Source organism: Corallococcus terminator, assembly GCF_003611635.1.
Lineage (GTDB): Bacteria > Myxococcota > Myxococcia > Myxococcales > Myxococcaceae > Corallococcus > Corallococcus terminator.
Map to the genome: position 1 here is coordinate 1 of NZ_RAVZ01000031.1, position 44408 is coordinate 44408.

Consider the following 44408-nt stretch of genomic DNA (forward strand, 5'->3'; position numbering starts at 1 on the left):
GCCGGATCCCGCCGCCATGGCCCGGGCGGTGCGCGACTTCCTCACCGCCGCAGGCCTCCCCCTCCAGGACGAAAACCTGGTGGACACCCCGACGCGCGTGGCCGACGTGTGGACGCACGGCTTCCTCGACGGCTACGCCCGCACGCCGGAGGAGGTGCTCGGAAAGACCTATCCCGCCCCCGCGAACTCGTCCGGGGAACTGGTCGTCGTCTCGGACCTGCACTTCCACTCCATGTGCCCGCACCACCTGTTGCCCTTCACCGGCCGCGCCCACGTGGCCTACGTGCCCGGTGCGCGCGTGGTGGGCTTCGGCCGGCTGGCGGCGCTGGTGGACTGCTTCGCGCACCGGCTCATCCTCCAGGAGGACCTGGCCCGGCAGGTGGCCCATGCCCTCGCCCGGGTGCTCGGCAGCCCCGCCACCGCCTGCATCCTGGAGGCGGAGCAGGCGTGTCTGCGGTTGAGGGCGGATCACCAGCGCGACGCCGTCACACACTCCGAAGCCTACGAGGGCCAACTGCGCCGCGACGGTCCCCTGCGCCGCGAACTGTGGGCCCGCCTGGGGGCCCGGCGATGAACCCGGCGGGCCAGACCTTCGAACGGGTGGCACCCGAGCGGGTGGCGAAGGTCCTGGAGGCCCTGTCGGACGTGCTGGCGCAAGGGCAGGTGCGGCGCGACGAGGCCTCGCTTGATGCCTACGCGCGCGACGAGTCCGACAGCGGCGTCTACCCGCCCGACGTCGTCCTCCTGCCGGAGAACACCGCCCAGGTGTCCGCCATCTTCAAGGCGTGTCAGGCCCACGGCGTGCCCTTCACCCCGTGCGGCGCGCGCAGCGGCAAAAGCGGTGGGTCGCTGCCCCTGCGAGGCGGCGTGGTGGTGAGCCTGGAGCGCATGAACCGCATCCGCTCCATCTCTTCAGAAGACCTCACCGCGGTGGTGGAGCCCGGCGTCATCACGGGCGACCTGATGAAGGCCGTGGAAGCGCAGGGGCTCTTCTATCCCCCCGACCCGAACTCCTGGGAGTTCTGCACCCTGGGCGGCACCGTGGCGGAGAACGCTGGTGGCCCCCGCGCCCTCAAGTACGGCGTCACGCGCGACTACGTCATCGGCCTGGAGTGGGTGATGCCGGACGGCGAGGTGCTGCGCGTGGGCCGGCGCACCATCAAGGGCGTGGCCGGCTATGACCTCGTGGGGCTCTTCGTGGGCTCCGAGGGCACGCTCGGCGTCGCCACCGAAATCACCGTGCAGCTCATCCCCCTGCCGCGCCAGGTGATGACCGCGCTGGTGGTGTTCCCCTCCGTGCTGCACGCGGCCCGGGGCGTCTCCGCCGTGCTCGCCGCCGGCATCCTGCCCCGGTGCCTGGAGCTCATCGACGAGGTCGCCGTCCAGGCCATCGTCCACCGGGGCAGCTTCCAGTTCCCCCCGGACGCGGGCGCCGCCCTCATCGCGGAGGTGGACGGCAATTCCTCCGAAGGGGTGTTCGCGGAGCTCACCCAGCTTGGGGGCATTTGTGAATCACACGGGGCCACCCAGACCCTGGTGGCCCAGGACGAAGCCCAGCGCGAGAAGCTGTGGGCCGCGCGGCGGGTGATTTCCCCCGCGTTGCGCGCGCTCAAGGCCGCGAAGATTTCGGAGGACATCGTGGTCCCCCGCTCGAAAATTCCCGAGATCATCGAGCGGCTCAAGAAGATGGGCGAGGAGCTGGGGCTCACCGTGGCCACGTATGGCCATGCGGGCGACGGCAACCTGCACGCCAACATCCTCTACGACGGCCCCGCCCAGCGCCCCCTCGTTGAAGAGGCCCTGCGGCGCATGCTGGAGCTCACTGTCGCACTCGGCGGCACCATCACCGGCGAGCACGGGGTGGGGCACGCCAAGCGGGAATACCTGGCCCTGGAGCAGGCCCCCGCGCTCCTGGACCTCCAGCGGCGCCTGAAGGCCTTTTTTGATCCATCAGGCCTGCTCAACCCGGAGAAAATGTTCCCCGTTCCCAAGCGTTGATGAATCCGTGGCCGGAAACGTAGGTGCTGCCCACCCGTCGGACTTCTCACCTTTCAAGGCATGAGAGGGCGCCCGTGTGACGGGCTTTTGACATGGGTAAGCGGGCGAAATGCCCTTCTCCATCGGAATGAGAAACCCTTTCCGACGTTGCGCGTCCTAGAGACAGATGGACGCGGTTCGTCGGGGGATTCATCGCGTCCGGCAGTAACGAAACGGAAGGACGGGAAATCATGGCCAACTCGACGAAGTTCGCAGCAGAGGGCCTCTCGCATTACCTGCGTCACCTGGGCGGGCACCACCAGTTGACGCGTGAGCAGGAGTACGAACTCGCGCGTCAGGCCCGCAAGGGAGATGAGAGCGCCCGGCAGACGCTCGCCAGCTCCAACCTCGCTTTCGTGGTCGCGGTCGCGAAGAAGTTCGCCAATCGCGGGGCCCGCCTGGATGACCTCATCCAGGAAGGCAACGTGGGCCTGATGAAGGCCATCGAGCACTTCGATCCGAAGAAGAACGTGCGCTTCGCCACCTATGCCGTGTGGTGGATCCGCGCCTACATCACCCGCTACCTCAAGGACAACCGCAGCCAGGTGCGCGGCGGCGAGGCGGAGCGGGGCAGCATGGTGGACTTCTCGCTGGACGCCACCATCGACGAGGAGGGCGAAACCACCTTCCTCGACCGGCTGGAGGACGGCGGGCCCTCGCCCCAGGAGTCGTTCCTGACGCGCGAGCAGGACTCCGAAGTGCAGGAGGCCCTGGCCAAGGTGCGCAAGCGCATTGGCGACCTGGGGTGGGACATCCTCCAGGAGCGGCTCACGCAGGACAAGCCGCTGACGCTGGAGGAACTGGGCCAGCGCTGGGGCGTGTCGCGCGAGCGCGTGCGCCAGGTGGAGCTGAAGACGAAGAACTTCCTGGAGCGCTACCTCCTCGCCTTCAACGAGAACGAGGAGCACACCGCCACGGCCGACGCGGCCTGAAGCGGTCCCAGAACCCCGCCGTCCCACCCGGGAGGGCAGGGGTTTTGTTCAGAAAAGACGGGGTCTGGCGGGTTGTTCAAACCTTGCCCGGCCCCGTCTTCTTTTTTGCCGCGTTGCGTCTGGCGCGTTCGGTTGCTGGTGGGCAAGCGTGCGTGTTAAGGCGTTAGGATGCGCTTGAAATTGCTAGCCCTTTGGGTCTTGGCGGCCCTTCCAGCCCAGGCGGCGGAACCCGCGCTGCTCACCCAACTCGACGCGTTGTTCGACAAACGCAACGACGCGGAATCGGTGAAGGCGCTGGAGACGGGGCTGAGGGATGCATTGAAGGCCGCGCCCGAGGATTTCGACCTCGTGTGGCGCAAGGCCCGCATCCTCCAATGGCAGGCGGACGGCGCCACCTCCGAAAAGCTCAAGAAGGTCCTGGGCAAGCAGACGTGGGAAGAGGGCGACAAGGCCGCGAAGCTCCAGCCGTCGCGCGTGGAGGGGCACTACTACGCCGCATGTGGCATCGGGTCCTACTCGCAGGCCGTGGGCATCATGAAGGCGCTGGGGGACGGGCTGGAGGGCAAGTTCAACGAGCGCCTGGACACCGCGCTGAAGCTGGACCCGGGGTACGACTTCGGGGGGCCCTGGCTGGTGAAGGGTCGCTACTTCTATGAATTGCCGTGGCCGAAGCGCGACCTGAAGAAGTCGGTGTCGTACTACGAGAAGGCCATCGCCAAGTATCCGCAGTCGCTGCGCGCCTACTACTACCTGGCCGAGACGTTGTTGAAGGACGGCAAGGCGAAGGAAGCAAGCGCGGCCATCGAGAAGGTCAAGCAGGGAAGCACCGCGTACAGCCTCGCCGAGGCGCAACGGGTGCAGCAGTGGGCCAAGAAGGTGGATGCAGACATCCAGGAGGAGCTCAAGTGAGGGCAGAGAGTCAGGTCACGACGGCTCCCGCAGCGGGTGGGACGCAGGAGCAGAACCTCGTCCAGTTGCTCGTTCAGCGGGCCCAGAACGCCTCCAAGGTGGGCGTTACGCACAAGAAGGACGGACGCTGGCAGGACGTCACGTTCGCCCAGGTGCTGGAAGACGTGAAGGGGCTGGCCTCCGGGCTCATCGCCCAGGGCATCCAGCCCGGAGACCGGGTGGCCATCTTCGCCAACACCAGTCTCCAGTGGATCGTCGCCGACCTGGCCATCAGCGCGGCCCAGGGCATCACGGTGCCCATCTACAACTCCAACACGCCGGATGAATGTCGCTACATCCTGAATCACTCGGAGACGAAGATGCTTCTCGTCGACTCCGACGAGAAGGATGCCAAGCAGGCGGGCCGCCTGTCGCGCGTGCGCTCCAAGCTGCATGAGATCCCCTCCCTCAAGAAGATCATCGTCTTCGAGGGTCCGGTCAGCGGCGACATGGAGGTTTCGCTCGCGGACGTGATGGCGTCCGGCAAGAGCGGCCCCCAGGCCACCGAGGAGTCCTTCGCGCAGCGCATCGCCGCGGTGAAGTCGGATGACACGAACCTGCTCATCTACACCTCCGGCACCACGGGCGACCCCAAGGGCGTCATCCTGACCCACGGCAACTGGGCCTATGAAGCGAAGGCCACCCAGGCCATGGGCATGATGAAGCCCGAGGACTCGGTGATGCTCTTCCTGCCCCTGGCGCACGTGTTCGCCCAGGTGGTGAAGGCCGCGTGGCTGTCCATGGGCTTCCGCCTCATCATCGCGGAGTCGGTGGACAAGCTCCTGGCGAACCTGGCGGAGACGCGCCCCACGGTGCTCCCGTCGGTGCCGCGCGTGTTCGAGAAGGTCTACAACAACGTCGTCGCCAACGGCTCCGCGGCGCCCGGCGTGAAGGGCAAGCTCTTCAACTGGGCCTTCGGCCTGTTCGACGAGTACGCCGAGGCCAAGGCGCAGGGCCGCGAATACAACACGCTGATGTTCGGCCTGGCGAAGAAGCTGGTCTTCTCCAAGGTGCGCAAGACGCTGGATGAGAAGCTGGGCGGCAACATGCGCATCTTCATCTCCGGCGGCGCGCCGCTGTCGCGGAAGATCGCCTACTTCTTCGACCTGCTCGAGCTCAAGGTGCTGGAGGGCTACGGCCTGACGGAGACGAGCGCCCCCTGCAACGCCAACCGCGTGGAGAAGATCAAGATCGGCACCGTGGGCCCGCCGGTGCCGGGCACGGAGATCAAGATCGCCGCGGACGGTGAGATTCTCGTGCGTGGCCCTTGCGTGATGAAGGGCTACTACAAGAACCCGGAGGCCACCGCGGAGGTGCTGGAGCCGGATGGCTGGTTCCACACCGGCGACATCGGCGAGGTGGACTCGGACAACTACCTGCGCATCACCGACCGCAAGAAGGACATCATCGTCACCGCGGGCGGCAAGAACGTGGCGCCCCAGAACATCGAGAACACGCTCAAGACGTTCCCGCTCATCAGCCAGGCCATGGTGTACGGCGACAAGCGTCCGTTCCTCGTCGCGCTCATCACCGTGTCGGAAGACCCGGCGCGCAAGCTCCTGGAGGACAAGGGCATCGCGGTGGGCAGCTACGCGCAGAACTCCCAGCGGCCGGAGATCAAGACGGCCGTCGAGGAGATCATCAAGAAGGTGAACGCGGAGATTCCGCCGTACTCCAGCATCAAGAAGATCGCGGTGATGGACGCGGACTTCACGCAGGAGTCCGGTGAGCTCACGCCCACCCTCAAGGTGAAGCGCAAGGTCGCCAGCCAGAAGTACAAGACGGCCATCGACGCCATGTACGACGGCGCGAAGGTGATGGACTGAAGTTCCCCGCCGGGGCTCCCTGGCGTCCCGTGAGGGGCGCGGGGGGCCTTCGCGGTGGGTAGGTGCGACACCGAAAGCCCGACGCCCGTCCGAAGCCGCTTCACGCGGTCCCCGGTACGGGCGTCAAGGGTGTGACGGCGCTGGAGGACGGACCCTCAGGGCCCGCCCGGACGGCTTCAGGCGTGGTGGCTGGGAGACTTGGCCGCCACGTCCTTGTCCACGCCAGAGGCGGCGGACAGGGTGCCCGGCGTCTTCTTCTCTTCGACGTCTTCCTTCTCGTCGGTGGAGAAGCCGCGCTTGAAGTTGCGGAGCGCACTGCCCAGGGACGAGCCGAGCTGCGGCAGCCGCGAGCCGCCGAACAGCAGCAGCAGCGCCGCGAAAATCAAAAGAATCTCAGGAAGCTTCAAACCCATGGCTTCGCTCCTCGCACCAATGCGCGCTGGAGCATAGCGGTGGGAGGTGGGTCGCGCTAGCAACTCCCACCCGGGCTGCTCACGCCTGCCAGCCCGCTGGATGCGCGAGTTCACGGACCAACGACACCGGCAGCGTGAGGAAGAGGGTGCTGCCGCCCGCGTCCGTCTGGGCACCGACCTGGCCGCCGTGCGCCTCCACCTCCTGCCGGGCCAGGAAGATGCGCAGCGGATCCTCCAGCTTGCGCTCGCGGAACGCGCGCTCCTCGCACTGGAAGACGGCGGCGATGTCCTCTTCCGGAACGGGCGCGCCATCGCGGCGCACCTCCACCCGCACCTGGGGTCCCAGGCTGACGGCCCGGACGTGAAGCTCCTCGCCGGGCTGCGCGCGCACCAGATGGTGGTGCACGAAGGCCTCCACCGCGTGCTGGATGCGGCCCGCGTCCACCTCCACGTCGGGCAGGTCCGGCAGCGGATCCATCACCAGCGCCACGCTGGCGGCGGAGGACGCGGCCCGCATGCGCTCCACCGCCGCGTCCAGGATGGGGAGCAGCGGCTGGCGCTCACGCTCACAGGCCAGCGCGCCCAGCTCCGCGCGGCTCGAATCGAAGAAGTCCTGGGCGAAGGACAGCGAGCGGTCCGCGTTGCGCAGGATGGTCTCCAGGCCACGCTGCGCCTTGGGCTCCAGCGGAACGCGCCCGTTGAGCAGCAGCGCCGCGTACGAGCGGATGTTGGCCAGGGACCCGCGCAGGTCGTGCGACGCGAGTGACAGGTAGCGCACGCGCTCCGCCACCCGCTCGGAGCTCCAGGGCACCGGCCGCGTCCACACCAGCCGACCGCCGTCCTCCAGCGCTTCCTCGCCCGCCAACAGCGCGCGGCCTTCACGCTCCCACACGCCCCGGACGCCTTCGCGCGGGTGGAAGCCCGCGGCCGTCAGCAGGCCGTCCAGGCCGTCCGCGGCCACGAGCGGCGGCAGCGCCTCCAGACCCAGGTGTTCAAGCAGCAGGGGGCCAAGCAGGCGCGGTGTCCCCTGACGCGACAGGAGCACGAGGCCGGGTGCTGGCTCGTGGCCTGCCTCTGTTTCCCCCATCCATGTCACGCGGACCTCCCCCTGCCCTTATTCGGGTCTCCGGAAGGGTGCGCAGTGACTGTCGGTTTTGCAACGGGCTCCCGCTACGAGAGGGGGCGCCTTAATTTCTTGCGCCAGACGGTCCTCGGATGGTGGAAGCTAGATTCCGGAAGCGGCATCGAGGAGACACCTCTGACCTCGCTCAACGCACAGCAGACTGGTTCGCCCGTGGTTCTCGTCGTGGATGATGATCCCGACATCCTGGAGGCCCTTTCGGAGATCCTCGAAGCCGAGGGCTTCGAAATCCGCCGCGCCCGAAACGGAAAGGAAGCCCTGGAGCGTCTGGAGCCGGACCCGCCGCAGCTCATCCTGTTGGACCTGATGATGCCGGTGATGGACGGGTGGGAGTTCGCCCAGCGCATGCGCCAGAAGCCGTCCGTCGCGTCGATTCCGCTCATCGTCCTGAGCGCGGATCGCAACGTCGGCAGCAAGGCCAAGGACATTGGCGCGGTGGGGCACCTGGCCAAGCCGTTTGAACTCAACGACCTGCTCGCCATGGTCCGCCACTCGCTCAACCCGGTGGTGGAAACGACGCAGGCCTGACACGGATGTCTCCCGTGCTTGACCCGACGGGGGAGCCGCCGTTACGGTCCGCGCGGTATTGATTCACCAATCAACGCTGAAAAAGGAGCGAGCCATGGCGACCGCGAAGGACATCATCGAGACCGACATTCCCGCCGTCCTGAAGGAGAAGCCGGAGCTGGCGAAGGACATCAACGCCGTGATCAACTTCGACATCGGAGGTGACGGCGGTGGCAAGTGGACGCTGGACGCCACCAAGTCCGAGGGCTGGGTGACCGAAGGTCTCCACGACGCGCCGAAGATGGTCGTCACCGTCAGCAACGACGACTTCGTGAAGATCCGCGAGAAGAAGCTGAACGCGCAGATGGCCGCGATGCAGGGCAAGCTCAAGTTCAAGCCGATGGACATGGGCCTCGCGATGAAGCTCGCGAAGCTGCTCGGCTGATCACGAAGCCGGCACGCTTTTCCCGTGTCGAGTCGGCGGCGCGTTTCCTTCCAGGGGAACGCGCCGTCTTCCGTTTCAACCTCCTCCTCCTGGAGTACCCCCCTCATGTCTCCGACGTCATCGCCCCTCGCGGGCCTGCGCGTGTTGGACTTGTCGCGCCTGCTGCCCGGCCCCTACGCGACGCTGGTGCTGGCGGACCTGGGGGCCACCGTCGACAAGGTGGAGGATCCGGACGTGGGGGATGCCACCCGCCACATGCCGCCCCACCGCGACGGCGAGGGCGCGCTCTTCTACGGGCTGCACCGCAACAAGCGTTCGCTGGCGCTCAACCTCAAGACGCCGGAGGGGCGGGACGCGCTCCTGCGCCTCGTGGCCCACTACGACGTGCTGGTGGAGAGCTTCCGGCCCGGCGTCATGGACAAGCTGGGCGTGGGCGAAGCGGTGCTGCGCGCGAAGAACCCGCGCCTCATCTACTGCGCCATCTCCGGCTACGGCCAGACGGGCCCGGACCGGCTCAAGGCGGGGCATGATCTCAACTACGCGGCCCGGGCGGGCCTGCTGGGGTACGGCGGCGAACCGGACGGCGCCCCCGCGTTCCCGGGCGTGCAGGTGGCGGACATTGGAGGCGGCAGCCTGTTCGCGCTGGTGGGCATCCTCGCCGCGCTGCACGAACGGGAGCGCACGGGCGTGGGCCGCTTCGTGGACGTGTCCATGACGGACGGCGCGCTGGCGTTCCTGCACCTGCACCTGGCCGCGCGCCTGTTCACCGGCGCGCAAGGAACGCCGCTCACGCGAGGCCGCGAGGCGCTCAACGGCGGCTACCCCAGCTATGGGCTGTATCGCACCGCGGACAACCGCTGGCTCGCGGTGGGCGCGCTGGAGCCCAAGTTCTTCGGCGCGCTCGCGGCGAAGCTGGGCCGTCCGGAGCTGCTGGACGATGCGTATGTGCCGGGCGAACCCGGTGAGCGCGTGAAGGCGGAGCTGAAGCGCATCTTCGAAAGCCAGCCCCTGGCCCACTGGCGCGAGCTGCTGGCCGGCGCGGACCTCTGCGTGGAGCCGGTGGCGGAGGGCGATGAGGTGCTGTCCGACGCCCAGTTGCGTGCCCGTGGCCTCTTCGTGGAGACGGAGGATGCGCAGCGAGGCATCCGGGTGACGCACCTGCTTACGCCGCTGCGCATGGGGGAAGTCCCGCTGCGTCCACCGCCCGCGCTGGGCCAGCACTCCCGCGCCATCCTCGAAGCGGCGGGCTTCACGGCCGAGGAGATCTCGCGTCTGGGGGTGTGAAGGGGTGCCGGCGGTGGCTTGCGAAGGATGCCACCTGCGAGGGAAGGGGCGGCATCCGGAGGGCGCCTTGACGGCCCCTGCTCACTTCGCGCCGGAGGGCGGCGACCACAGGTCCCAGCCGCGCGCCGCGTGACACGCGTCTCCCACCAGGTCGAGGGCGAGCTGGGGCTCCTTCAGGGCCAGCGTCGCGGTGTCGCGAAAGGCGCCCGTGGCCTCCAGCCGCAGGGTGGCGCTCTCCAGCGCGGCGCGGGCCTCCGCCACCGAGCGGGCCTGCGCGGGCGTGGGCTTCCAGCCCGTCTCGTTCCGGTAGCGCCCCAGCGCCTCCAGCCAGTGTCCGTAGAACTTCACCATCTGCACCAGCACCGGGATGCGGTACGCGGGCGCGGCGACGAGCGCGGCCTCGTACTGCCTGGCCTCGGAGCCGAGCCGGTACACGAGCACGTCCACCTGCGCGTCCAGCCGCGCGCCCCACGCCTTGCGCACCGAGGGGAAGCGGGCCCAGCCCATGACGGCCTGGAAGAAGTGGAGCCCGCCACACGGGTGCGCGTAGATGCCCTGCTTGTTCTTGGGCACCTCCGCGCGGCCGGCCTTCATTCCGTCCGCCAGCGCTGAGTGGGCGGACTCCAGCGTGCCCAGCGCGGCGTCCATCACCGCGTCGATGCGCATCGTCTCCCCCGCGTCGTTCTGGAACGAGCCTCCAGGCTTGAGCACGTGCGACAGCGCATCCAGCGCCCACGCTCCGTCAGGCGAGGTGGCGAGCGCGGGACGGAAGTCATGCTGGAGCGACGCCACCAGATCGCGCAGCGACACCGGTCCCCACGACGCGGGAAAGGTGTGTGACAGCGGGTAGCCGGAGAGCAGGAACGTCTTCACCTGGAGCGCCGGGTGCGGCTCCACGGGCGTGCCATCCGGAGCGAACGCGTCGAAGACGTAGCGCGCCGGAGCCCCCGCGTCGGTGGACTCGCGGCGCAGGAATCCCGCGACGATGGCGTCCGAGGCAGGCCGCCCGTCGCGGGCGCGGAAGGCCCTGCCGTCCAGGTCCATGCCGTGCGCCAGCGCCCAGGGGTTCTTCGGATCCGCGGCGTGCGTGCGGCACTGCGCGTGGAGCACCGAGGCCGCGGAGACGGGCGTCGAAACCGGGGAGGGCGGGGAAGCACTCAGGATGAACCCGAGCAGGGCCACGGAAGAGGGGGGCATGGACGCGGGCCAGTGTCGCAGCCCGCGCCCCTCCGCGCACCTTCCAGCCGTTTCAGCGCGCCGGGGAGGCGCTCTTCAGGCGTGCGAGCATCCGCTCGATGATGCCGAACAACGACTCCCGGTCCGCGGGCTCCAGCAGGCCCATCAGCCGACGCACTCCGGAGTCGGTCATCAGGTTGATGATCTTGTAGAGCTCACAGCCCTTGTCGGTGAGCTTCGCGGTGACGGCGCGGCGGTCTTCCGCGTCCCGTCCACGCTCCACCATCCCCATGTCCTCCAGCCGGTCCACCACCCCGGTGATGGTCTTCTTGGTGATGCCGATGCGCTGCGCGAGCACGCCCACCTGGGTGGGGCCGTCCATCCCCAACCAGCCCAGCGCGTGCACCTGGGTGGGGGTGAGCCGCATGTCGTCACAGAGGCTGGCCAGCGGATCCCTCAAGGAGCGGAAGTTGGCCAGTTCCTTGAGGAGTGCCATGAAGCGGCGGGAGTCCGGCGTGGACTGGTCGCCTTCCTGGATCAGACGGTCCGCCGGCGACAGCTCGTCGGCGGGCTCGTCCGCGGCCTCCTCCAGCCCCCCGGAGCGCGCGTCGGCGTCCGGGGGCGGGGTGATGGAGGTGGGGCGGCGCATCAGGCCGTCTCCACCCGAGCGGCCGCCGCGGCTGCCGCCTCCCGCTCGCGGTCCTGGTTGCCGGGAGCGCCGTGCGCCGGGCCCGCGCCACCCGCGAAGCCCGCGTCCTTGTCCTTCTTGCGGCTGAAGCGGGCGGAGAGCTGATCCATCAGCGAGTACACCACCGGCACCACGCCCAACGTCAGGAACGTGGAGGTGATGAGGCCGCCGATGATGGTGATGGCCATGGGCGCGCGCGTCTCCGCGCCGTCGCCCTTCGCGATCGCCACCGGAATCATGCCGGCGATCATCGCGATGGTCGTCATGAGGATGGGACGCAGACGGATGGGCGCGGCCTCCAGCAGGGCTTCGTGCGCCGTGCGGCCCTTCTCACGCACCTGGAGCGTGAAGTCGACCAGGAGGATGCCGTTCTTCACCACCAGACCCATGAGCATGATGACGCCGATGAGGGCGAACATGGACATGGACTGGCCGGTGATCAGCAGACCGCCAATCGCTCCGATGAAGGCGAAGGGCAGCGACAGCATGATGGTGAAGGGGTGGATGAGGCTTTCGAACTGCGCCGCGAGGATCATGTAGATGAGGATGATGCCCAAGAGCAGCGCGGTGCCGAAGGCGGCCACCGACTTGCCCAGCTCCTTCGCGTTGCCTTCCAGCTCGCCCCTGACGCTCTTGGGCAGCTCCTTGGTGGAGTAGGCCTGCAGGTAGGTGATGGCGTCGGAGAGCGCGTAGCCGGTCGCCAGGTTCGCCAGCATGGTGATCTGCCGCTGCTGGGCCTGCCGGTCGATCTGCACCGGGCCGTCCGCGGGGGTGATCTTCGCCACGTTGCGCAACTCCACCAACTGCCCCGTGGGCGAGCGCACGGCGAGTTGGCCGAGCGCGTCCGCGGACGCCAGCGTCTCCGGCGTGAGGCGCAGCTTCACCTCGTACGTCTCACCGCCCTCGCGGTAGTCCAGCACCTTGTCGCGGCCCAGGTAGGCGCGCAGCGTGGCGCCCAGGGACGCGGCCGGGATGCCCAGCGTGGCCGCGCGGTCGCGGTCCACCTGCACGTCGTACTGCGGCTTGCCGGAGCGGTACGTCATGTCCACGTCGGTGAGGCCCGGGTTCTTCAGCATCTCCTGGCGCATCTTCTCCGCGGACTCCGTCAGCTCCTTCCAGTTGTCGCCGCGCAGGTTGTACTGCACCGCCTGCGAACGGGCGCCGCCGCCGGCCACGCCGGAGATGTCCTGCACGGACAGGATGACGCCCTTGGGCGCGTGCATGTTCTGGCGCAGGTACGTCTTCAGGTCGCTCTGCTTGAAGCTGCGGTCCTTCACGGCCGACAGGTTGATGAGCACCTCGCCCTTGTGGACCTCTTCCTGCACGCCGCCGCCCGCGGTGGTGAACGTGGAGGTGACGCCGGGGATGGCGCGCACCTGCGCCTCCAGCGTGTCCAACTGGGCCTGGGTCTCCTGGATGGTGGACCCGATGGGCAGCTCCACCGTGAGCTTGATGTTGCCGTTGTCCTGCTCCGGGATGAACGTGAACTTGAGGAACCGCATCATTCCGAAGGTGGCGAAGAGCACCAGCACGGCGGCGATCATCGTCAGCGCGCGGTGCTTGAGGATGGCGCCCAGGATGCGGCGGTAGCCGTTCTCCATGCCCACGAGCACCTTCTCCACCGCCGCGGAGACGCCCGTCGGGTGGCCGTGCTCGCGCAGCAGCTTGGAGGACAGCATGGGCGTGAGCGTCATCGACACCACGTAGGAGATGAGCGTCGCCACCGCCACCGTGACACCGAACTGGTAGAAGAACTTGCCGATCATGCCGTCCATGAAGGCCACCGGGATGAACACCGCCACGATGGCCAGCGTCACCGCGAGCACCGCGAGGGCAATCTGTCCGGCGCCCTCCAGCGCGGCCTGCATGGGCGAGGCGCCCTCTTCCATGTGACGCACGATGTTCTCGATGACCACGATGGCGTCGTCGATGAGCAGACCGATGGACAGGGTCAGCGCCAGCATCGTGATCATGTTGAAGGTGAAGCCCAGCGCCGCCATCACCGCGAACGTACCGATGACGGACACCGGCAGCGCGACGGCCGCCACGATGGTGGAGCGCAGGTTGCGCAGGAACACGAGCACGATGAGCACGGCCAGCACGCCGCCCAGGATGAGGTCCTCCTGCACCGCGTGGATGGATGAACGGATGAACCGCGCGTTGTCCGTCACGGTCTCCACCTGCACGCCCGCGGGCAGCAGCTTGTTCATGTCGTCCAGCGACTCCTTCACCAGGTCCGCCACCTGCACGGTGTTGGAGCCGGACTGCTTGCGCACCACGAGCGCCACGGCGTTGCGATCCCCGCTCTTGGCGCTGGAGCGCTGCTCCGCGGGGCCGTCCACCACCTCCGCAATGTCGCGCACGCGCACGGGCGAGCCGCCCATGCTGGAGATGACGATCTCCCGGATGTCGTCCACGCTCTTGGCTTCGGAGGTCAGGCGCACGATGCGCTCGCGGCCGCTGTCCGTGCTGCGGCCACCCGGGACGTCCAGGCTCTGCGCCTTGAGCGCCTGGCTGACGTCGCTGATGGCCAGGCCGAAGCCGCGCAGCCGCTGCGGGTCCACCACCAACTGGATCTCCCGCTCACGGCCACCGACGATGTCGATGCTGCCCACGCCCGGCTGACGCTGCAGGGCGGGCTTCACGATGTCGTCCGCGACGCGCGTCAGCTCGTCCACGGGAAGGGGACCCGCCAGCGCGAGGGTGATGATGGGGGCCGCGCCGATGTCGAACTTCTCGACGACCGGCGTCTCCACCTCGTCCGGCAGCTTGCTGAGCGTCGCCTGCACGCGGTCGCGCACGTCCTGGGCGGCGACCTCCACCTTGGTGGACAGCTTGAACTGCACGACGATCTGCGAAACGCTCTCCAGGTTGACGGAGCGCAGCGTGTCCACGCCGTTGAGCGTGTTGAGCGCCTCCTCCAGCGGGTCGGAGACGTTCTTCTCCATGGACTCCGGGTCGGCGCCCGGGAGGATCGTCGTCACCGTGACGACGGGGAAGTCCACGTCAGGGAACTGGTCCACGCCGATGCGCGGATAGGCGAACAAGCCGAACACCACCACCGCCAGCATCAGCATGGCGGTGAAGATGGGCCGTGTAATGAAGGTCTTGAGCATTCTTCAGGTACCCGAAGGAAAGGGGAGGGAAGGAAGGGACCGGCGTTCGCGCTACTGCGCGACGCGCACCGCGGTCCCCTCCTTGACGTCCAGCGAGGCGTCGGCGAGCACGCGCTCCTCCGCCGTGAGGCCCTGCAACACCTTCACGTAGCCCGGCAGCACGCGCTGCACGCGCACGTCGCGCTTGCGCACGGTGCCGTCCTGCACCACCCACACGAAGCCGTCCTGGCCCTTGGCGCTGACCGCCTGCGAGGGCAGGAACAGGCCGTTGCCGGAGTCACCCGCGGCCTTGGAGAAGTCCATCTCCACGAGCGCGCCCGGGCGCAGCGGGCGCTCCGTCTTGCCCGTCACGTCCGCCAGCACCTCCACGGTGCGGCTCTGCGCGTCGATGACGGCGCCCACGTTGGCGACCTTCGCCTCGAAGCGCATGCCGCTGGGGTTCACGACGCCCGGCGTCACGGTGCCCGGCATCACGTTGTCGATGACCGACTCCGGCACGAGCATCCGGATCTCCAGCCCGTCGGCGTCCACGATGGAGAACACCGGGGTGGAGGGCGTCATCGCCACGGAGTCGCCCACGTTCTTCGTGCGCGAGGTGATGATGCCGTCAAACGGCGCGGTGATGTTGTGGTCGCGCAGGTTCTCCTCCGCCAGCCGCAGCGCCGCGCCCGCCTGGGCCGCCTGGGCCGCCGCCTGCTTCTGGCCGATCTCCGCCTGCTCCAGCGCGTTGGCCGCGACGCCGCCGGACTCGGCGACCTTGCGCGTGCGCTCCAGCGTGCTGGTGGCAAGCTGCAGCGACGCGTCCGCCATGTCCTTGGCCGCGCGCGTCTGGTCCACCGCGATGCGCACGTTGGACGTGTCCAGCACCGCCAGCACGTCGCCCTTCTTCACCTTGTCGCCCACCCGCACGTTCACCTTCATGAGCGTGCCGGTGGCGGACGGACCCAGCGTCGCCTCCTGCTTGGAGCGCACCTGGCCGGTGACGCGCGTCACGTTCGCCGCCAGCTCCGTGGCCGGAGTAATCGCCTTGACGCCCAACGCGTTCGCGCCTTCCTGCGGCGTCGGAAGCTGCGCCTTCTCCGCCCCCGCCTTCGAGCACCCTGCCGTCGACACCGCAACGGCCACCACGGCGGCCAAGATTCGCTGATTCACGCGTCCGAACTCCTGCCGGTTGTCCGGCGGATCACCCGCCCGGATACCTGCTCCGGCTGATATTCTTTGGGGGCTAGAAATTACCGATGCTCGATTATCTGTCAAGAGGATACTCCGTAATGCGGACTATCCACCCTCAAGGGGACCCTGGGGGCCGCCTGCCTGCCCGGAGGCTTGCGCTCCGGGGGCGTCGCATCGCGTCAGCATGATTTGACGCGATGCAGGAGGGAAGGGACGGCGTGCGTTGCTTGTGGCTGACACGCGGCGCCTGTTATTGACTCGCGAGTCAATCCACGCCGGAAACACCCCCCCCGAGTCACTTTCCGAGGACCAGCGATGCTCAATCCGTTCACCGAGGATCACGAGGCGTTTCGCAAGACGGTGCGCGCCTTCGTGGAGAAGGAGATGGCGCCGTACGGACTGGAGTGGGATCGCGCGGGAATCTTCCCCCGCGAGCTCTTCAAGAAGTGCGGCGACCTGGGCTTCCTGGGCATCAACCACGACCCCAAGTTCGGCGGCAGCGGCCTGGACTACTGGTACGTGACGGCGTTCGCGGAGGAGCTGAGCCGCAGCCGCAACGCGGGCGTGAACATGGCGCTCCTGGTGCAGAGCCAGATGGCCACGCCCATCATCAACGAGATTGGAACCGACGAGCAGAAGCGCGAGTTCCTGGAGCCCGCGCTCAAGGGCGAGCGCATCGCCGCGCTGGGCGTGAGCGAGCCGGGCTGCGGCTCGGACGTGGCGAGCATCAAGACGACGGCCCGGCGCGACGGTGACGACTACGTCATCAACGGCTCCAAGATGTGGATCACCAACGGCACGCGCGCGGACTTCATCACGCTGGCGGTGCGCACGGGTGAGCAGGGCTACGGCGGCATCTCGCTGGTGACGTTCCCCACGGATGTGAAGGGGTTCAGCGTCTCCAAGAAGCTGGACAAGATTGGCAACCTGTCCTCGGACACGGCCATCCTCTACTTCGAGGACTGCCGCATCCCGGCCCGCTACGTGCTGGGCGAGGAGAACCAGGGCTTCTACCACGTGATGACGAACTTCCAGGGCGAGCGCCTGGTGGGGGCCATCACCACGGTGGGCGGCATGGACCGGATGCTGGAGGACGCCATCCAGTACGGCGGCGAGCGCGAGGCGTTCGGCCGGCCGCTGATCAAATTCCAGGTGTGGCGCCACAAGTTCGTGGAGCACCTGGCGGCGGTGGAGGCGGCGCGGCGGCTCACCTACCACGCGGTGGACCTCTTCGACCGGGGGGAGAACCCGGTGAAGGAAGTCTCCATGGCGAAGCTGTTCGCGGGCGACCTCGCGCAGCGCGTGGCCTACGACTGCCAGCAGTTCTTCGGCGGCATGGGCTACATTGAGGAGACGCCCATCGCGCGGATGTGGCGGGACGTGCGGCTCATCACCATCGGCGGTGGCACCTCCGAGGTGATGAAGGAGATCATCTCCAAGCTGTACGGCTTCTAGCCGCTACTTCTTGCGGAAGAGGGACTCCGCGGCGCTGAGCAGCGCGTCGCGTGAGTCCTTTTGGTGCAGGCCGCCTTCGCCCAACTGGAACAGTTCGCAGAAGTTGGCCCCGTCCTTGTCGCGGGGCACCTCCGCGAAGGGCTCCTTGCAGGCCTTGGCCACGGACAGGTCGAAGTGCCGGCAGTTGCGGCACGAGCGCAGGTCCTCGTCACAGCCCGGGCAGGTGTCGTTGCGGCCCACCTGATTGGCGATGATGTCGAGCGAGCGTCCGCAGTGCGCGCAACCGGGCATGGCAAGGTCCTCCCCGTGAATGGCCGGGGCGGCATCCTGCCAGAATCCGGGAACCCGGGGCCTTCAGCGCTGGACGCTGGGCGTGAACGCCGGGGTGGGGTGCGAGGAGGCTTCCTGGGGCCGGCGCAGCTCACCGGTGGCGTCCAGGAGCTGGTCGTCCAGCCGCTTGAGCAGGAAGAGCACGTAGGCGGACAGGGCGGACAGGACAGCGGCCATGATGCCCAGCAGCATGCCCCGCTGCCAGCGGTGGGCCTTCTCCATCACGCCCCGGCGCTCCTTGAACGTCTTGAGCTGGGCGTCCACGGACGTCCCGTCCAGCTTCTGGGCGAAGTCGGTGGCCTGGGCGTTGCTCCGGGCCATCAGCCACCGTCCTTCCGCCTGGAGGGTTTCGGCGCGCGTGTAGCAGAACGCCGCTCCGCCCGCGAAGAGCAGGGAGATGGTCAAGGCCGCTGTCACGCTCCGGGTGCCCATGCCCTCAACCCTCCGGAAAAACCGTTGGCGCGGACGATGAACAGGCCGCGACTGCTCCGGCTTTCCGAAGACAGTAGCGGATGCTAGGGACGGGGTCCGACATGGGCAAGTCCTACCGTCCTAAAGACCACTATTTCCAGAAAGCCAAGCAAGAGGGCCTGCGCGCGCGGTCGGCCTTCAAGGTCGACGAAATCCTCAAGCGCTTTCCCACCTCCGTGAAGAAGGGCGCGGCGGTGCTGGACCTGGGGGCGGCGCCGGGCGGCTTCCTCCAGATTCTCGTGGACGCCGTGGGCGTCTCCGGGCGCGTCATTGGCGTGGACATCGTCGCCATCCGGCCGTTCTCCCAGAAGCAGGTGACGACGGCGGTGCTGGACGTGCTGGCGGATGACTTCGACGCGAAGCTGGCCGCGCTGTACGACGGGCCGTACGACGCGGTGATCTCCGACATGGCGCCCAAGACGTCCGGCATCAAGGGCACGGACGAGGCGCGCAGCCTCCGGCTCGCGGGCAAGGCGCTGGAGGTGGCGGCGGCGCGCGGCCGGGCCGGGGGTACGTTCGTGGCCAAGGTCTTCATGGGCGGCGACTTCGAGGACTTCCGCGACGAGGTGCGTCGTCTGTACGAAGAGGTGAAGGTGGTGCGGCCGGAGGCCACGCGCGGCGCCAGCATGGAGGTCTACGTGGTGGGGCTGCGGCGCCGGGCTCCGGCGACCCCCGCGGCCCCCGTCGCTTCCTGACGCGAAGAGGGAACGCCTGCGGGGTGGGCGGCGTCTAGAGTGCCGCCCATGTTTGAACCATCGCGCCCGCGTGCGCTCGCCGTCGTGCTGTGCCTGCTGTCGTTCGCGCTCCTGCACCCCTCGTCCGCGCAGGCCCAGGCGAAGGCGCCCCCGACGTGGAAGGCCATCGACAAGCTCGTCGAGGACGACAAGGTGGAGTCCGCGGCGCAGGGGGCCGAAGCCCGGCTCGTCGCCGCGAAGGCGAAGAAGGACGCGGACGAGTGGACGCGCGCGCTCGTGCGCACCGTGCAGCTCCGCACGCGGCTGCACGGCTACGAGACGACGGTGCGCTTCCTGCGCGAGCAGCCCTGGCCGGACGACGCGCGGTCGCGGGCCACGCTGAACCTCTTCTACTCGGCGGTGCTCACGCACTACCTGGACGCGTACGGCTACGAAATCGGCCAGCGCGAACAGGTGGCGTCCACGGGCCCGGTGGACCTGAAGGCGTGGACGAAGGACCAGTTGGTGACGGAGGCGCAGCGCGCGCAGGCCGCCGTCTGGGCGCTGCGTCAGGACCTGGGCACCGAGCCGGTGAAGGCGCTGTCGGAGTACATCGAGCCCAACTCGTACCCGGACGGCATCCGCTCCACGCTGCGCGACGCGGTGACGTACCTGTGGGTGGAGCTGCTGGAGCGCACGGACCTGTGGCGCCCGGAGCAGGAGCAGCAGGTGTACCGGTTGGACCTGGGCGCGCTCCTGGCGGGCACGCCGAAGGTGGACCTGGTGGATCCGGCGGTGCATCCGCTGATGAAGGTGGCGGCGCTCCTGGGGGACCTGGAGGCGTGGCACCTGGCAGCGGGCCGGCGAGAGGCGGCGCTGGAGGCGCGGCTGCGGCGCTATGACGTCCTGTCCACGTCCTTCAACGACGCCGCGGACCGACTGCGCGTGCAGGAACACCTGAGCGCGCACCTGAAGGAATTCCGGGACGTGCCGTGGTGGTCGGTGGGGCAGCTCCAGCTCGCGGAGCTGGAGGATCAGGCGGGACGAAAGGTGTCGGCGCACGCCGCGGCGAAGGCCGGGGCGGAGGCGTGGCCGAAGTCGTTCGGGGGGCTTCGCTGTGGGGTGAAGGTGAAGTCCCTGGAGGCTCCGGACCTGTCCGCCTCCGTGATGCAGGTGGATGGCGCGGGCAAGCGCTCCATCGAGGTGCGCCACCGCAACGTGGCCGCAGTGTACTTCCGGGCGTTCGCGCTGGATGTGGAAGCGAAGATCGTGAAGCCCGGGCAGGACCTGTCGCTCATCGCGTCGGGCGAAGAGGTGCGCAAGATGATCCACACGCGCAAGCCCGAGGCGGTGTGGAACACGGTGCTGCCGAAGACGCCGGACTTCCAGACGCACCGGACGTTCGTGACGCCGCCGCCGCTCAAGCCCGGCGTGTACGCGCTGGTCATGTCCGTGCGCGAGGACTTCCGGGAGAAGGACAACCAGCTCATCTCGCTGCCAATGAACGTGTCGCCGTGGGCCGTGGTGGTCCGCCGCGTCGGTTCGGGACGAGCGGAGGTGCGCGTGGTGGACGGCGCGACGGGGGCGGGTGCTCCGAACGTGGAGGTGCGGATCGTCACGCCGGACTACCAGAAGCAGCGCTTTGGCGTCGTCAGCCGCCGCACGGATGAGCGCGGGGACCTCGTCATCGAAGCGACGGCCCGGGACGAGAACACGGACGGGATGCTGGTGCTGGGGCGCGGCAAGGGCGTGATGGTGTATCCGGGCGCGGTGTTCGTGTACGCGGAGCGGCCTCCGTACACGGCGCCGCAGACGCTGATCTACACCGACCGCGCCGTGTACCGGCCGCAGCAGAAGTTGCTGTGGAAGGTGGTGACCTATCTGGCGAACGAGGGAACGAAGCGCCATCAGGTGATGCCCGACGCGCCGGTGACGGTGTCGCTCTCCGACCCCAACGGGCAGGTGGTGGAGACCCGCGAGGTGCGCACCAACACGTTCGGTTCGGTGGCGGGGGAGTTCACGGTGCCCATGGGCAGGCCGCTGGGGCGGTGGCTCGTGCGGACGAGTCCCACGGGCTACGCCGCCGTGCGCGTGGAGGAGTACAAGCGGCCCACCTTCGAGGTGACGCTGAAGGACGCACCGGATTCGCTCCGCCTCAACCGGCCCGCCACGTTCAAGGGCGAGGCGCGCTACTTCTTCGGCCTGCCGGTGACGAGCGGCGCGGTGAAGTGGCGCGTGTCGCGGGAGCCCGTGCTGCCGCCCTGGTGGTTCTGGGAGCGCATCCCCACGACGCCGCAACTGGTGGCGTCCGGCTCCGCGTCGGTGGGGGAGGACGGTGGTTTCTCCGTGGCCTTCACCCCGGAGGCGGATGAGCGGCTGGCGAAGACGCCGGGCGTGTCATGGCGCTACCGCGTGGAGGCGGACCTGACGGACGAGGGCGGCGAGACGCGCTCCGCGAGCCGGGCCTTCCGGCTGGGCTTCGTGTCGGTGGAGGGCCGCGTGGAGTCCGACCAGGGCTTCGTCCGGGAAGACCTTCCGTCGGCCGTGCGCCTCGTGCGCTCGAACCTGGATGGGGCTCCGCAGGCCGGCGCGGGTCGCTGGCGGCTGGTGGCCCTGAAGCATCCCGCCAGCCCACTGATGCCTTCGGAGGAGCCGGTCGTCGCGCCGCGTCCGCTGGAGGCCTCCGCGCAGGAACGTCGCGAGTCGACGCCCACGCCCGGGGATGCCCTCAATCCGCGCTGGGAGCAGCGGTTCGACCTGGCGTCGACGCTGCGTCACTGGGAGGACGGCGCGGAGGTGGCCCAGGCCGCGGTGACGCACGGCGCGGATGGTGTGGCGGCCGTGAAGCTGCCGGCGCTGCGCGCGGGCGCGTATCGCCTTCGTTACGAGACGACGGACGCCTTTGGCCAGAAGGCCCTCGCGCAGCACGACTTCGTGGTCGCTGGCGCGCGGGCACCCAAGGGGCTGCCGGCCGTGCTGATGGCGGAGCAGTCGTCGGTGCGGGTGGGCGACGTGGCGCGGCTGGTGGTGGCCTCCGGGTACGAGGGCCAGCCCCTGTCGATGGACGTGTACCAGGGCTCCCGGCGCATCGAGCACCGCCTGCTGACCGCGGGGCAGGGCCGCGCGGTGGTGGAGATTCCGGTGACGGAGGCCCTGCGCGGGGGCTTCACGGTGACGCTGTCGCTGGTGCGCGACTGGCAGCACCTGGGCTTCCAGCAGACGGTGGCCGTCCCCTTCGACGACAAGGAGCTGAGCGTGGAGTTCGCCACGTTCCGCGACACGCTGCGACCCGGTGCGAAGGAGACCTTCCGTGTGACGGTGAAGGGGCCCAAGGGCGCGAAGCTGGAGGCGGGGGCGGCGGAGGTGCTCGCGTACATGTACGATCAGTCGTTGGATCTCTTCGGACCGCATACGCCGCCCCAGGTGGCGCAGCTCTATCCGCAGAAGTCGACGTCGGTCGACACCCGCTCGTCCGTGGACAGCAACGCAGGGGACTGGCTCTTCGGCGATCTCGATCAGAGCCGAACCCTGAGCGATCCATCGGCGGACCGGTTGAAGTTCGACAGCGGCTACGGACTGGGCGGTCCGGGCTACGGGCGGCGCTATCGGGGCTCGCTGCCCATGGCCGTGTCACCCAGGGAGGCGGACATGTCCGAAGAGGAGCGGTCTTCTCCTGGTGCGCCTCCTCCTCCGCCCCCTCCGGCCCCGTCCATGGCGCCGAAGCCGGAGGCGAAGCTCCAGATGAAGCGGTACTCCGTCATCGAGATCAACAACGCGCCGGAAGCGCCGCCGCCGCCGCTGCGCTCGAACTTCGCGGAGACGGCGTTCTGGATTCCGCAGCTCCTCACCGGACCGGACGGCGCGGCGGTGCTGGAGTTCTCCGTGCCGGATTCCGTGACGGCGTGGAGCGTCTGGGTGCACGCGCTCACCCGCGACCTGAAGGGCGGCTCGGCGCAGCGCACCACCCGCAGCGTGAAGGAGCTGATGGTGCGTCCCTACCTGCCGCGCTTCCTGCGCGAGGGGGACCGCGCGGAGCTGGAGGTCGTGGTGAACAACGCGGGGGCCAACACGCAGCAGGGCCAGCTCACGTTCGACATCGTGGATCCGGACACGCAGAAGAGCCTGCTCGCGGACTTCGGTCTGAAGACGTCCACGCAGTCCTTCACGGTGGCGGCGGGGAAGGGGACGCACCTGCGCTTCCCCATCACCACGCCCGCGCGCGTGGGCCCGGTGGCCTTCCGTGTCGTCGCGAAGTCGGGCGCCTTCAGCGACGGCGAGCTGCGTCCGCTGCCGGTGCTGCCGGGGCGCATGCACCTGGCCCAGTCGCGCTTCGTGACGTTGCGCAACCAGGACCGCAAGACGCTGACGTTCGACGACCTGAAGCGCTCGGATGACCCCACGCGGGTGAACGAGCAACTGGTCGTCACGGTGGACGCGCAGCTCTTCTACTCGGTGCTCCAGGCGCTGCCGTACCTGGTGGACTACCCCTACGAGTGTACGGAGCAGACGCTCAACCGCTTCGTGTCCTCCGGCATCGTCTCCAGCCTCTACGCGAAGCATCCGGCGGTGGCGAAGATTGCGAAGGAGATGAGCCAGCGGTCCACGCGCTTCGAGACCTGGGACTCGGTGGATCCGAACCGGAAGATGACGCTGGAGGAGTCGCCCTGGCTCGCGGAGGCGAAGGGCGGAAGCGAGTCCGAGGACAAGCTGCTGCGGGTGCTGGATCCGAAGGTGGCGCAGGCGGAGCGCCAGTCGGCGATGGAGAAGCTGCGCAAGGCGCAGACGGCGTCCGGTGGCTTCCCGTGGTGGCCGGGCGGCCCGCCGTCGCCGTACATGACGGTCTACATCCTCCACGGCCTGTCGCGCGCGATGGAGCACGGGGTGGAAGTGCCCCCGCAGATGACCTCGCGGGCCTGGGCGTATCTGGCCACGCAGTTCCGCGAGGACTACGCGAACAAGCTGATGAAGAAGGACACAGGTTGGGAGTTCCTCACGTTCCTCAACTTCGTGGCGTCCTCGTATCCCGACGCGCGCTACACGGGCGAGGCGCTCACGCCCGCCGAGCGGCAGCGCATGCTCGACTTCTCCTTCAAGCACTGGAAGCAGCACGCGCCGTTCCTCAAGGGCTACCTGGCGCTCACGCTGCACCGTGCGAAGCGGACGCCGGATGCGCTGAAGGTCTGGGACAGCGTGATGGATTCGGCGAAGACGACGGAGGAGCTGGGGACGTACTGGGCGCCCGAGGACCGCAGTTGGCTCTGGTACAACGACACCACGGAGACGCACGCGTTCGCGCTGCGCACGCTGTCGGAGTTGCGCCCCAAGGACTCGCGCCGCGAGGGCCTGGTGCAGTGGCTGCTCCTGGACAAGAAGCTGGGCCACTGGAAGTCCACGCGCGCCACGGCGGAGGCGCTCTACGCGCTGGTGAACTACCTGGAGGCGGAAGGGGCGCTGGGCATCCGCGAGGAGCTGAAGGTGACGGTGGGGCCCAAGGTCGTGCCCATGGTCTTCTCGCCGGACGTGTACACGGGGAAGAAGAACCAGGTGGTGCTCACCGGGCCGGAGGTGAAGGCCGACACGGCGACCACGGTGGTGGAGAAGACGACGCCGGGCTTCGCCTTCGCCTCCGCGACGTGGCACTTCTCCACGGAAGAGTTGCCGAAGGAGGAGCGCGGGGACTTCTTCCACGTGTCGCGCCACTACTTCGTGCGCGTGCGCGAAGGCAACCAGACGCTGCTGCGTCCGCTGGCGGAGGGCGCGAAGCTCCAGCCCGGTGACGAGGTGGAGGTGCAACTGTCGCTGCGCACGAAGCACGCGGCCGAGTACGTGCACCTGCGAGACCCACGCGCCGCGGGCCTGGAGCCGGAGAATGCCGTCTCCCGTCATAAGTGGGACCTGGGCATCGTCTGGTACGAGGAGGTGCGCGACTCGGGGACGAACTTCTTCTTCGAAGCGCTGCCGGTGGGCGAGTACACGTTCAAGTACCGGCTGCGCGCCAACCTCGCGGGCACCTTCCGCGTGGGGCCGGCGACGGTGCAGTCCATGTACGCGCCGGAGTTCACCGCGTACTCCACGGGCGCGGTGCTCACCGTGGGCAAGGCCCCGTAGTCCGCGAGTGGGGCAGGGGCCGGCGTTCCTTCGGGGACGTCGGCCCTGCTACTCCGCGCAGGTGGCCGCGTCGTCCGTCGGGTGCAGCGTGGCGATGCCGTAGGTGCCGTTGCGCGTGCCGCACCAGATGCGCCAGTTGCCGCCACCGATGTCCGGCGCCGAGTACACGCCGCCCTCCTTCTTCGCCCCACCGCGTGCGCAGCAGTGGGCGAAGGCGCGCGTCCCGATGGCGGCGATGGAGACCGCGTCCTGCGTCGTGGAGAAGCCTCCCAGCCGCTTCACCCCACAGGACCACGGCGCGTTGCCCCGGAAGCGGATCAGGTACTGCTCTCCGCGCACCGCTTCCTCACCCTTGCCAGGGCCCTGGTAGCAGAGCTTCCCCTCTGACTCGAGCTGCGCGTAGCGCGGCAGGAAGTGGAGCCCGCCAATGGGGCCGCGCTCCCAGTCGTCTCCGCAGAAGACGTGGGTGAACGCATTGCGCGGGCCGGTGCTCACCCACAGGCTCGTGAGCCATTCGAGGTTCGCCTGCCGCGAGCCCGTCCCCGGGCGACCCGCCGCGGAGAGCGCTCGCTGCACGCGGGCGTCGTCGTAGTGCTTCGCGAAGAAGCGCTGCACGTCTCCCACGCTCACGCTCGCGTCGGGGCGCGCGGGGCACAGGTCCAGCACCTCGCGGTCCAGCGCGGACAGCGCGGGCGCCTTGGCGAAGAGGGGCGCATTCTCGCAGGTGGTTTCACACGCCGGTGCCGCGCCCTTCGCGGCGGGCGGGGGCGGCGCCAACGCACGTCCCGCGGGCGCTCGGACGGTGACTTCGCCCTCGTCGGCGAAGGCGTCCGAAGCGGAACCTCCGCCCGCCGCCTCCTTCGCCGGTGAGCCCTTGCCAGCTCCCGAGCCGGAGGTCCCCACGTCGGACAGCGATGCGGGGGAGCCACCGCCCCGGGCCGCCAGTCGCTGCCGCGTGAGCGCGTGGTCCGCCTTCACGAGGGCTTCCGTGTCGGGAGCCTTCTGGATGGCCTCCGTGGGGGTGCCATCGCACAGCACCCAGCCTTCGGACCTGGGGCCCTGCAACTTGCACCACGCGCGGTCAGGGCCGCCCTTCTTCACGAGCGGATACGTCACGCCCGCTTCCACGGCGAAGACGACCTTGGAGGACTCCGGTTGCTCCACGGCGTCCACGCGTTCGTCGGAGACGAAGACTCCGCCCCCGGCCCAGACGGCGGGAGCCACGGAGAGGGCCAGGAAGAAGCAGGCGAGCGACCCGGAAAGGCGCATGGTGCGCGGGACTCTAACAGGAGCGCTCCGGGCCCGCTGTTCCCCGGTTGCGCCCGCCGCCGCGCCGGAGAATAAGGACCCCCGATATGAAACCGATGAATTTCCGAGGCCGGTGGGTGCTCATTACCGGTGCGTCGTCCGGCCTGGGGCTGGAGATGGCCCGTCTGCTCGCGAAGGAGCACGGCGCCCACATCATCGCCGTCGCCCGCCGGGAGGACCGGCTCCTCGCGCTCAAGGCGGAGCTGGAGGGCGCGCACGGCGTGCAGGTGCTGCCCCTCACCGCGGACCTCACCAGGCCCGGTGAAGCCGTGCGCGTGCACGCCGCCGCCGTGGAAGGACGCGCCGTGGAAGGCGTCATCCTCAACGCGGGTGTCACCTTCTTCGGCCACGTGCTGGAGCAGCCGCCCGAGTCCTTCGACACGATGCTCGCCACCAACGTCACCAGCGTCGTGCGGATGTCCCAGCTCTTCGCGGCGGACTTCGTGAAGAGGGGAGGGCAGGGGTCGCTGATGCTCGTCGCCAGCACGGCGGGCTTCGCGCCGCTGCCGTACCAGACGACCTACGCGGCGACGAAGGCGTTCGTGATCAGCTTCGGGCGGGGAATGGCCCAGGAGCTGCGCAAGGCGGGCGTGTCCGTCACCGTCTTCGCTCCGGGCGGCATCGCCACGGAGATGCTGTCGCTGTCAGGCCTGGACCGGAAGTTCAAGGCGGGCGACGTGGGCATCATGTCCGCGGAGGCCTGCGCGCGAATCGCCGTGGACGCGATGGTGCACCGCCGCGAGCTGGCCGTGCCCGGCGTCCTCAACCGCTTCCTCGCCATGACGATGAAGCTGCTGCCCCACGGCTTCATGGCCCAGCGGGCCGCCGCGCTCTACGAGGGCGGGCTCCCGAAAGAGCCTCCCACCCCCTGAAGCCGTCACGTCCCGGGGCTGCGTGAGCCCCGGGGCGGAGGCTTCGCGGCTCAGGCCAGCTTCACCCGCGCCACCTTCAACTTGCCCACCTGCACGGTGTACTCGCCGGCCCCGAGCTCCGCCTTGGGGTCGGTGACCTTCTCACCGTTCACCCGGACGCCGCCCTGGGCCATCAGCTTGCGCGCCTCGGTGGCGGAGGCGACGAGCTTCGTCTCCGGCAGCAGCTTCGTCACCGGCAGCTTCTCCGCGCCCGCGAGCGACACCTCCACGAGCGGCAGCTCGTCCGTGGACAGCTCCTTCTTGGCGAAGCGCTTCTCGAAGTCCTCGGCCGCCTTGCGCCCGGCGTCCTCGCCCTGGAAGCGCGCGGCGATCTCCTGCGCGAACGCGACCTTGGCCGCCTTGGGGTGGAGGGCGCCCGACTTCGTCTGCTCCTCCATCTCCAGGACCTTCTTGAGCGGCTGCGACGACAGCAGCTTGTAGTACCGCCACATCAGGTCGTCGGTGATGCTCATCAACTTGCCGAAGATGTTGTCCGCCGACTCGTCGATGCCCACGTAGTTGTCCAGGCTCTTGGACATCTTGTCGCCGGTGATGACGCCGTCGACGAGCTTCGCGTCCAGGCCCTCCAGGATGGGGCCCGTCATGATGACCTGCGGCTCCAGGCCCTCGTCCTTCATCAACTGCCGGCCCACGCCCAGGTTGAAGAGCTGATCCGTCGCGCCCAGCTCCACGTCCGCCTTCAGCGCCACGGAGTCATGGCCCTGCAGGAGCGGGTAGAGGAACTCGTGCAGCGAGATGGAGCGGTTCTCCCGGTAGCGCGTCTTGAAGTCGTCGCGCTCCAGCATGCGCTGCACGGAGTAGCGCGACGCCAGGCGGATCATCCCCTCGGTGCCCAGCGCGTCGAGCCACTCCGAGTTGAACTTCACCACCGTCTTGTCGGGATCCAACACCTTGAAGACCTGCTGCTTGTAGGTCTCCGAGTTGACCTTCACCTCGTCGCGGGTGAGGGCCGGGCGCGTCGTGTTCTTCCCGGTGGGGTCGCCGATGAGGGCCGTGAAGTCACCGATGAGGAACACCACCGTGTGCCCGAAGTCCTGGAAGCGCCGCATGCGCGTCAACAGGAGCGAGTGGCCCAGGTGGAGGTCGGGACGACTGGGGTCGAAGCCCGCCTTGATGACGAGCGGCTTGCCCTTGTCGTACGAGCGCTGGAGCTTCTTCTTGAGGTCCTCCGGCACCTGCAAATCCACGGTGCCGCGAGTGACTTCTTCGTACTGCTCTTCGGGTGTCGCCTTGCGCAGTGCGTCCGGGTTCATGGCACCGCGGACACTACCCGAAAGGCTCCAGGCAGGGCGGGACTTCGCGTCCGCCCCGCCCGGTCATGTCCTGCTGGCTGCCTGGCTCAGGTGTCCAGGAAGTCGCAGTCACGGTCCAGGCCGCGCAGGGTCTGGTTCTCCGTGACGATCTGGTCCATGTCCACGTCATCCGGCGTGGTGGGCAGGACCTGGACAATCTGGTCGCTGAACGACAGTCCCACCCGGCGGCTGCGGGGACTGGCCGCCTTGAGGGTCGCGTCGTAGTAGCCGCCCCCGCGCCCCAGCCGCTTGCCGCCCGGTCCGAAGCCCAGGCCGGGCACGACGAACAGGTCGATCTGGTCCACCGCGATCAGTTCCGAGGCGTTCGTGGGCTCCCGGACGCCCAGGCGTCCCGGCTCCAGCTCGCTCTCCGACTTGATGGCCCGGAAGGCCAGGATGCGCCCATGCACATGGGACAGCGGATAGCAGACGATCTTCTCGTCCAGCAGGGCCGCGATGAGGATGTCCCGGGTGGGTACCTCGCCCCGGATGGGGGCGTAGAGCGCCACCGTTCGTGCCTTCTGATAGTAGGGCGATGCCAGGAATCGAGACTGGACCTTGAGGCCTCGCGATTCGATGACATCCGCCGTCATCGTCTTCCGCTGGGCCGTCAGCTTCTCACGAAGCGTCCCTTTGTTCTCCGCCGCCGCCGCCGCCGTATCCACCGCAGTCTCGCTCACCGCCGCCGCTCCCCAAGAAAGAGTCCCCCGCCGAGCCGTGTGTCCAGCGTCCATTGAACCCTCGTAAGTCAGGTGGGGACCGAAATCATGTCACCGCAGGCTTCCCTCATCCCCGTGAAGGGGAGGGCTTGCACATGGCGACCGAAACGGACCCCGGAATGGACGTATCGGTTCGAATTTCTGCTGGGCATCACGAACCCCGCAGGGAACAGACCTTTTACTAACGCAAATCTCGCTACAAGTCCTCAGAATTACTGGGAAATCCCAGGGCGTTCTTGGGAAAATGATAAGGATGGAGGAGCGTGCGGTCAAGCCGTCCTCGCGCGTTTACAACCGGCCCCGTGGACTTCTATGATGACCGGACCCCTGACATGTCGCCCCCGACCACTACATTGGCTCTCGCGGCGGTTGTCTGCCTCGCTTCCGGATTCGCGTGGGCGGGCCCGGCCGTCAATGGCTCCTATCAAGGAGATGCCTTCGGAACCGTGGAGTTGCGCACCAGCGGCGACGAGCTGGTGGGCACGGCTCCGGCCGGCGGGGTCTGCCAGCGCCCGGCCGCCCAGCAGGTCCTGAAGGGCTCCTTCCTGGGCAACGTCTTCATTGGCGACGTGACGCTCTGTCAGACAGGCGACGCCTGCCCCGAGTCCGCGACCTACGCGGTCATGCTCTTCTACAGCTTCGAGGAGCGGACGCTGGGTGGACTGGTGAAGATGGAGGGGGGCTGCGAGTCGAGCCTCCTCAAGAACGGCATGCTGGTCCTCAGGGCGACGGAGCAGGGCGCCTCCGCGCAGCCCGTGACGGCCGTGGCCTCCGAGCGGCAGGTCCAGGCTCCGGCCTCCGCGTCGGGTTCGGCCGCGCAGGTGGCGGCGCATCGTCGGCTGGAAGCGGTGGACGTGCCCGCGGCCCTGCGGCAGGGGCAGCAGGCCCTGGCGGCGATGAACGCGCTCACGGCGTCGCAGCAGTTCCAACTGGTGCTGGCGCAGGAGAAGAACAACGCCCTGGCGCTCACCGGCATGGGCGTGGCGCACTTCCTTCGCGACCAGAAGCCGGAGGCCCTCAAGTTCCTGGAGCAGGCGAGGAGCGCGGGCAACCAGCAGGCCCGGGCGGAGGCGTGGTTCTGGATGGCGTGCGTGAAGCGGGCGACCCAGGAGTCGAAGTTGGCCCAGGAAGCGCTGCGCCGCGCGGTGAGCGAGGGCTGGTCGGCGCCGGAGGGCAACGCGCTGGTGGACCGGGAACTCTCGCTGTTGTCGAAGGAAGGGCCGAACTTCGACTCGCTGGTGAAGCAGGCGCGCGTTCGCAAGCGCGCCCAGGGTCGAGACTCGCAAGGAGCCGGAAGCGTCAGCCCGTGACCGTGCCGACCCCCGTACCGAAGCCCATCAAGGTCTTCGGCAACTACGAAATCCTGTCGCTGCTGGGCAAGGGCGGCATGGCCCAGGTGTACCGCGCGCGCGTGCGCTCCGGGCCTCATGAGGGCTGGACGGTGGCGCTCAAGCGGCTGTTGCCCGCGCTCACCCGCGACCCTGCGTCGGTGGACCTGTTCGCGCGTGAGGCGCACCTGTCGCGCCAACTGGACCATCCCAACATCGTGAAGGTGTTGGACGCGGGCATTCTGGAGGACGTGTCCTTCCTGGTGATGGACCTGGTGGACGGGCGCGACCTGGGCCACATCCTGCGCCGGTGCAAGGCGCGGGGGATTCCGCTGCCCGTCGACTTCGCGGTGTACCTGGCCAAGGTGCTGCTGGAGGCGCTCGCGTACGCGCACTCCGCCACCGGGCCGGATGGCGAGCCGCTGGGCATCGTCCACTGCGACGTGTCCCCGTCCAACCTGTTCATCTCCCGGGTGGGGGAAATCAAGCTGGGCGACTTCGGCGTGTCGCGCGTGCTCGTGGACGGTAAGCTCCAGGGCGGCGAGGTGCTGGGCAAGCCGTACTACCTGTCCCCGGAGTCGCTGCAGGGCGCGGTCACGCCGGAAGCGGACCTGTGGGCCGCGAGCGTCGTGCTGTACGAGCTGCTCACGCTGGGGCGCCCCTTCAACGGCACCACGCCCGAAGAGGTCTTCGCGGGCATCCTGTCGCGCGACTACAAGCTGCTGAGCGCGGTGCGGCCGGACGTGCCCAAGGCGCTGGACGCGGTGCTCGCGCGCGCCTTCGCGGAGAACCCCGAGGACCGCTTCCCGTCCGCGGAGGAGTACGCGAAGGCCCTGTCTCCGCACTACGACGAGCGCGTGGGCACGCCCCTGGCGATCGCGGCGGTGGTGCGCGGCCTGTTCGGCACCACGGATCAGGTGCCGACGATTCCCGACTCCGCGCTCGGTCGTTCCAACGACAACGCCGAGTAGCCGGGCGTGCAGGGCCCTGTCGCGTGGGTCCCCGGACGGGAAGGGTCGCTGCGGCCTTCCCACCGGATGATGACCTTTCCTCCCACCGGACATTCCGACGGAGGACATCCATGGCGACCGAGCGAAAGCCACAGCAGCCCGAACAGGACGACACGCCGGCCCGCGAGACGCGGCAGGGTGACGAACGTCTTCCGCCCAAGCCCGGCGAGGCCAAGGAGGACGGCATGCCCGGCTACGGCCAGCCGGATCCGGAGGTGCGCGAGGAAGGACTGCCCGACCAGAAGTGGTAGACGCGGGACGGCGTGCACCGTGCCTGATTCAGGCGCTGGAGCCGGGGGCTTCCAGCGCGCGCACGCGCGGGACGTGCGTGCACAGCGCCTCCACGACGCGTGAGACTTCCGCGTCGGTGGTGGTGGGCCCCAGGCTGAAGCGCAGGCTGCCACGGGCCTGCGCGGGGGACAGGCCCATCGCGCGCAGCACGTGCGAAGGGGACAGCGTTCCGGACGCGCAGGCCGCGCCCGACGACACGTGGATGCCTTCCAGATCCAACGCCATCAGGAGCGCTTCGCCTTCGACACCGTCGAAGCGCAGGTTGCTGGTGTTGGGCACGCGCGGCGCGCCGGCTCCGTTCACCGTCACGCCGGACAGCCGCGCGAGCACCTGCTGCTCGAACCCGTCGCGCAGGGCGCCGACCCGCTCGGCGACGGCGGCCTGGTCGTTCGCGGCCAGCTCCAGGGCCAGGGCCAGGGCCTCCGCGTAGGGGACGTTCTGCGTGCCTCCCCGGCGGCCACCCTCCTGGTGCCCGGGCGTCAGCGCGCGCACGTCCACGCCCTTGCGGACCACCAGCACGCCCGCGCCCTGCGGTCCGCCGAACTTGTGCGCCGACAGGGAGAGCAGATCCGCGTCCACCTCACGCAACGTGAGCGGCACCTTGCCCGCGGCCTGCACGGCGTCCGTGTGGAAGAGGATGCCTCGCTGCCGGCAGGCGCGGGCGGCCTCCGCCACCGGTTGCAGCACGCCCGTCTCGTTGTTGGCCCACATCAGCGAGCACAGCGCGGTGTCCGGGGTGAGCGCCTCCAGCAGGGACTCCAGCGGCACGCGGCCGTCGGGACCGGGGGCCAGCCGCACCACCTGCGCGCCCTCGCGCTCCAACTGCGTGAGCGCGCCCAGCAGGGCAGGGTGCTCCACCGTCGAGCCCACCACCCGGCGGCGCTCCTTCACCGGCCGGGCGGCGTACGCGCCCAGGAGCGCGAGCGCATCCGCCTCGCTGCCCGACGCGGTGAAGCAGATCTCCTTCGGCTCGCAGCCCAGGACGCGCGCCACCTTCGCCCTCGCCGCGTCCAGCCGGCCCCGGGCCTCGCGCCCACCACCGTGCACGCTGGAGGCGTTGCCGAAGCCGCCCCCGGTGAAGGCTTTCGCGAGCAGGGCGCCCACCTCCGCGCGCACTGGCGCGGCGGCGTTGTGGTCCCAGTAGATCACGTGTCCTGCGCGGACAGCAGCGACTTCGGCCGCTCCTCGGCGACACCGAAGGCTTCCAGGAACCGGCCCACCAGCTCGCGCTTGAGCGTCTTGCGCTTGTTGGCGCTGCCGGAGAGAGGAAGCCGCGCGCCGGCCATGCTGCCGTGTCCGCCGGACGAGCCGCCCAGGTCCTCGCACGTCTCGCGGATGAGGCGGCCCGCGTTCATGCGCCGGTCCTTCACGCGCAGGCTCAGGAAGAGCTGGTTGCGGAACGTCCCGTACGCCAGGGACCACTTCATCCCTTCGAGGAACATCATCCGCTCGGCGACCTCCGCCACCATGTCCGGGGAGTAGACCTCCTCCAGGTCGGTGATGATGGCGGTGCCGTAGACCTTCGCCTTCTCGATGGACGTGTGGAAGAGCTGGAAGTAGCGGGCCGGCACCTCCGGGTGCTCGATCTGCCCCAGCATCGACTTGTCGCAGCGGGGGAACAGCCACAGGTAGCTGTCCACGTCCGTCTGGGTCGTCTCCCGGCCCAGGTCCCGCGTGTCCGCCTTGATGCCGTAGAAGAGCGCGGTGGCGACCTCCACGGAGGGTTCCAGCCGCGCGGCGCGCAGGTACTCCACCAACATGGTGGACGTGGCGCCGAAGTCGCCGCCCACGTCCGCGAAGCGTGACTGGAGGCTCTCCTCGCGCAGCGGGTGGTGGTCCACCACGATGTCCGCGCGGATCTTCGCGGGCAGCGAGTGGTTGCGCACCGGCGGCTGCGTGTCCACCAGGCCGAACAGGTCGTACTCACCGAAGTCGATCTGCGACACGTGCGACACGGGCAGGCGCAGCACCCGCACGAAGGCGATGTTCTCCGCCCGGCCGATGATGCCGCCGTAGCCCACGTGGGCTTCCATTCCGGCCTTGCGCTCCAGCAGGTGCGCGAGCGACACGGCGGCGGCGATGGCGTCGGGATCCGGGTTGTCGTGCGTCAGGATGAGCGCCCGCCGGTGACCCTTGGCCACGCGCAGCAGGCGGCCCAGCTTGTCGACAGCGGGCAGGTGCGCCAGACGTGCTGGCGGAGGCTCCGTGAGCTCGCTGCCGGCGGGAAGCTGGGGGCGGCGACTCTGGAGTGAAGGGGTCACAGGCATGGAGGCTCTTCTTTTACTTCCTCCGCCACGGGGATTCGAGAAGTCGGATGTTCTCCCCCTGACGTTCTGGAAAAGGTGGGTCCAGCACCCCAATGGTGTCGACGACCCACCCGTCCTTCACGGCGAAGCAGAAGGCCCTCAGGCCGTCCGCTTCCCTGGTGGGTTGCCCGGGGGGCTGAACCCGGGGGGACAGGGGCCGCGAGGACATGGCGTCCCCACGGCCCATCACCCCGGGTGACGCCTACTCGACGGTCTTGTACTTGCGACCCAGGTCGCGGAAGTACTTCACGCCGTTGTCGAGCGAGTTCTCCATCGCGTCCATCAACACCGTGCGGAAGATGGCCACCGGTCCCCGGAAGGACTCGTAGTAGCGCTGCCGGTCGATGGAGTGGATGACCGCGGGCATGTAGCCGTTGCGCAGCAGGATGAGGTTGCTGCACATGCGCCCCACCTTCCCGCTGTGCTCGGTGAAGGGGAAGATCTGCAGGAATTCGTGCTGCACCACCGCCGCCTGTTTGATCGGGTGGAACTCGCGGAACTCCGCGCTGGCGGTGTGGTCCACGAGCTTCTCCAGCCGGGCCTGGATCTTCGCTGGCTGGGTGATGTCGTGGAAGTAGGTGCGGTGCAGGGGCATGTCCTTGCGCAGCCCCGCACGGTCGCGCTCCTTGGCCAGCTCCTTCTCCGTGCGCTCGCGCCGCTCCATGCGCGCGCGCTCGGCCAGGGCTTCTGGCGTGTTGCCCAGGAAGAGGTCGTGCATCCGCTTGATGGTGGTGAGCGTCAGCGCGGACTGCTTCTTCGCGCCCTGCGCTTCCTCGCGGATGTAGTCCGCCACCGCCTTGTGGTTGCGGATCTCCAGGACGACCGGAATCATGGACGCTTCCGCGGCGGTGCGTGCCGGGAAGAGCGCGGCCATCAACTCCTGGTGCGTGTACACGACGCCTTCGAGCGCGGCGTCGTGGTAGATCCACGACATCTCGAACCGGTCGAGGAACTCGCGCGCTGGCTGCTTGTCCTTGTAGATGTCGAGGTACTCGCGCAGCTGCTCGTTCTTCTCGTCGATGTCTTGATAGCGTTCCTTCACGGACTGCGGCTCCTTCTCGCCCCGGCCCGCCCCGGGCGCTGTTTTCTCAGAGGCTGCGCCGGGCGGTACAACGGCACGCGGATTCTAGAAATTCCGCGCGGTTGGAACAATTAAAACCCGACTAGAGATTCACCAGGAACACTTCGCACGCCTGGTCCAACAAATCCTTGGAGAGGGCCGGCGGAATCTGCCGGTACCTCGCCGCGTCCCGGATGAGCGACACCAGGTCCCGGGGGTGGCACGAGCGCATCTCCATGCTGCGCGGCTTGTAGTAGTGCTCCACGAGGTAGGTGATGGCCTGGTCCACGTAGGGAATGCCCGCCGCCTCGCACACCCGGCGGAAGATCTCCCGGTAGGACTCTTCATCCGGATTGCCTACTTCAATCTTGTACTTGATGCGGCGCAGGAACGCCTCATCCACCAGCTCCTTGGGGTCCAGATTGGTGGAAAACACGAGAAGCTGATCAAACGGGATTTCGAACTTCTTGCCCGTGTGGAGGGTGAGGAAGTCCACCCGCTTCTCCAGGGGGACGATCCACCGGTTGAGCAGGTCCGTGGGGTGGACCTTCTGCCGGCCGAAGTCGTCGATGAGGAGCATGCCGCCGTTGGCCTTCACCTGGAACGGCGCCTCGTAGAAGCGGGTGCTCTCCGAGTAGATGAGGTCCAGGGTCTCCAGCGTCAACTCACCGCCGACGACGACGGCGGGGCGGCGGCAGAGCAGCCACCGCTTGTCCATTTCGAAGGTCTGCCGGCGCCCGCCGGTGGCCGAGCCGACTTCGAGCGACACGGGGGTGTGGATGATCCGGTCGTAGACCTTGATGATCTGGTTGTCGATTTCGAGGCAGTGCGGGACGTACACCTCGCCGCCGAACATGTGGGAGATGGCCTCCGCGAGGCTCGTCTTGCCGTTGCCGGGCGGGCCGTAGAGAAAGAGCGAGCGGCCGGAGTTCACGGCCGGGCCCAGCTTGTCCATCAGCTCCGCGGAGACGGTGAGGTGGCCCAGGGCCATCACCAGGTCCTCCTGGCTGACGACGGGCGTCTCCTCGGTCTGGCTGGTGATGAGGGCGTTGTACTGCTCGATGGGGACGGGGGCGGGGCCCACGTAGGTGGAGCGGGTGAGGGCGTCGCGGGCGTACTCGCGGCCCTTCTCCGTGAGGGCGAACTCCACGGAGGCGCGGCCAAAGCCCTTGCCGCCCCTGAGGTCCACCAGCTTCTCCTGCGCGAGGAAGTCCACCACGTGCTCGACGACGCCCGACCAGGGCAGGCACATGCTCTCCGCGATGCCCATGCCCGTGCCGGTGCCGGCGTAATAGAGGAACTTCAGACCCAGGTCGGCGAGCAGGCCGATCTTCAGTCCGGTGTCCTCCATCGACTTCGGCTCCGACGGAGCGATGTCGAGGACGGACGGGTTCTCGAGCTTGAACGGATTGTCTTCGTACGCGTACCCGGCGGGAGGCATCAGGGAGGGGTTCTACCCGATTCCACCGCCCGCCGGGATGTCACGTCAGCGGACTGTTCTCAAACGTAGGTCAGCCAGTCCGCATAGCGGTCGTCCTGGCCCCGGACGACCTTGAAGTAGGCGTCCTGCACGAAGGTGCCAATGGGGCCGGGCTTGCCCTCGCCCACCTGGCGGTTGTCCACCTCGCGCACGGGGGTGATCTCCGCGGCGGTGCCGGTGAAGAAGATCTCGTTGCAGATGTAGAGGGCGTCGCGGGTGAACGTCACTTCGTCCACCACGCGGCCACTGTCGCGCAAGAGCTTCAGCACGGTGTCGCGGGTGATGCCGTCGAGGATGGGGGAGGAGAGGGGCGGGGTTTTGATGACGCCCTTCTTGTTCACCATGAAGATGTTCTCGCCGGACGCCTCCGCGACGAAGCCGCTGATGTCCAGGAGGATGGCCTCGTCGTAGCCGGCGAGCACCGCCTCGCGCTTGGCGAGGATGGAGTTGACGTACTGGCCGGTGATCTTCCCGCGCACCATGTTCACGTTCACGTGCATGCGCGTGAACGAGCTGACCTTGGCGCGGATGCCCTCGCGGATGCCCTTGTCGCCCAGGTACGCGCCCCAGTCCCAGGCGGTGACGGCCACGCGGGTGGGGTTCACCGCGCCCAGGCCCATGGCGCCATCCCCCATGAAGGCCACCGGGCGCAGGTAGGCGCCGTTGGCGAACAGGTGCTTCTGCTGGCGCAGCAGATCCAGCGTCGCCTCCACCAGCTCATCCTCGGTGAAGGGGATGTGCAGCATGATGATGTGCGCGGAGTCCAACAGGCGCCGGATGTGCTCGCGCAGTCGGAAGACGGCGAGCCGGCCATCGTGGGTCTTGTAGGCGCGGATGCCCTCGAAGACGCCCAGGCCATAGTGGAGGGCGTGCGTCATCACGTGCACGCTGCCCTCGTCCCATTTCACCAGCTTCCCATCGAGCCAGATGTGTTCGGCGCGCAGTACGGAGGATGAGGTCGAGCTCATCGGGAAGTTCCTCGTCGGGCTAGGGTGGGACAGCTTGAGACTGTGAGGCTCAAACCTTTCTATCCAGGCGCACCGTTGAGGCAAAGCGCGAAACGCCAGGAGCCCGTCCGACCGTCCAAGTCGCCCTGCGTCAGGCCTGGGCGATTTGGGGAAGGTTGGCGCGGGCCTTCTCGATATCACCCTCGTATTTGAGGACGAGATTGAGCGTGGCCGCGACGACGTCCGCGGTGAGCGATTCAGCGTTGAGCAGCGTCAGGCTCTGTGCCCAGTCCAGCGTTTCGCTGATGGACGGGGCCTTCTTCAGGTCCAACGCCCGGATGGCGGCCACGGCTTCCACCACCTGCTCGGCCAGCACCTGGGAGACCTCCGGCAGGCGCGAGCGGACGATGCGCAGCTCGCGCTCCCGGTCCGGGAAGTCGATGTGCAGGTGCAGGCAGCGGCGCTTGAGCGCGTCGGACAGTTCGCGGGCGTTGTTGCTGGTGAGGATGACGCGCGGGATGTGCTTCGCCTTGATGGTGCCCAGCTCCGGCACCGTGACGGCGTTGTCAGAGAGCACTTCCAGCAGGAAGGCTTCGAACTCCGGATCCGCCTTGTCGATTTCGTCCACCAGCAGCAGTGACGGCTTCTCCGAAAGCTGGGCCTGGAGGATGGGGCGGGGCAGGAGGAATCGCTCGGAGAAGAACACCGCGTCACCGGAAGCGAGCCGGTCCGCGGCCTCCGCGAGCGTCTTCGTGCCCTGCGTCATCTCTCCAATCTTGTCCTTGAGCAGTTGGGTGTAGAGCAACTGCTTGGCGTACTCCCACTCGTAGAGGGCCTTGGCTTCGTCCAGGCCCTCGTAGCACTGGAGGCGGATGAACCCCCGGTCCAGGGCCAGGGCCAGGGCGCGTGCCAGCTCCGTCTTGCCCACCCCCGCGGGGCCCTCCACCAGGATGGGCTTGTTCATCCGGTCCGCCAGGAACACCGCCGTGGCGATTTCCGGGGACGACAGGTAGCCCACCGCTTCCAGGCGACGCGCCGCGTCCTCCACGCTGGTGAAGGACGGAATCGCCGAGGTCAGTTCAGGGGGGCTCACACCCGTCAACTTAACCGACGGTCCCCGGACGACTGCGGCAAAAATGCCAGGGTTGTGGGGACGCCGTCCGCACTCTTGAGGGCCTTGGGGGCTGCAACCCTGCGGAATCAGGGTGCGTAACTATTTTCGCACCGTGGGCACGCACCGTGCATCTCTGTGGCGTATCTCAGGACACGAACGAGGTCGCGGGTCATGTGGGCGTGGTTGAAACTGGCGATGGCGGTGGTGGTGGTGGTGATGCCGGGTGGCATCCCCTTGTTGATGGCGTACATCGCGACGCGGACGCTGGTGGAGCGTTGGCGCATGGCCCAGGCGCAGGCCCGGGACGAAGGGCGGCCGGTGTCGGTGCGGGACGTGGTGGGCTCACTGCACTTCCGTGATCTGCTGCGCGAGGCAAAGGCCGTCACGGCCCTGTGAGCCGTCAGGCGCGGACCTGAATCGCTGACCTGAGATGACGCACGAAGGGCCCGGCACTCCGAAAGAGTGCGCGGGCCCTCGTCATTTCCAGGGGACTGGAGGGGCTACTTGTCGAGCTCGTCGACGAGCGCCGTCCAGTCGTCCTCGCCCTCGGGGGCGGTGGGAAGCTGCATCACCATGGTGCGCTCCGGGGCGTCCTCGTCCTCGGCCTGCACCGGTGCCGGGGCGGCCTTCTTCGCGGCCGGCTTGGCGGCGGCCTTCGCCGGGGGCTTGGCGGCGGCCGGGATGACGGGGTTCGCCTGGGCCGTCACGGCCAGGTGTTCGTCCACCGGAGGCGCGGCCTTCGCGGCGGCGGCCGGGGCAGGGGACTTGCTCTTGTAGCGAGCCAGCTCCAGCTCCGCGACCTTGAGCGCCTTGCTCTTCTCCTGCACCGACGTCTGGAGGCGGGCGACTTCCTGGGCCTTGATGGCTTCGCGACGCTCCAGCTCCGCCTTCTGCTTGGCGTTGAGGTCGTCCAGCTCCTTGAGCTGACGCGCTTCCAGGTCCTTGCGCTCCTTCTGCGCGGTGGCGAGACGGGCGGCGGACTCGTTGGCCTTGGTTTCGGCGGCGGTGACGCGGGCGGTGAGTTCCTTCTCCGCGCGGCTCCGGGCGCTCGTGGCGTTCTCCAGGGCGAGTTCCAGGTCCTGGGCCTTCTTGGTGCGGGCCTGGAGCTGGGCCTGGGCGTCCTTGAGCTTCGCGTCCGTATCGGCCGCGGCCTTCTGGGCGTCCTGGCCAAGCTGCGCGATGGACTGCTCCGCCTTCGCGAGCTTCGCGGCCAGCTCGTCGGCCTGCTTCTTCGCGGCGGCGGCGGTGGCCTGGGCCTGCTGCGCCTGGGCTTGAGCCTGCGCCTGGGCCTGCTGGAGCTGTCCGGCGAGTCCGTCGCGCTCGCTGGCGAGCTTCTGCTGGGACTGCCCGGCCTGCTGGAGCTGGGAGTCGCGTTCGGTGATGGCCTTGCGCGCCCCGTCCAGGTCGCTGGACACGGCGTTGAGCTGCTGGCCCAGCGCGTCCGCCTGCTTCTTCGCGTCCGCGGCCTGGGTCTGGAGCTGGCCTTCGAGCGCCTTCACCTGGTCGGTGCGGGTGGCGACCTCGCGGTTGAGCACCTCCGCCTGACGCATCTTCTCCTGCGTCACGTGGGTGAGCTTGCGCAGCGTGTCCGACAGCTCCTTGCCCTTGGTGTCGACCTCGTTCTGGAGCAGCTCCTCGCGACGCTGGGACTCGTGCGTGAGCGTCTGGAGGCGGTCGTCCAGGTCGTGCCGCGCGTCCTCGGTCTGCGCGAGCTTGGAGGACAGTTGCGTGACTTCCGCGACGCGCGTGCCCAGCTCGTGCTTGGTGACGATGAGCTGTTCGGCCAGCTCCTCGCCGTTGGCCTGCGAGTCCGCGAGCTGGCGCTCCAGCTCCGCCTGGGTGGCGGCGGCCTGCTGGCGCGTCTGCGCGTGGGTCTGCTCCTCGCGGGCGAGGACGTCCCGGGTGTCGGTGAGCTGGCCCTGCGTGTCAGCCAACTGCTGCGACGTGGTGTTCAGCTCCTGCGTCAGCCCGTCGCGCTCGCCGGTGAGGGCGGCGATCTGCGCGGTGGTCTCCTGCGCGAGCGTCGCGTGGGCGCCGCGCTCGGCTTCGTAGAGGCCCTGCGTCTCGGACAGGTCCGCGCGCAACTGGCCAATCTGGCCGGTGAGGTCCTGCTCCAGCGTGTCCTTCGCCTCGCCGAGCGCCTGCAGCTCCGCGATGCGCGTGTCGCGCTCCTGCGTGGTGCGGGCGAGGAGACCGTTGGTCTCCTGGAGGATGTCGCGCGTCTCGTTCAGCTCCGCGTCCAGTTCGTCGCGGTGCGTGGTCGTCTTGGCCAGCTCCGCGCGCGTCGACTCCAGCGTGTCCTGGGTCTGCGTGAGCGTCTGGCTCGTCGCCTCCAGCTCGCCGCGCGTCTCCGCCAGCGTGCCTTCGGTGCTGGAGAGCGTGGCTTGCGTGTCCGCGAGCGTGGCTTCCGTGCGCGCCAGCGTGCCCTGCGTGTCCGCGAGGGTCGCCTCGGTGCGCGTCAGGGTCTGGCTGGTGGCTTCCAGTTCGCCCTGGGTGGAGGCGAGCGTCTCCTCCGTCTGCGCAAGCCGCGTCTGCGTGTCGGACAGGGTCTGGCTGGTGGCTTCCAGCTCGCCGCGCGTCTCCGCCAGCGTGCCTTCGGTGCTGGCCAGCGTGCCTTGCGTGTCGGACAGGGTCTGGCTGGTCGCCTCCAGTTCGCCGCGCGTGGTGGAGAGCGTCTCCTCCGTCTGCGCGAGCCGGGACTGGGTGTCGGACAGGGTCTGGCTGGTGGCTTCCAGCTCGCCGCGCGTCTCCGCCAGCGTGCCTTCGGTGCTGGAGAGCGTGCCCTGCGTGTCCGCGAGGGTGGCCTCCGTGCGCGCCAGCGTGTCCTGCGTCCGCGCGAGGGTGTCCTCGGTGGTCGTCAGCGTCTGGCTGGTGGCTTCCAGTTCGCCGCGCGTGGAGGAGAGGGTCTCCTCGGTCTGCGTCAGGCGCGTCTGGGTCTCGGAGAGCTGTTGGCTCGTCGCCTCCAGCTCGCCGCGCGTCTCCGCGAGCGTGCCCTCCGTGGTGGAGAGCGTCGTCTGCGTTTCGGAGAGCTGCTGGCTCGTCGCCTCCAGCTCGCCGCGCGTCTCCGCGAGGGTGGCTTCGGTGCTGGAGAGGGTGCCCTGCGTCTCCGTGAGCTGCTGGGTCGTCGCCTCCAGGTTCCCGGTCAGCTCGGAGATGCGCGAGTCACGCTCGGCCACGTCCGACTGCAGGCCTTCGATGCTGCTGTCGCGCTGGGCGACGGTGTCTTCCAGCGACGCCACGCGCGCGGAGAGCTGTTCGCCCTGCTGCTGAGCGGAGTCCAGTTGCTCGCTGAGCGCCTGGATCTGGCCCTTGAGGTCCGCCTCCAGGGCGTCCTTCTCCGAGCGCAGGTTCTCCAACTGGCTGGTGAGGTCCTGCTCCAGCGTGTCCTTGGCCTGCTGGAGCGCCTGGATTTCGGCGTTCAGCTCCGACTCGCGGTCCTCCAGGTGCGTCTTGACGGCCTCGACTTCGCCTTCCAGCTCACCGATGCGCTCGCGGTGCTGCTGGATGGTGGCGTTGAGCTCCGCCTCGCTGTTCTCGTTGCGGGCGATGGCCTCCTGCAGCTCGCGGTCGAGCGAGGCGAGCTTCGCGTCGCGCTCCTCCACGCGCTGGGTGAGGTCCGCTTCCTGTTCGTCCTTGTCCAGCTTGAGCTGGTCGCGCTCGCCGGTGACGCGCGCGATGTCCGACTCCAGGTCCGCCACCTGCTGCGTGAGGCGCTGCTCCAGCGCGGCACGCTCGGCGTTGAGGCGTTCGATCTCCGCGTCGGAGCGGCTGGCGTGCTCTTCGGCGGTGGTGGACCGGGCCTCCAGGCCGCGCACGGTGGCGTCGCGCTCCTGCTCGGTCTGGGTCAGCCGCTCCTGGAGGGCCTGAATCTCTCCGTCCAGCTCGGCGTAGCGCTGGTCGCGCTCGCTGACGGTGCGGCCCAGCTCGGACTCGAACTGGTCGCCGCGCTCGCGAAGCTGGAGGATGTCCGCCTCGTTGGCGCGGACCGTGTCCTGGAGCTTCTGCTCCTTGACCTCGAACTCCAGCGTGACGACGCCGAGGTGCTTCTCCAGCTTGTCGAACTCGTTGCGCCAGCCTTCCAGGTCGGCGCCACGGCGGGACAGCTCCTCGTCGCGGAGGTTGACCTCCTTGCGCAGGACGTTGATGTCCTTTTCCTTGGAGGCGACGACCTCGATGAGGTCCTTCTCCGAGGAGAACTTCTGCAGGAGCAGGTCGTCGACGGTGGCGCCGTGCTCGCGCTCCTTCTGGACGATGGACTGCTGGGCGTCATTGAAGCGCCGCAGCAGGTCATCCACCTGCATCTTCAGGCCCTGCAGCTCCACGTCCTTCTCATGGAGCCGGTCCTCGACGGACAAGAGCTCCCGCTCGCGGACGCTCCAGATTTCGGACAGGCGCGCGAGCTGCGCTTCGCGTGTCTTCAGCTCGTCCCGGAGGATTTGAATCTTCCCCTCGGGCGTGCCCATCAATTCGCGGCGCGGGGGCGGGCGCTTCAACTGGCGCGACTCCGCCAGGAGCTCCGCCTTGCGGTCCGCGATGGAGGAGAAGGCGCGGTCCATGAAGGACTTGTCCTCGTCCGTCATGGCGCTGCGGCGCTCGCGCTTGGGCAGCTTGGGCGGGGCGCCGGTGCGCACGCCGGGCATGGGCGGCGGGGCTTCCCGCGGGGCGCCAGAGAGGGCCGCGTCCAGGTCCGCGTCCGTGTCGTCGGTGCCGGGCGGGACGATGCCCGCGCTCATCGAGGCGAGTTCCCCCATTTCGAAGGGGATGACGAGGTAGCCGTCCGCGGCGGCGGGCGTCTCACGGTGTTTGTTCAGACCCTCCACACCCGAGTCGGAGGACAGCAGGAGGACCTTGAGGTTCTGGCCCCACTTGCCCTTCTTGATCTGACCACAGAGGGCGAAGCCGGACTGGTCCGGCAGCTCCGCGCGCACGACGACCAGGTCGGGTCGGCGTTTCTCCAGCTCCCGCTGCGCATCTGACGCAGTGGTGGCCATGGCCGTGTTGTAGCCCGCGCTCTTGAGCACGGAGGCCATGCTGAGTGCGAAGTCGTTCTGGCTTTCGACGATGAGGACGCGACGCTCCATGAAGCCCTTCACCCAGCAAAAAGTGCAGTGAAAACCGCCACATCCTATTCGGCGGGCGCAAGGCTTGGGAAGTTTCCGAGCGGCGCTCGGTCGCTTGCCTCACGTGATCTTGTTGCGAACCGCTCCCTGGCCGACAGGTGGGGCCGCGCCGGCCTCCGGATCCCTCCCCGGGAAGTTGGTGGGAGGGGTGTGCCGGGCGAACTGGGCCCCTTCGGGGGGACAGTACCCGTGCGCCAACTGGGCGAACCACGGGTTGAGGGTCGAACCCGGGGGCGCGGGCGGGGGCTCTTCCGTCACGGCCGCCGCGGCATCCTCCGCGTCCGCGGCCTCCAGCGCGAGCGAGTCCGCGTCGTGGACCTCGTCACTGCTGATCTCCTCCGGCTCGTCCAGCGCCGCGCTGGCGTTGGACGGAGTGTTGCTGCCGTCGTCGTCCAGGGACTCGGCCTCGTCGGCGGCGATCTCCTCCGGTTCATCGTCCGCGGCGGCGGGCGAGGAGGGCTTCAGCACGGGCGGCCCCGAGCGGGCTTGTCCCTCCGGTGAGGACGGCATCAGCCGGGGCGGCGGCCCCTGGCGAGGAACGGGCGGCGGTGAGACGGCCCGGGGCGGCAACTGCGGAGGGCGGTCCGCGTCGGGCGCGAGGCCTCCACCCCGAATGGGCGGCTTGTCCGCGTCGGCGGCGATGCCTCCACCCCGGATGGGCGGCGTGTCGGATTCCGACAACACCGGCGGGCGGGAGGAGGCGGGACGACCTGGATCAGCGGCGAGGCCGCCACGGATGGGCGGTTTGTCCGCGTCGGCCATGGAAGGAGAGGGAGG

General features: G+C 68.7%; 34 protein-coding genes, 1 other RNA gene and 1 pseudogene. 16 read left to right on the forward strand and 20 right to left on the reverse strand.

Features of this window, described 5'->3' with window-relative positions; translation table 11 throughout:
• From folE to D7V88_RS07170, 5 genes are all read left to right on the forward strand, one after another.
• Positions 1–574: GTP cyclohydrolase I (gene folE, locus D7V88_RS07150; protein WP_244238036.1), on the forward strand; the 574-nt coding region annotated here is incomplete at its 5' end.
• Positions 571–1998, forward strand: a complete 1428-nt coding sequence (locus D7V88_RS07155) for an FAD-binding oxidoreductase (RefSeq protein WP_120539853.1) — start codon at positions 571–573, stop codon at positions 1996–1998. The genes folE and D7V88_RS07155, both read left to right, overlap by 4 nt.
• Before the next feature lie 230 nt (positions 1999–2228).
• On the forward strand, positions 2229–2969 hold the full coding sequence (locus tag D7V88_RS07160; RefSeq protein WP_120539854.1) for a sigma-70 family RNA polymerase sigma factor: 741 nt from the start codon (positions 2229–2231) through the stop codon (positions 2967–2969).
• Positions 2970–3167: 198 nt separating this feature from the next.
• A complete protein-coding gene (locus D7V88_RS07165; protein ID WP_341870658.1) occupies positions 3168–3878 on the forward strand; it encodes a tetratricopeptide repeat protein in 711 nt (236 codons plus the stop codon).
• Complete coding sequence (locus D7V88_RS07170) at positions 3875–5743, forward strand: AMP-dependent synthetase/ligase (RefSeq protein WP_120539856.1); 1869 nt, start codon at positions 3875–3877, stop codon at positions 5741–5743. Before D7V88_RS07165 ends, D7V88_RS07170 begins: the two co-directional genes overlap by 4 nt.
• A gap of 176 nt (positions 5744–5919) precedes the next feature.
• Here D7V88_RS07170 and D7V88_RS07175 read toward each other — a convergent pair whose 3' ends face one another.
• On the reverse strand, positions 5920–6156 hold the full coding sequence (locus tag D7V88_RS07175) for a twin-arginine translocase TatA/TatE family subunit (RefSeq protein WP_120539857.1): 237 nt from the start codon (positions 6154–6156) through the stop codon (positions 5920–5922).
• 79 nt (positions 6157–6235) lie between these two features.
• On the reverse strand, positions 6236–7243 hold the full coding sequence (locus tag D7V88_RS07180; RefSeq protein ID WP_120539858.1) for a sensor histidine kinase: 1008 nt from the start codon (positions 7241–7243) through the stop codon (positions 6236–6238).
• A gap of 207 nt (positions 7244–7450) precedes the next feature.
• On the opposite strand from D7V88_RS07180, the gene D7V88_RS07185 reads away from it, so the two are divergent.
• From D7V88_RS07185 to D7V88_RS07195, 3 genes are all read left to right on the forward strand, one after another.
• Entirely contained in the window at positions 7451–7825 is a 375-nt protein-coding gene (locus D7V88_RS07185) for a response regulator (RefSeq protein ID WP_120539859.1), read from the forward strand.
• A gap of 94 nt (positions 7826–7919) precedes the next feature.
• Entirely contained in the window at positions 7920–8249 is a 330-nt protein-coding gene (locus D7V88_RS07190) for an SCP2 sterol-binding domain-containing protein (protein ID WP_120539860.1), read from the forward strand.
• Positions 8250–8354: 105 nt separating this feature from the next.
• Positions 8355–9533 (forward strand): CaiB/BaiF CoA transferase family protein, encoded by a 1179-nt coding sequence (locus tag D7V88_RS07195; protein ID WP_120539861.1) that lies wholly within the window; start codon positions 8355–8357, stop codon positions 9531–9533.
• Between the two features lie 81 nt (positions 9534–9614).
• On the opposite strand, the gene D7V88_RS07200 is transcribed toward D7V88_RS07195, so the two are convergent.
• The 4 genes from D7V88_RS07200 to D7V88_RS07215 are packed head-to-tail and all read right to left on the reverse strand — an operon-like array spanning position 9615 to position 15665.
• Entirely contained in the window at positions 9615–10730 is a 1116-nt protein-coding gene (locus tag D7V88_RS07200; protein WP_120539862.1) for a hypothetical protein, read from the reverse strand.
• 52 nt (positions 10731–10782) lie between these two features.
• Positions 10783–11358 (reverse strand): MarR family winged helix-turn-helix transcriptional regulator, encoded by a 576-nt coding sequence (locus D7V88_RS07205; RefSeq protein WP_120539863.1) that lies wholly within the window; start codon positions 11356–11358, stop codon positions 10783–10785.
• Positions 11358–14513 carry an efflux RND transporter permease subunit gene (locus tag D7V88_RS07210; RefSeq protein ID WP_120539864.1) on the reverse strand — a complete coding sequence of 1052 codons (3156 nt, stop codon included), beginning with the start codon at positions 14511–14513 and terminating at the stop codon, positions 11358–11360. The genes D7V88_RS07205 and D7V88_RS07210 overlap by 1 nt, the downstream gene beginning before the upstream one ends.
• Before the next feature lie 51 nt (positions 14514–14564).
• Positions 14565–15665, reverse strand: a complete 1101-nt coding sequence (locus D7V88_RS07215) for an efflux RND transporter periplasmic adaptor subunit (RefSeq protein ID WP_120539865.1) — start codon at positions 15663–15665, stop codon at positions 14565–14567.
• A gap of 336 nt (positions 15666–16001) precedes the next feature.
• Between D7V88_RS07215 and D7V88_RS07220 the strand changes: the two genes are divergently transcribed.
• Positions 16002–17141, forward strand: a complete 1140-nt coding sequence (locus tag D7V88_RS07220; RefSeq protein WP_120539866.1) for an acyl-CoA dehydrogenase family protein — start codon at positions 16002–16004, stop codon at positions 17139–17141.
• A 3-nt stretch (positions 17142–17144) separates the two neighbouring features.
• Here the strand turns inward: D7V88_RS07220 and D7V88_RS07225 are convergent, their stop codons facing one another.
• Both D7V88_RS07225 and D7V88_RS07230 read right to left on the reverse strand, forming a co-directional pair.
• Complete coding sequence (locus D7V88_RS07225; RefSeq protein ID WP_120539867.1) at positions 17145–17432, reverse strand: hypothetical protein; 288 nt, start codon at positions 17430–17432, stop codon at positions 17145–17147.
• 63 nt (positions 17433–17495) lie between these two features.
• Entirely contained in the window at positions 17496–17903 is a 408-nt protein-coding gene (locus D7V88_RS07230) for a hypothetical protein (RefSeq protein ID WP_120539868.1), read from the reverse strand.
• 80 nt (positions 17904–17983) lie between these two features.
• On the opposite strand from D7V88_RS07230, the gene D7V88_RS07235 reads away from it, so the two are divergent.
• Both D7V88_RS07235 and D7V88_RS07240 read left to right on the forward strand, forming a co-directional pair.
• Positions 17984–18637, forward strand: a complete 654-nt coding sequence (locus tag D7V88_RS07235) for an SAM-dependent methyltransferase (RefSeq protein WP_120539869.1) — start codon at positions 17984–17986, stop codon at positions 18635–18637.
• A 48-nt stretch (positions 18638–18685) separates the two neighbouring features.
• Positions 18686–24724 carry an alpha-2-macroglobulin family protein gene (locus tag D7V88_RS07240; protein WP_120539870.1) on the forward strand — a complete coding sequence of 2013 codons (6039 nt, stop codon included), beginning with the start codon at positions 18686–18688 and terminating at the stop codon, positions 24722–24724.
• 48 nt (positions 24725–24772) lie between these two features.
• On the opposite strand, the gene D7V88_RS07245 is transcribed toward D7V88_RS07240, so the two are convergent.
• A complete protein-coding gene (locus tag D7V88_RS07245) occupies positions 24773–25993 on the reverse strand; it encodes an EndoU domain-containing protein (protein ID WP_120539871.1) in 1221 nt (406 codons plus the stop codon).
• Between the two features lie 86 nt (positions 25994–26079).
• Between D7V88_RS07245 and D7V88_RS07250 the strand changes: the two genes are divergently transcribed.
• Complete coding sequence (locus D7V88_RS07250; RefSeq protein WP_120539872.1) at positions 26080–26904, forward strand: SDR family NAD(P)-dependent oxidoreductase; 825 nt, start codon at positions 26080–26082, stop codon at positions 26902–26904.
• A 50-nt stretch (positions 26905–26954) separates the two neighbouring features.
• On the opposite strand, the gene tyrS is transcribed toward D7V88_RS07250, so the two are convergent.
• The 3 genes from tyrS to ssrS form a co-directional block, all read right to left on the reverse strand.
• On the reverse strand, positions 26955–28217 hold the full coding sequence (gene tyrS, locus D7V88_RS07255) for a tyrosine--tRNA ligase (RefSeq protein WP_120539873.1): 1263 nt from the start codon (positions 28215–28217) through the stop codon (positions 26955–26957).
• A gap of 86 nt (positions 28218–28303) precedes the next feature.
• Positions 28304–28936: a 5-formyltetrahydrofolate cyclo-ligase gene (locus D7V88_RS07260; RefSeq protein ID WP_120539874.1), complete on the reverse strand. Its 633-nt coding sequence runs from the start codon at positions 28934–28936 to the stop codon at positions 28304–28306.
• A gap of 20 nt (positions 28937–28956) precedes the next feature.
• A non-coding RNA gene (ssrS, locus tag D7V88_RS07265) (6S RNA) lies at positions 28957–29147 on the reverse strand.
• A 274-nt stretch (positions 29148–29421) separates the two neighbouring features.
• Between ssrS and D7V88_RS07270 the strand changes: the two genes are divergently transcribed.
• The 3 genes from D7V88_RS07270 (at position 29422) to D7V88_RS07280 (ending at position 31564) form a co-directional block, all read left to right on the forward strand.
• Positions 29422–30285 (forward strand): tetratricopeptide repeat protein, encoded by an 864-nt coding sequence (locus tag D7V88_RS07270; RefSeq protein WP_120539875.1) that lies wholly within the window; start codon positions 29422–29424, stop codon positions 30283–30285.
• Positions 30282–31274 (forward strand): serine/threonine-protein kinase, encoded by a 993-nt coding sequence (locus D7V88_RS07275; RefSeq protein WP_120539876.1) that lies wholly within the window; start codon positions 30282–30284, stop codon positions 31272–31274. The genes D7V88_RS07270 and D7V88_RS07275 overlap by 4 nt, the downstream gene beginning before the upstream one ends.
• A 110-nt stretch (positions 31275–31384) precedes the next feature.
• The gene (locus tag D7V88_RS07280; protein ID WP_120539877.1) at positions 31385–31564 is read left to right on the forward strand and encodes a hypothetical protein; all 180 of its coding nucleotides are present in this window, start codon (positions 31385–31387) and stop codon (positions 31562–31564) included.
• A 28-nt stretch (positions 31565–31592) separates the two neighbouring features.
• Here D7V88_RS07280 and D7V88_RS07285 read toward each other — a convergent pair whose 3' ends face one another.
• The 6 genes from D7V88_RS07285 to D7V88_RS07310 form a co-directional block, all read right to left on the reverse strand.
• Positions 31593–32753 (reverse strand): cysteine desulfurase family protein, encoded by a 1161-nt coding sequence (locus D7V88_RS07285; protein ID WP_120539878.1) that lies wholly within the window; start codon positions 32751–32753, stop codon positions 31593–31595.
• Complete coding sequence (locus tag D7V88_RS07290; protein WP_120539879.1) at positions 32750–33871, reverse strand: DHH family phosphoesterase; 1122 nt, start codon at positions 33869–33871, stop codon at positions 32750–32752. Before D7V88_RS07290 ends, D7V88_RS07285 begins: the two co-directional genes overlap by 4 nt.
• Positions 33872–34112: 241 nt before the next feature.
• Positions 34113–34952 carry a Fic family protein gene (locus tag D7V88_RS07295; protein WP_120539880.1) on the reverse strand — a complete coding sequence of 280 codons (840 nt, stop codon included), beginning with the start codon at positions 34950–34952 and terminating at the stop codon, positions 34113–34115.
• Positions 34953–35073: 121 nt separating this feature from the next.
• Complete coding sequence (locus D7V88_RS07300; RefSeq protein ID WP_120539881.1) at positions 35074–36414, reverse strand: DUF8689 domain-containing protein; 1341 nt, start codon at positions 36412–36414, stop codon at positions 35074–35076.
• A gap of 56 nt (positions 36415–36470) precedes the next feature.
• Positions 36471–37418 (reverse strand): branched-chain amino acid transaminase, encoded by a 948-nt coding sequence (locus D7V88_RS07305; protein WP_120539882.1) that lies wholly within the window; start codon positions 37416–37418, stop codon positions 36471–36473.
• Positions 37419–37548: 130 nt separating this feature from the next.
• Complete coding sequence (locus D7V88_RS07310; RefSeq protein ID WP_120539883.1) at positions 37549–38490, reverse strand: AAA family ATPase; 942 nt, start codon at positions 38488–38490, stop codon at positions 37549–37551.
• Between the two features lie 192 nt (positions 38491–38682).
• Between D7V88_RS07310 and D7V88_RS07315 the strand changes: the two genes are divergently transcribed.
• Complete coding sequence (locus tag D7V88_RS07315; protein ID WP_120539884.1) at positions 38683–38907, forward strand: hypothetical protein; 225 nt, start codon at positions 38683–38685, stop codon at positions 38905–38907.
• A 104-nt stretch (positions 38908–39011) separates the two neighbouring features.
• Here D7V88_RS07315 and D7V88_RS07320 read toward each other — a convergent pair whose 3' ends face one another.
• Positions 39012–43592, reverse strand: coding sequence for a response regulator (locus tag D7V88_RS07320; RefSeq protein ID WP_120539886.1), 4581 nt, complete (start codon positions 43590–43592; stop codon positions 39012–39014).
• A 99-nt stretch (positions 43593–43691) separates the two neighbouring features.
• A pseudogene (locus D7V88_RS07325) lies at positions 43692–44408 on the reverse strand (glycosyltransferase family 4 protein); the annotation flags it as partial.

Excerpts from the sequence above, each read along its gene's own strand:
- D7V88_RS07250 (WP_120539872.1), top strand. The coding sequence starts at position 26,080 with ATGAAACCGATGAATTTCCGAGGCCGGTGGGTGCTCATTACCGGTGCG.
- D7V88_RS07230 (WP_120539868.1), bottom strand. The coding sequence starts at position 17,903 with ATGGGCACCCGGAGCGTGACAGCGGCCTTGACCATCTCCCTGCTCTTC.
- D7V88_RS07240 (WP_120539870.1), top strand. The coding sequence starts at position 18,686 with ATGTTTGAACCATCGCGCCCGCGTGCGCTCGCCGTCGTGCTGTGCCTG.
- D7V88_RS07245 (WP_120539871.1), bottom strand. The coding sequence starts at position 25,993 with ATGCGCCTTTCCGGGTCGCTCGCCTGCTTCTTCCTGGCCCTCTCCGTG.
- D7V88_RS07195 (WP_120539861.1), top strand. The coding sequence starts at position 8,355 with ATGTCTCCGACGTCATCGCCCCTCGCGGGCCTGCGCGTGTTGGACTTG.
- D7V88_RS07210 (WP_120539864.1), bottom strand. The coding sequence starts at position 14,513 with ATGCTCAAGACCTTCATTACACGGCCCATCTTCACCGCCATGCTGATG.
- D7V88_RS07205 (WP_120539863.1), bottom strand. The coding sequence starts at position 11,358 with ATGCGCCGCCCCACCTCCATCACCCCGCCCCCGGACGCCGACGCGCGC.
- D7V88_RS07220 (WP_120539866.1), top strand. The coding sequence starts at position 16,002 with ATGCTCAATCCGTTCACCGAGGATCACGAGGCGTTTCGCAAGACGGTG.
- tyrS (WP_120539873.1), bottom strand. The coding sequence starts at position 28,217 with ATGAACCCGGACGCACTGCGCAAGGCGACACCCGAAGAGCAGTACGAA.
- D7V88_RS07315 (WP_120539884.1), top strand. The coding sequence starts at position 38,683 with ATGTGGGCGTGGTTGAAACTGGCGATGGCGGTGGTGGTGGTGGTGATG.
- D7V88_RS07190 (WP_120539860.1), top strand. The coding sequence starts at position 7,920 with ATGGCGACCGCGAAGGACATCATCGAGACCGACATTCCCGCCGTCCTG.
- D7V88_RS07290 (WP_120539879.1), bottom strand. The coding sequence starts at position 33,871 with ATGCCTGTGACCCCTTCACTCCAGAGTCGCCGCCCCCAGCTTCCCGCC.
- D7V88_RS07305 (WP_120539882.1), bottom strand. The coding sequence starts at position 37,418 with ATGAGCTCGACCTCATCCTCCGTACTGCGCGCCGAACACATCTGGCTC.
- D7V88_RS07280 (WP_120539877.1), top strand. The coding sequence starts at position 31,385 with ATGGCGACCGAGCGAAAGCCACAGCAGCCCGAACAGGACGACACGCCG.
- D7V88_RS07235 (WP_120539869.1), top strand. The coding sequence starts at position 17,984 with ATGCTAGGGACGGGGTCCGACATGGGCAAGTCCTACCGTCCTAAAGAC.
- D7V88_RS07200 (WP_120539862.1), bottom strand. The coding sequence starts at position 10,730 with ATGCCCCCCTCTTCCGTGGCCCTGCTCGGGTTCATCCTGAGTGCTTCC.
- D7V88_RS07320 (WP_120539886.1), bottom strand. The coding sequence starts at position 43,592 with ATGGAGCGTCGCGTCCTCATCGTCGAAAGCCAGAACGACTTCGCACTC.
- D7V88_RS07155 (WP_120539853.1), top strand. The coding sequence starts at position 571 with ATGAACCCGGCGGGCCAGACCTTCGAACGGGTGGCACCCGAGCGGGTG.
- D7V88_RS07225 (WP_120539867.1), bottom strand. The coding sequence starts at position 17,432 with ATGCCCGGTTGCGCGCACTGCGGACGCTCGCTCGACATCATCGCCAAT.
- D7V88_RS07175 (WP_120539857.1), bottom strand. The coding sequence starts at position 6,156 with ATGGGTTTGAAGCTTCCTGAGATTCTTTTGATTTTCGCGGCGCTGCTG.
- D7V88_RS07180 (WP_120539858.1), bottom strand. The coding sequence starts at position 7,243 with ATGGGGGAAACAGAGGCAGGCCACGAGCCAGCACCCGGCCTCGTGCTC.
- D7V88_RS07160 (WP_120539854.1), top strand. The coding sequence starts at position 2,229 with ATGGCCAACTCGACGAAGTTCGCAGCAGAGGGCCTCTCGCATTACCTG.